Here is a 55,571-nt window from a genome sequence, read left to right as displayed (position 1 = left end):
ATTTCCCATGGCATCTATAACCTGATCATCTTCGTGCTGGCCATCTATGTGGGCTACCACGTGGTCTGGAACGTCACCCCAGCGCTGCATACTCCTCTGATGGCGGTGACCAACGCGATCTCCGCAATCGTCATCGTCGGCGCCATGCTGGCTGCTGCGCTGACCGTGACGCCGGCTGGCAAGCTAATGGGCACCCTGGCCGTGGCGCTGGCCGCAGTCAACGTGTTCGGTGGCTTCCTGGTCACCCGTCGCATGCTTGAGATGTTCAAGAAGAAAACCAAGAACGAGGCGCAGAAGTAAGCATGAGCATGAATATGGTAACGCTCCTTTACCTCGTCGCCTCGGTCTGCTTCATCCAGGCGCTCAAAGGTCTTTCACACCCCACCACCTCGCGGCGCGGTAACCTGTTCGGCATGATCGGCATGGGCATCGCGATCCTGACGACGGTTGGCCTCATTTATAAGCTTGCCGCGCTCTCGGTTGGCAACGGCGGGGCCACCGCCGGCATCGGCTACGTGATCGTCGGTCTGCTGGTCGGCGGTAGCGCAGGCTCGATCATGGCCAAGCGCGTGGAAATGACCAAGATGCCGGAACTGGTCGCCTTCATGCACAGCATGATCGGCCTGGCTGCGGTGTTCATCGCCATTGCCGCGGTGCTCGAGCCACAATCGATGGGTATCGTCGCGTTGATCAGCGACCCGATCCCCACCGGCAATCGGCTCGAGCTGTTCCTTGGCGCGGCCATCGGTGCCATCACCTTCTCAGGCTCGGTGATCGCCTTCGGCAAGCTGTCGGGCAAATACAAGTTCCGCCTGTTCCAAGGCGCACCCGTCCAGTTCGCCGGGCAGCACAAGCTGAATCTGATTCTGGGCCTGACCACCATCGCCCTTGGTCTGCTGTTCACCTTCACCGGCCATTACAGCGCGTTCACCCTGATGCTCATCCTCGCGTTCATCATGGGCGTGCTGATCATCATCCCCATCGGCGGCGCCGACATGCCGGTGGTGGTGTCGATGCTCAACAGCTACTCCGGCTGGGCCGCGGCTGGCATCGGCTTCTCGCTGAACAACTCGATGCTGATCATTGCAGGTTCGCTGGTCGGATCAAGCGGCGCCATCCTTTCGTACATCATGTGCAAAGCGATGAACCGCTCGTTCTTCAACGTCATCCTCGGTGGCTTCGGTGGTGATGCAGATGCCGGTGCGGCGCAGGGCTCGCAGGAGCAGCGCCCGGTCAAATCGGGTTCGGCCGACGACGCCACGTTCCTGCTGAGCAACGCCGACAGCGTGATCATCGTGCCGGGCTACGGCCTGGCGGTGGCTCGCGCTCAGCACGCGCTCAAGGAGCTGACCGAAAAACTGACCCACAACGGTGTCACGGTCAAATATGCGATTCACCCGGTAGCCGGGCGCATGCCAGGACATATGAACGTGCTGCTGGCCGAGGCCGAAGTGCCTTACGACCAGGTATTCGAGATGGAAGACATCAACGCCGAGTTCGGCCAGGCGGACGTGGTGCTGGTGCTGGGCGCCAACGACGTGGTCAATCCGGCCGCCAAGAACGATCCGAAGTCGCCGATTGCCGGCATGCCGATCCTCGAAGCGTTCAAGGCCAAGACCATCATCGTCAACAAGCGCTCCATGGCCAGCGGCTATGCCGGTCTGGATAACGAGCTGTTCTACCTGGACAAGACCATGATGGTGTTCGGTGACGCCAAGAAGGTCATCGAGGACATGGTCAAGGCGGTCGAATAAGCCTGCACGCTGTGCGTGTTCAAGACCCCAGCCCCGGCGCGCACCCGCCCGGGGCTTTTCATTTGCTGATCCAGATCAACGGCTGACCGCGCCGGGTTCCCATTCGACCATGGTCGTGGGACGGCGCCGGGCGAAATCTCTAGACTGCGCTGCAGTAGCTTAGTAGCCCGAGATAACAATCCATGTACCGTGATCGTATCCGCTTGTCCTCCCTGCACAGCAAGGTAATGAGTGCGGCTGATGCCGCTGGCCTGATCGAAGACGGCATGACCGTCGGCATGAGTGGTTTCACCCGCGCCGGCGAGGCCAAAGCGGTGCCGCATGCCTTGGCAGAACGGGCCAAGCTGTCGCCGCTTAAAATCAGCCTGATGACTGGCGCCAGCCTTGGCAACGACCTCGACAAGCAACTTACCGAAGCCGGCGTGCTCGCCCGACGCATGCCATTCCAGGTCGACAGTACCTTGCGCAAGGCGATCAACGACGGCAAGGTGATGTTCATCGACCAGCACCTGTCGGAAACCGTCGAGCAGCTGCGCAACCAGCAGCTCAAGCTGCCGGATATCGCGGTCATCGAAGCCGTGGCCATCACCGAGCAAGGGCACATCGTGCCGACCACATCGGTGGGCAACTCGGCCAGCTTCGCCATCTTCGCCAAGCAGGTGATCGTCGAGATCAACCTGTCGCACAATCCTAATCTCGAAGGGTTGCACGACATCTATATCCCGACCTACCGCCCGACCCGTACACCGATCCCGCTGGTCAAGGTCGATGATCGTATCGGCAGCACCGCGATCGCGATCGACCCGGCCAAGATCGTCGGCATCGTCATCAGCGACCAACCCGACTCGCCGTCGACGGTACTGCCGCCGGATGACGAAACCCAGGGGATCGCCGACCACCTGATCAACTTCTTCAAGAAAGAAGTACAGGCTGGCCGCCTGACCAACAAGCTCGGCCCGCTGCAGGCCGGTATCGGCAGCATCGCCAACGCGGTCATGTGCGGGTTGATCGAGTCGCCCTTCGAAGACCTGACCATGTACTCCGAAGTGTTGCAAGACTCGACCTTCGACTTGATCGACGCCGGCAAGCTCAGCTTCGCCTCGGGCAGCTCCATCACCTTGTCGGCGCGGCGCAATGCCGACGTGTTCGGCAACCTGGAGCGTTACAAGGACAAGCTGGTCCTGCGCCCGCAGGAGATTTCCAACCATCCGGAGGTGGTGCGCCGGCTGGGCATCATCGGCATCAACACCGCGCTGGAGTTCGACATCTACGGCAACGTCAACTCCACGCACGTGTGTGGCACGCGAATGATGAACGGTATCGGCGGCTCGGGTGACTTCGCGCGCAATGCCCACTTGGCGGTGTTCGTCACCAAATCGATCGCTAAAGGCGGGGCGATCTCAAGCGTGGTACCGATGGTCAGTCACGTCGACCACACCGAGCATGATGTCGACATTCTCGTCACCGAACAGGGCTTGGCCGATCTGCGCGGCTTGGCCCCACGCGAGCGTGCGCGGGCCATCATCGACAACTGCGTTCACCCAGATTACCGCGCGGCGCTGAACGATTACTTCGAACGCGCCTGCCAGCGCGGTGGCCATACCCCGCATATTTTGCGCGAGGCCTTGAGCTGGCATGAAAACCTGGAAGATACAGGTCGGATGATCGCCAGCTGACCATCGGTTCTACCTCCCGCCCTGCAATGGGGCGGGCCTGATCTTCGACACGCGCCTTCAGCAGAACAGACCTACGCGGGTCACCCTCCAAAACTGTACTACTGTACCGTTATCTCCATGTCTCTCGCCGGTTAAATCCTTGCGATTGAGACTGAAATGCACCTTTATAGGGCAGACCAGTACAGTTAAGCCTATTTCGAGTGCAACAGTCGGCCTAAACACTTAACTGGCACAGCGCTTCACTGTGCAACTGTATCTACTGTTCTGGACAACAGAGGAGGATCATTGGCATCAGTTAAATCACTACCTAATCCCGCCATAAGCGGAAGGATGAAGCATCATGGAACGTACCCTCAGTTCCGGTCTGGTTTTCGAAAACAACGCCCAGCAGTCCAAGGCTTCCATGCCACTGCGTGCCGTCTCTACTCTGCTGCTGTGGCAGCGCCGCATGTCCAGCCGCCGTCAATTGGCCCGTCTGGATGCCCGCCTGCTGGCCGACGCCGGTATCAGCGAGTCGCAGCGTTACGAAGAGCTGAGCAAGCCTTTCTGGCGCTAAGCGCTGGCTCGCCGGCTCTCGCTGGCGCCTGAATTTCCGAACCCGTTGCAGGGTACTGCAGCGGGTTTTTTGTGCGCGGGCCAAAAAGGCATGCAGCCTGGACACCAATACAGTTTACCCAAACATGAAAAGCACCATTACAGTTAGACTGTAAGCTCGTTGATAACATCCTGAAATAACATCGCGTGATACGCTTCGCTAGACAGTCTGGTAGAACACCTGTCGATACGTGCCGCGACGAGCTGTGCAAGCGTCCGATTACGCAGAACCTGTTTCGACCCTACCCAGGAGTTCACGATCATGTCCCGTAAATACCTGTTTGGCGCCGCACTCATGCTTGGCTTGTCCGGGGCCGCCCACGCCAGCAGCTTCGTGGTCACCACCGACACCGTGGTGCGGGGTGTCGCCGCTTCCACCGATGCCACCTCCGACCTGACCTCGTCGCTGCGTGATGACAAGATCGTCCAGGCCGCACGCGATGACGCTGCCAGTTTCGTCGGCACTCAAGGTGCAATCCGTGGCGCCCGGCTCGAAAGCGCGCTAGTCCACATTCGCTCGACCATGCCGGCCTTGCAGGCCAGCGACGCCCAATTGGCGCAAGCGATCCTGGCAATCTGATCCCCGCCTGTGTGACAGGTGCGATGGCCGCGGCCTGCGCACCTGCAGCTCTTGACCTTCATCTTGCCAAGCCGTCCATAAAGCTTATGCGTTACCTATTGCCTTTGCTGTTGAGTGCCCCATTCATAGTCAGCGCCCATGCCATGGATGCCACCACTCAGGGTCTGGTCATCAGTGGTTATGTCACCAGTCAGGTGACCACCGCACCCTTCGACCGCAAGCTGGTCAGCCAGGCCCGCGACGATGCCGCGTTGTTCGTCGCCAGCGATGGGCAGGTGCGCGGCGCACGCCTCGAGGCAGCATTCGATTCCCTGCGCCATAGCCTGGCTCAACGTTCGGTGGCAGACCTTGAACTGGCGCAGGCAATTCTCGTCCAATAGTCAAATCTGACGTCCTGTATACATTCGGAGATGCTCCATGCGTAAACCGCTGATTGCCGCTTCCCTCGGCATGCTGCTACTGGCCGACCTGGCCCATGCTCAGACCCTGGTGGCCACCAGCAACATCATCGTGCGCGCTTTCGGCCGTTCGATCGACTTCACGTCCGACACCACCACCTCGATCCGTGATTCGAAAGTCGTGCGTGAAGCCCATGACGACGCCGCCAGTTTCGTTGCCAGCAATGGCGACATTCGTGGCGCCCAGCTCGAAGCTGCATTCACTACCCTGCGCGAGCGCGTGCCGCAAGCACGCGATGCCAGTGATCAGGTTCTGGCCGAAGCCATTCTCGCACTGTGAAGCGCGTGCGTGCCTGGCTGCTTGGCTGCACCCTGACGCTGCTGGGCGCGCCCGCACTGGCCGGCCTGCAGCTTGATCTGCAGGCCGCTGGTCTCGATCGGCAACAAATCCAGGCCAGCCAGGCCCTGCTCGATGAAGCGATGGCCAAGTTACCGCCGCGCTTCAAACAGCAGCTGGATCGCCGAGTCCAGGTCAGCTGGAGCGAAGACATGCCAGCCGATGCCTATGGCCAGGCGTCACTGGTTTCTACCCTGCAACTGAACCGCCGCTTGCTGCCCGGCTTGAGCGACGGCAGTGCTGCCACCGAGCGCACTGGTCGGGCCCACGGCACGGTGCGCGAAGAGTTGCTGGCCACCGTGCTGCACGAACTCACCCATATTTATGATCGCGCGCGCCTGTGGCCCAGCGCCGAACGCTCGCTGATCGCCCGCTGCAAGCGCCAGCAAGACACCCTGGGGCGAGTCGGCCAGCTGCAAGCCTGTCGCGGCCAAGGCGAGCGCCGCTTCACCCTCAGCGATGATCCGCGCCTGCTCGACCTGGCCGGCTGGCCGCAATATGTCGGGCGGCGCGGCGAGCGCGAGCAACACAATGCCCAGTTCATGCGCAGCCCCGACAGCTATGAGCTGAGCAGCCCCAAGGAATACCTTGCGGTCAACATGGAGTATTTCCTTCTCGACCCAAGCTACGGTTGCCGGCGCCCGGCACTCAACCAGTACCTGCGTGAGCACTTCGCCTGGGCGCCGCAGCAGGACACCTGCGCCAAAGGCTTGCCGTTCATCAACGCCGGCAACGACTTTGCCCGCCAGCCCCTGGCCGAAGTCGACCCTGAGCGCGTCTATCAAGTCGACTTCCTGCTCGCCGAAGCCAATCAGAATCTGGTCAGCCGCTGGGGCCACAGCATGCTGCGCCTGGTCATCTGCAAGCCAGGGCGCCCGCGTGGGCCAGACTGCCGCCTGGACCTGGACCAGAGCCTGGTGCTTTCGTATCGCGCGTTCGTCAACGATGTTCAGCTGTCGAGCTGGGACGGCTTGGTCGGGGTCTATCCCTCGCGGCTGTTCGTGCTGCCGCTCGGCCAGGTGATCGACGAATACACCAAGACCGAACTGCGCAGCCTGGCCTCGGTGCCGCTCAAGCTCAACCGCGAGGAAATCGAAAACCTGGTGCGCCAGGCCGCCGAAATGCACTGGAGCTACGACGGCAACTACTGGTTCCTGTCCAACAATTGTGCGGTCGAGTCGTTGAAGTTGCTGCGCAGCGGTACGGCCAACGCAGACCTCAACGACCTCGATAGCATCATGCCCAATGGCCTGCTGGCAGTGCTCAAGGGCAGGGGACTGGCCGATACCAGCGTCCTGGACGATCCGCGCGAGGCCTTGCGCCTGGGTTATCGCTTCGACTCTTACCGCGACCGTTATCAGGTCATGTTCGACGTCCTCAGGAAGCAGCTGCCGATCAAGCAGACTGAGGTCGAAGACTGGCTGGCGCTGGATGCCGAACAGCGCCAGCCGTGGTTCGCCAGGGCTGATCTGCGCACCAGCGCAGCGCTGCTGTTGCTTGAGCAAGCCAGCCTGCGCCGGCAGTTGCTGTTGGCCCAGGATGAGGTCAAGCAACGCTACCTGAACGCCGCAGCGCTCAAGGATGCCAGCCTCAACAAGGCCGATGCGGCGCTCAAGCAGATGCTCGCCAACAGTGGCTTCCTCAGTCGCCCCGCCGAATTGCTCGACACCCAGGGCTATGGCCTGCCGCAGCCCGAGGAGCGTCAGCACCTGGAGCAAGTCAGCGGCGAGCGGCAAGCACAGCTGTTGCGCTTGAGCACCAGTCTCGATCAGGAAGTGAGGGCGCTGCTTGAACCTGCCCGAGCCAGGGAAATCAAGGCCGTGGAGGCCAACGTCAAGCAGATTGGCGAGCATCTGCGGGCGCTGCACAAGGCCGCAGGGGGGTTGCAGCTACCTTGATCGCGACCTGCGAAGGCCTGTAGCACTGGCACCTAGCAGTGTTCCTGCGGCTCGCCGGGCAAGGTTTCGTCAAGGTGTAACCAGGGCAAGCGGCTGGTCGTCCAGATATGCCGCTTGGCCGGCACTCGCTCGGGGTGATCCAGTGTCGCCACGGTGACATCGATGCTGCTAGGGCTGTGTTCAGTCACCAGCGCCAGGTGTGCACCGCACTCGCCACAGAAGTACCGTTTGCAGCTGGCAGGGGCTACATAGCACTGCGGCCTTCCGGCCAGCCAACGGAAACGTGCCCGTGGCACGGTCACCCATGTCACCACCAGGCCACCGCTGACGCGTCGACAGATCGAACAGTGGCAATGGGCGACATCCGCCAGTTCGCCCTCAAGCCGGTAACGCAAGGCGCCGCAGTGGCAGCCCCCCTCGCTTACATTCTCCATCATCTACCTCCCGTCGTTGTTTTGCTGGCGAAAGCTGGCTGAAAGCTTGTCCCCGTAGGATAGCCCCCACTACCGGCACAAGACCGGTCAGCCAGGACAGCGGATGCTTTCGCGCCTGGCCCATCAACAACAACAATGGTGATTCCGATGTCTTCCTGCGCCCGCCCTAGCCGCATTCCCTCCTGCATGCTCCCGTTACAGCGCCCACTGCGCTGATCCGCCCGAATAGCCCTTTTCGCCGCGCCACGCCTGGAGTACTGCCATGCTGACCTTCCTCGGCTTTGCCATGGTCATCACCTTCATGTACCTGATCATGACCAAGCGCCTGTCGGCCTTGATCGCTTTGATCCTGGTACCGATCCTGTTCGCCCTGTTCGGCGGTTTTTCGGCCAAGATCGGCCCCATGATGCTCGAAGGCATCAGCAAGCTGGCCCCCACCGGGGTCATGCTGATGTTCGCTATCCTGTATTTCGCCCTGATGATCGACTCCGGTCTGTTCGACCCGGCTGTGCGCAAGATCCTCAAGCTGGTCAAAGGCGATCCGTTGAAAGTCTCGGTCGGTACCGCGGTGCTGGCCCTGGTGGTTTCGCTCGACGGTGACGGTGCCACCACCTACATGATCTGCTGCGCCGCCATGCTGCCGATGTACAGTCGCCTGGGCATGAGCCCGCGGATCATGGCCGGCTTGATCATCCTGGCCGGTGGGGTGATGAACATGACGCCATGGGGAGGCCCTACAGCCCGCGCTGCCAGCGCGTTGCACGTCGACCCCTCGGATATCTTCGTGCCGATGATCCCGGCCATGGCCTTCGGTGTGATCGCGATCCTGGCCATTGCTTATATGTACGGCAAGCGCGAACGCGCTCGCCTGGGTGAGCTGCACCTGCCCACCGACGACATCGACCACAGCGAAATCAGCGTGTCGCAGTTTCCTGAGGCACGCCGCCCGAAACTGATCTATTTCAACGCAGCGCTGACCGCAGGCCTGATGGTCGCGTTGATCGCCGGGGTACTGCCGTTGCCGGTGCTGTTCATGATCGCCTTCAGCATTGCCATGATCGTCAATTACCCGTGCCTGCAACAGCAGAAAGACCGCATCGCCGCCCATGCCGGCAGCGTACTGGCGGTGACCGGGTTGATTTTCGCCGCTGGCATCTTCACCGGCATTCTTTCCGGCACCGGCATGGTCGATGCCATGTCCAAGAGCCTGCTGGCCGTCATCCCCGATGCACTGGGCCCGTACCTTGCGGTCATCACCGCGATCGTGAGCATGCCGTTCACCTTCTTCATGTCCAACGACGCCTTCTACTACGGCGTGCTGCCGGTGCTGTCGGAAGCGGCCAGTCACTACGGCATCACCCCCGTGGAAATGGCGCGCGCATCGATCGTCGGCCAACCGGTTCACCTGCTCAGCCCTCTGGTGCCCTCGACCTATCTGCTGGTAGCCCTGGCAGGCATCGAATTCGGTGACCACCAGCGCTTCACGCTCAAGTGGGCAGTGCTAGTGTGCCTGTGCATAATGCTGGCCGCGCTGCTGATGGGCATTTTCCCATTGTTCAGTAGTCTCTAATTAACACGCATCACCCTTACGTTCGAAGGAATACACATGGAATGGCTGACCAGCCCAGAAATCTGGGTCGCCTTTTTCACGCTCACGGCGCTCGAGATCGTGCTCGGGATCGACAACATCATCATGATCTCGATCCTGGTCAGCCGCATGCCCAAGCACATGCAGCCGCGCACCCGGATCTTCGGCCTGGCGCTGGCCATGGTCACGCGCATCATGCTGCTGCTGTCGATCACCTGGGTCATGCGCCTGACCGCCGACCTGTTCGTGGTGCTGGGCCAGGGTATATCAGGGCGTGACCTGATTCTGTTCTGCGGTGGCTTGTTCCTGCTGTGGAAAAGCTCGCAGGAGATCTACCACGGCCTGGAGGGCGAAGAGGAGAGCAGCGACGAACCGAAAGGCGCTGGCGGCAAGTTCTTCTACACCATCATTCAGATCGCGATCATCGATATCGTGTTTTCCCTGGACTCGGTGATCACTGCGGTGGGCATGGTGTCCCATGTGCCGGTGATGATCGCGGCAATCGTCGTGGCCGTGCTGGTGATGATGCTGTGCGCCGGGGCCATCAGCGACTTCATCGACAAGCACCCATCGCTGAAGATGCTCGCACTGTCGTTCCTGATCGTCGTGGGTACCGTGCTGATCGCCGAATCGTTCGATGTGCACGTGCCCAAGGGCTACGTGTACTTCGCGATGGCGTTCTCGCTGGCAGTCGAGGCCATCAACATCCGCATGCGTACCGCCATGGCTCGCAAGAAGGGCCAGGAGCACGAGCCGGTCAAGCTGCGCAAGGACATCCCCGGGCAGTAACACCGCCCAGCACTCGACTAAAGGCCCTGCGGGGCCTTTTTTCGTGGGTCAATCGATGCGACCCAGCTTCATGACAGAAATATTTCAAATCTTTGCCGAGCATGCCAAGCTGGCGCGAGGTCCGCAAAACAACTAAAGCTTGAGTAAGCACTGGAATAAAATTACCCACCCCCGGGCCAGGCTTACGGCTTCATTCCTGTAGGCGCCGCCTTGGCGCTCGTCAATCAAGGGGGGTTCGACCATGCTGACCCTGCTCAACCTGCTTTCTGCCGTGGCCTTGCTGGTCTGGGGCACGCACATCGTCCGCACCGGCATCCTGAGGGTGTTCGGCTCCAACCTGCGCCGCGTGCTAGGGCAGAACATGGACCGTCGACCGCTGGCCTTCATTGCCGGCATCGTCGTCACCGCTGTGGTGCAAAGCAGCAACGCCACGGCGATGCTGGTGACCTCGTTCGTCGGGCAAGGCTTGATGGCCATGACGCCGGCCTTGGCCATCATGCTCGGCGCCGATGTCGGTACCGCCCTGATGGCGCGGGTGTTGACCCTGGACCTTTCGTGGCTGTCGCCGCTGCTGGTATTCCTTGGGGTGATCTTCTTCCTGTCGCGCAAGCAGACCCGCGCTGGCCAACTCGGGCGCGTGGCGATCGGCCTGGGCCTGATCATCCTGGCCCTGGAGCTGATCGTGCAGGCGGCGACGCCGATCACCCATGCCCAGGGGGTGAAGGTGCTGTTTGCCTCGCTGACCGGGGACATCCTGCTCGACGCCCTGGTCGGGGCATTGTTCGCCATGGTCTCGTATTCGAGCCTGGCGGCGGTGCTGCTGACCGCCACCCTGGCCGGAGCCGAAGTGATCAGTCTGCCGGTCGCCATTGGCCTTGTGGTCGGCGCCAACATCGGCAGTGGCTTGCTGGCCTTCATCAGCACCAGCATGCAGAACGCTGCGGGGCGTCGCGTGGCACTGGGCAGTTTGCTGTACAAGCTGATCGGCCTGTTGTTGATCATTCCAGCGTTACACCCGCTGGTGGACTGGATGGACAGCTTGAGTTTCAGTCCGCAGGAGTTGGTGATCGGTTTTCACCTGCTCTACAACACCTTGCGCTGCCTGATCATGCTGCCAACGGTCAAACCCATGGCACGCCTGTGCAACGCGTTACTGCCCGAGCGCGAGCACAACAATGGCCAGATCAAGGCGCGTCACCTCGACCCGTCGGCACTGGCCACGCCGAGCCTGGCACTGGCCAATGCCGCCCGCGAAACCTTGCGCCTGGGCGATATCGTCGACAGCCTGCTCGAAGCCATGCTCGGCGCGCTGCGCGGCACGCAGACGGCCATGCCGCAGCAGGTCCGCGCCCTCGGCGAGGATGCCGATGCGTTGTACAGCGCCATCAAACTGTACCTGGCGCAGATGCCACGCGAAGACCTCAGTGATCAGGACAACCGACGCTGGGCAGAAATCATCGAACTGGCGATCAACCTGAAGCTGGCCTGCGACCTGATCGAGCGCATGCTGCGCAAGGTCCAGCAGCAGAAAACCAGCCAACGCCGGGAGTTTTCCCAGGTCGGGCTGGAGGAGCTGACCGGGTTGCAGGAGCAGCTGTCGGCGAACCTGCGTCTGGGCCTGTCGGTGTTCCTCAGTGCCGACCCGGAAAGCGCTCGCCTGCTGCTGCGCGAAAAGCGCCGTTTCCGCGCTTTGGAGCGACGCCTGGCGCACGCCCACGTGAGCCGCTTGCAGCGCAAGGTGGTGCAGAGCATCGAGACCAGCTCCCTGCACCTGGAACTGATCGCAGACATGAAGCGGTTGAACTCTTTGTTCTGCAGCAGTGCCTATGTGGTACTGGGTGGCTCGGACACCGGCGGGCTGTTGCTCGACAGCGTGCCGGACGACGCGCGCCTGTCCTGACCTCGCACCTGGAGACTTTCGCTCGCCCATGCGTTGCCTGATGTTCGTTTGCCTGCTGCTGTGCAGCCTTCCCTCCATTGCCCTGGATCGCTCGCGGGTCGAAGGTTACCTGTTGCCCAACGGCCTGCAGGTCATCCTCAAATCCGGCTACGAACGCGATCATGTCTCCATTCGCCTGGTGGTTGGGGTTGGCCTGGATGACTTTGGCTGCGAGCAGAAAGAACTCCCGCACTTGCTCGAACACCTGCTGTTCACCGGAATCGACGATACCGGCGAAGGCGGGCTGGAAGAGCGCCTGCAAAGTTTGGGCGGGGAGTGGAATGCCTACACCAGCAGCGCCGACACCACGTTCGTCATCGAGGCGCCGGCGCGCAACCAGCGCAAGGTCCTCGACCTGCTGCTGGCGATCATCCGCGACACCCGTATCGACGCCAAGGCCCTGACCACCGCCAAGCGCATCATCGAGCGTGAGGATGGCGGTCACTACGGTCACTTGCAGCGTTGGCTGGACCGCCAGGATATCGGTCATCCAGCCAGCGATCAGTTGGCCACCGAACTGGGGCTCAAGTGCGCCGAACGCTCCGACGTCGGCGATATGACCCTGGAACAGGTGCAGGCCCTGCGCGAGCGCTGGTATGCGGCCAACAACATGACATTGATCGTGGTCGGCGGACTCGACCGCCTGCTGCCGGCCTATCTGGAGCGCACCTTCGGCGAGCTGCCGGCTACCGAGCCTGAGGAGCGGCGCAATCTCGACAGCATCAGCCAGCAGGCCGAGCAGCGCCGCGACTTGACCCGGGGAGTACTGGGCGACAGCGTCAAGCTGCACTGGTTGTTCATCGAGCCAGTGTTGGACAACGACCATCAGCAGACCCTCGACCTGCTGTCGCGCTACCTGGAATGGGCATTGTACGACCAGCTGCGTCTGCGCCACGGTCTGTCCTACGGCCCCTCGGTGCAACGAGAAAGCTTCGGCGACAGCGGCATGATCAGCCTCAACGCTGACCTGGAACGCGACGATGTCGATGCGGCGGTCAACGTCATGGAGCAGCTGTTCGACCACCTGCGCAAACACGGCCTGGACCCCGACACCTTCGCCCGGATCAAGGACGCCGCGATTGCCAAGGAAAGCTGGAGCACCCAAGGCAACAGCGCACTGGCCGATTATTACTGGGGGGCGCTCAACGACTACGACAACGGGCGCTTCACCGACCCTGCACGCAAGCTGCGCAAGGTCACGCTGGAGCAGGCCAACGAGGCGCTCAAGGACCTGCTCAAGGACCAAGGCTACCTGCGGATCGAAAAACCGTTTCTTGGCTACGACGAGCTGTACGGGCTGCTGGCCGTGTTGCTGGGGCTGATCCTGGCCCTCGGACTGCTGCGCTGGCGTCGGCACAAGCCCGAACGGCCTAGCGGTGCTACACGGCAACAGTGATTCGACGGTATCCTTTGCCTGTGCCGGCCCGTCGCAGGTGAACCCGCTTCCACGGCAATGCCGGGAGGGGCGGGTGCAATTGCGGCGGACCGGTACAGCCATTCCAACCTGCGCCTGATACCCATGCCCCCATTATCCCAGATCGTCCAGCGCGTCATCGAATTGCTCAAACGCTACCCAGGCGTCATCGCGCTCGGGGGTTTTCTCTCTGGGATCGGCAGTTTCATCCTGGTCGACCGCCAGGCCGGCCTGGCCAGTTGGATCGCCATCTTATTGCTGGTCAGCTGGGTCTGGCTGATGCTGGAAAACACCCTCACTCGCCTGTTCACCCGCACCTTCAAACGCGAGATACCCCAACCGCTGCTGCGCTATGCGACGCAGATGATCCACCAGGAAAGCCTGTTCTTCGTCCTGCCCTTCTTTTTCATTACCACCACCTGGAACAGCGGGCAGCTGGTGTTCACCGGCCTGCTCGGCGCGGCCGGGCTGATCTCCATCGTCGACCCGCTGTACTACCGCTGGCTGGCACCACGGCGCTGGCTGTTTCTCGCCCTGCATACCCTGACGCTGTTCGCGGCGCTGCTCACCGCGCTGCCGATCATCCTGCACCTGACCACCGCACAGAGCTTCAAGCTGGCGTTGATCATCGCCATGGCGCTGTCGTTCCCCAGCTTGATCAGCAGCTTCCCGATCAACGGCTGGCGTCGCGGCGTGGCGCTGGTCGTGCTGACCTTGGCGGTCGGTGCCGGTGGCTGGCTGCTGCGTTCGTGGGTGCCGCCGGCCACGCTATGGATGACCGATGTGGCGGTCAGTACCGAAGTGATCGACCGCCAACCCGGCGATTCGCTCAAGGAGGTGCCCGCCAGCCGCATTCGCAGCGGCGGGTTGTACGCGTACACCGCGATCAATGCACCGCGCGGGCTGGATGAGCGGATCTACCACGTGTGGCAGAAGGACGGCCAGGAAGTCGACCGCATTGCCCTGGATATTCACGGCGGGCGCAAGGAAGGCTACCGCGCCTGGACCCACAAACAGAACTTCCCGCCCAACCCGGTGGGCAAGTGGCAGGTCCGGGTACTGACCGAAGACGGCCAGGTGATCGGCGTGCTGCGCTTCAAGGTGGTCGGCGACAAGCCTGCCCAGTAGCCGCGGCAAGACAGCACATATTCAAACCAAACCGCTGCATGCCCGCTGCGCTATGATCAGCGTCTGAGCAAGAGGATGCATGGAGCCTATGACCACCCCCAGCGCCACCCTGGACACCCGCTGCCAGCCTGCGTGCCTGCGCATTGCCGGGGACTGGACCTTGGCTCACTACAGCAGCCTCAAGCGCGACAGCGAGCAACTGCGCTCGCGCTGCGATGGCGACACGGTCGCCGATCTCAGTCAATTGGGTCGCCTGGACACTGCCGGTGCCTCGCTACTGGCCGAGCTGCTCGGCGCCGAACGTCTGTCGCAGTGCACCGACGAGTTGCCCGAAGCCAACCGCGCCTTGCTCTGCACGGTCTATCAGTCTGTGCAGGACTACTGCATTCCACTCAAGGCGCCGGAGCGTAACGTCCTGCTGGTGCTGCTCGAGCGTATCGGCTGCGCTGTCGGCACACTGTGGCAGGACACCCTCCAGCTGCTCGGCTTCATCGGGCTGATCATCCAGACCTTGCTCACACGCCTGTTGCAGCCGCAGCGCTGGCGCGTCACGCCGGTGGTTTCGCACATCGAGCAGACCGGCCTGGACGCCGCACCGATCGTTGCCTTGCTGACCTTCCTGGTCGGCGCAGTGGTGGCTTTTCTCGGCGCCACGGTGCTGGCGGACTTTGGCGCCACGGTGTTCACCGTCGATCTGGTCGCGTTTTCCTTTTTGCGCGAGTTCGCGGTGCTATTGACCGCCATTCTGATGGCCGGGCGCACCGCCAGCGCCTTCACCGCGCAACTCGGGTCGATGAAGGCCAACGAAGAAATCGACGCCATTCGCACCCTCGGCCTGAACCCGATCGAGTTGCTGGTCGTGCCACGGGTACTGGCGCTGCTGATCTCGCTGCCATTGCTGACTTTTCTGGCGATGATCTGCGGCATCGTCGGCGGCGCTGTGGTCTGTGCGTTATCACTGGACATTTCGCCGGCCATGTTCCTGTCGCTGCTGCACAGCGATATCGGTGTGCAGCATTTTCTGGTGGGTCTGGCCAAGGCACCGATCTTTGCCTTTCTGATTGCCGCCATCGGCTGCCTGGAAGGGTTCAAGGTCAGCGGCAGCGCCGAATCGGTCGGCGCCCACACTACCTCCAGCGTGGTGCAGTCGATTTTCGTGGTGATCGTGCTGGATGCCGTGGCGGCGCTGTTCTGCATGGAGATGGGCTGGTGAGCGGCCAGGAAGCTGTAATCCAGGCGCGGGGTCTGTGTAACCGCTTTGGCAGCCAGGTGGTGCATCAGGACCTTGATCTGGATGTATATCGCGGCGAAATCCTGGCCGTGGTCGGCGGTTCAGGCAGTGGCAAGTCGGTGTTGCTGCGCAGCATCATTGGCTTACGACGCCCCAATGCTGGCCAGATCAACGTCTTTGGCCAAGACCTGGCCGGTTTGCGCGAACAACAGCGTTCGCTGGTCGAACGCCGCTTCGGCGTGTTGTTTCAGAAAGGCGCGCTGTTCTCGTCGCTGACCGTGACCGAAAATGTCGCGCTGCCGCTGATCGAGCATGCCGGCCTGTCGCGGGCCGATGCCGAGCACCTGGCGGGCGTCAAGCTGGCCCTGGCGGGGCTGCCGATCTCGGCGGCAGACAAATACCCCGCGTCGCTTTCCGGCGGCATGATCAAGCGTGCCGCGCTGGCCCGCGCCTTGGCCCTGGACCCGGACATCCTGTTTCTCGACGAGCCCACTGCCGGCCTGGATCCCATCGGCGCTGCGGCCTTCGATCAGCTCATCCTGACCCTGCGCGATGCGCTGGGGCTGAGCGTGTTCCTGATCACCCATGACCTGGATACCCTCTACACCATTACCGACCGCATCGCCGTGCTGTCCCAGAAGCGGGTGCTGGTCGCGGGCCCCCTGGCCGAGGTCGAGCAAACCGACGACCCATGGATTCACCAATACTTTCACGGCCCACGCGGGCGCGCCGCCGAACAGGCCGCCGCCAGCGCACGCCAGGAGCGCTGAACGATGGAAACTCGAGCTCATCATGTCCTGATCGGCCTGGTCACCGTACTGGTGGTGGCGGGCGCCATGCTGTTCGGTCTGTGGCTAGCCAAGTCCAGCGTCGACGATGCCTTCAAGGACTACGAAGTGATCTTCAACGAAGCCGTTTCGGGCCTGTCGCGCGGCAGCCCGGTGCAGTACAACGGCATCAAGGTCGGCGATGTATCCACCTTGCGCCTGGACCCCAAGGATCCGCGCCGGGTCCTGGCCCGCGTGCGCCTGAGCGGTGACACACCGGTCAAGGAAGACACCCAGGCCAAGCTGACCCTGGCCGGCGTCACCGGTAACTCGTTCATCCAGCTCAGCGGCGGTACGCCGCACAGCCCCGAGCTCACGGGCAAGGACGGCAAGCTGCCAGTGATCATCGCCTCGCCGTCACCTATTTCGCGCCTGCTCAATGACAGCAGCGACCTGGTCACCAACGTAAACCTGCTGCTGCACAACGCCAATCAGATGTTCTCGGACACCAACATCGAGCGCTTGAGCAACACCCTGGCCAATCTGGAGCAGACCACGGGCGTGTTCGCCAACCAGAAGGGCGGCATAGGCGAGGCGATCAACCAGCTGGCCGAGGCCGGCAAGCAAGCCAATGCCACGCTGGCCGATACCCAGGCGTTGATGCGCAACGCCAATGGCCTGATCGGCACGCAAGGCAAGCAGGTCATCGACAGTGCAGAACAGGCCATGCTGTCGTTGGCCCAGAGCGCCGCCACCCTCGATGAATTACTGCAGGACAATCGCCAGTCCATCGATGATGGCGCCCAGGGCCTCAACCAGCTGTCCCCGGCCATTCGCGAATTGCGCGAGACCCTCAACTCGCTGCGCGGCATTTCCCGACGCCTGGAGGCTGACCCGAGCGGCTATCTGCTTGGCCGCGACAACAACAAGGAGTTTCAGCCATGACCCCATCGCTGCGCTGGCTGGCCCTGGCGGGCAGCCTGGGCGTCGTCAGTGCCTGTTCGATCCTGCCGCAGAGCGAACCTGTGGATATCTACCGCCTGCCGGTCGAGCAGGCGACCCGGTCCGCTACCCCGGTGCAGTGGTCGCTGCGTCTGAACAAGCCGCTGGCCAGCGAAACCCTGGCCGGGCCGCGCATCGCCGTGGTACCGCAGGGCAACGTGCTCAGCAGCTACAAGGGCGCACGCTGGAGCGACCCGGTGCCGCTGCTGGTGCGCAACCGACTGCTCGATGGCTTTCAACGTGATGGGCGGGTGCAACGCCTGAGCGCCGATGACAGCAACCTGCAGGCCGACTATGAGTTGACCGGCGAGCTGCAGGCCTTTCAGAGCGAATACCAGCCTGACGGCAAGGTCGCCGTCGTCATCCGCTATGACGCACGCCTGGTGCAAGGCCGCAGCCAGCGCATCCTCGACAGCCAACGCTTCGAGGTGCGTCAGCCCTTGGCCGATACCCAGGTATCAGCGGTGGTGACAGGCTTTGGCGCGGCCGCCGATCGGCTCAGCGCACAGGTCGTCGATTGGACCGTGGCGCATGGCAATCAGGCTCAGGCTCAGGCGAAGAACCAATAACTCACGCAGATCGCTGCAATCACCCCGCACAGCTCAGCCAACAGCGCGCAACCGACAGCATGACGCACACGTTGGATGCCCACGGCACCGAAATACACGGCCAGCACGTAGAAGGTCGTTTCCGTGCTGCCTTGGATGGTGGCCGCGACCAGGGCAGGGAAGCTGTCGACCCCGTGGGTCTGCATGGTTTCGATCAACATGGCACGCGCCGCGCTGCCGGAGAACGGCTTGACCAGGGCGGTGGGCAGGCCTTCTACGAAGCGGGTATCCATGCCCAACCAGCTGACTGCGTGGCGAATGCCATCCAAGGCCAGTTCCAACGCACCGGATGCGCGCAGCACGCCGACCGCGACCAGCATCGCCACCAAATAAGGCAACAGGCTCTTGGCCACGTCGAAGCCTTCCTTGGCGCCTTCGACGAAGGCTTCGTAAACCTGTACCCGCCGCAAGGCGCCGATCACCAGGAACAGGATGATCACGCCAAACAGGGTGAGGTTGCCGAGAATCGACGACAGGCTGGCCAGCGCCGCGGCCGACAGGGTGCCGAGAAAGGCCATGAAGCCACCCAGCAGCAGCGCCCCTGGAATCAGATAGGCCAGCACCACCGGGTCCCATAGGCGCAAGCGTTGCATCACCGCTACCGACAACAGCCCGACCAGGGTCGACACACTGGTCGCCAGCAGGATCGGCAGGAATACCAATGTCGGATCAGGCGCGCCTTGCTGGGCGCGGTACATGAAGATGGTCACCGGCAACAGGGTCAACGACGAGGCATTGAGCACCAGGAACAGGATCTGCGCGTTGCTGGCGGTGGTGCTGCTGGGGTTGAGTTCCTGCAAGGCGCGCATGGCTTTCAGGCCGATCGGTGTGGCGGCGTTGTCCAGGCCCAGGCCATTGGCTGCGAAGTTCATGGTGATCAGGCCCAGCGCCGGATGCCCCGGCGGCACCTCGGGCATCAGCCGTGCGAACAGCGGTCCTAGCACTTTGGCCAGCCATTCGACGATCCCGGCCTTTTCGGCGATCTTGAGAAACCCCAGCCACAGCGTCAGCGTACCGAACAGCAGCACCATGACGTCGACCGACAACTTGGCCATGGCAAAGATGCTCTCGACCATCGCGGCAAAGATACCTGCATTGCCGGCGAGTAACCATTGGGCCAGCGCAGACACGGCTGCCACCAGAAAAAAGCCGAGCCAAAGGCCGTTGAGCATCCGCGTGTTCCCCCTGAAAAATGCCCGAATGATAGCGTATCGATGCCCGGCGCAGCGCGGCTGCCTGCGGCGCGAACCTCTCAGACAACAAAAAGCCCCGACGAGTCGGGGCTTTTTTATGCAGCTAGGGGCTTAGCGTTTGGCCGCTTCACCGATCGCCGAAGCCTGGGGCTTTTCGGCGATCAGCGAAGCGTAGTACTGCTCGCCTTTGGCGGCGTCGTACATGCCTTCCCAGCGCGAAATCACCAGGGCGGCCAAGGCATTGCCGATCACGTTGAGGGCAGTGCGAGCCATATCCATGATGCGGTCGACGCCTGCGATGAAGGCCAGGCCTTCCAACGGAATGCCTACGCTGCCCAGGGTCGCCAGCAGCACCACGAAGGAAACGCCAGGTACACCGGCGATGCCCTTGGAGGTGACCATCAAGGTCAGCACCAGCAGCAGCTGCTGGCTCCAGGACAAATCGATGCCGTACAGCTGAGCGATGAAGATCGCGGCAATGCTCTGGTACAGGGTCGAGCCGTCGAGGTTGAACGAATAGCCGGTCGGCACCACGAACGAGCAGATCGACTTCGGCGCGCCGTACTTCTCCATCTTCTCGATCACACGTGGCAGCACGGTTTCGGAGCTGGAGGTCGAATACGCCAGGATCAGCTCATCCTTCATGATGCGCATGATCTTGATCACCGAGAAGCCGAACAGTCGAGCCACCAGGCCCAAGACCATGAAAGCGAAGAAGGCGATGGCGAAGTACACCAGCAGCACCAACTTGGCCAGCGGCAGCAGCGAACTGAAACCGAAGTTGGCGACAGTCACCGCAATCAGGGCGAACACACCGATCGGGGCGTAGTTCATGATCATGTGAGTGACCTTGAACATGGTTTCCGACACGGCCTGGAAGGTGCGCACCAACGGCTCGCGCAGGTCAGCCTGCAAGCTCGACAGACCGAGGCCGAACAGCACCGAGAAGAAGATGATCGGCAGCATCTCGCCGCGCATCAGCGCCGCGAAAATGTTCGATGGGATCAGGTTGAGCAAGGTTTCGATGAACGCATGCTCATGCTGCACCTCGGCCGCCGTGGCCTGGTATTTGGAAATGTCGACGGTGCCCAGGGTGCTCATGTCGATGCCGGCACCTGGATGGAAGAGGTTCGCGAGCACCAGGCCAACGACGATGGCGATGGTGGTCACCACCTCGAAGTAAAGAATGGTCTTCAGGCCAATGCTGCCGAGCTTCTTCGCATCGCCAACTCCGGCAATACCCACGATCAGCGACGAAATCACGATCGGGACCACGATCATCTTGATCAGGCGAATGAAGATGTCACCGGCAGGCTGGAGCACATTGCTGATCCACCAGGCCTTTTCCGCACTGAAGTGGTTCAGTAGCGCGCCGACTGCGACACCCAGCACCAGACCGATGACGATCTGCCAGGCGAGGCTCAGTTTTGCCTTCTTCATGTCTTTACCCTTTGTTCTAGTGGTCACGGGTGCCGACCGGAAAAGCGCGTAACACAGCCGTTGGCAACGTCACGGGGAGCTTATGGCTTCCGTCCGGGTTCCTCGTGCAAGGACACCGCGAGCGAGCGGCAGAGCGCTCGGGCCAGCGAAAAGGCCGCAACTATTGCCACCGTAAAGGCTGAAATCTAATGCCGGAAACGCATAGCTCATGCCGGAACTGCATACCAATAACCGGCGTTTTTAGCCCTCCGTAAGTTATTGATTTATAACGTTCGGAATCCCGAACAGGGACCTACCGCCAGATTTAGGCAATTTTAGAGGCGAACAGGGGAGCGTGATAGCGGCCTGTTCGACAATCCGAATGGCCGAAATGGCGTCTGATTCAAGAAGGGAGCGGCCACAAAAAAAAGATGTGCGGTCATCACAAAATGTGTCTTGAAGGGGAATTCTGGAAAGCGCGAGGGTAAAGCGAGTGTGGCGCCTCGGAAGTCAGGTCGGGTTCCGACGGTTGTCAGAAACCCCTGACCTGATGCTTCCGATTCTGCCTTTCCTGACCCGGCCCAAAGCTGGAGGTACTCCCTGTACCCCTAGGCCACTCCGATCCTGTAGCAATCAGAACAGCCCGACCCCCTGGTCATGCGTCGCCTCTCCTCGAGGCAGCGCACGGATAGAAACGAAAACGATAAAGAGGTTCCGCTTCTATTTCGTGACAGTGCGCGACCACCGGTCAGTACCAGTTAGGGTCACGCTTGAGTTGCTCCTGCAACAGTGCCTTCATGCCTTCGTCAGGCTTGCCCAACCAACGGTACTGGGCGTGACGCGTGGGCGACTTGTCCTTGGGCAAGCCTTCAGGCACCTCGACCAACATGCCGTAGGCATCGTCCTTGTCCCAGCTGAATGCAACGATCAGGCGCTTGTAGGTGCACTTGTCCGCGGATTCGCACAGCGGGCCTACCAAGTACTTGTCACCGTCCTCGGTCACAGCCGACATCTGCTGTTGGCCCGTGCCACTGAGGTTGATGACCCAATCAGGAAGACGCTCCTCGCCCTTGATCGTGTCTTGCCAGGTTTCGCGATATTCGGGGTCAGAGCCGAGCAACTGCTCGACCCGGACCTGGCCATCGTTGGCCGCCAGTGCCGCTGCGGAGCCGCCCAACATCAGCGCGGCCGCAGCGACAGCAGTCGCAAGCTTCCTGCCCATTGTCGTCAACCTCGACCACGACCGAAGAAGAAGGAGGCTACGAACAGGACCAGGAAGACAATGAACAGGATCTTCGCGATACCCGTAGCAGCGCCAGCGATACCACCGAAGCCCAGAACGGCAGCGACAATGGCGATGATGAGGAATGTGATAGCCCAACTCAGCATGATGCGTCTCCTTTCACTTTTTAAATGATCCAACAGGCGTTTTTCAGAACACCCAACGCTGCTGGGGTACTACGTTATCCACCGTGGCTGGCGAAACGTTCGCAGTAGGACGTTGCTCGACAGGTTCGGCGGCCTTGACCAGTGTGGTGGCACGCGACGCCTGCATTTGCGCAAGGAGCGCGGTCTGCGCTGCCACTTGATCGGCCAGCCGCGAGGTCTGCCAGCTGTAATAGAAAAGACCAGCGGCCAGGCTCAGCATTACCGCGATTCCGACGAACAACAGTTGACGCACTGGCAGTGCGGCATTCAGCGAGTGTTTGACGGTTGGGCGGTTCATGCCGGCTTCTCCTGCTGTAATTTTTCTATCGAACTTGAACAGGTAATTGCAGCCTGCATGCCAGACTTTTAAATCCTAAAAAATCCTTATAAATCAGTTACTTATAAAAATTGCCTGGGGTCATCAAGGGCGTATCCTGCACGATGACCCCTCCTGCGTCGTGCGAATTGCACGAATCAGCCTTCGACCTTGGTTGCTACCTTCAAAAGATCGGCATCGACACCACGCACCCCGGTAATCTGTTGGGCGACGGCCACCGCAATGGTTTTTTGCTCGTTACTGACCACCTCGCCGCTTAGCCGAACCATACCTTCCTGGCTCGCTACCTTGATGTTCAGCCCATCCAGGTTGCGGCTGAAGCGCAGGCTGGTCTGGATCTTGTCGATGATCCAACTGTCCTTGGGTTGCGGACCGACCGGCGCACCCACCGGGGTCTGGCGGGCCTTGGCCATCGCTGCGGTGTCCAGGCTCACCAGATTGTTGACCAGGTACACGCCTTCGGTGGTGCGTGCCAGCACGCCGGCCTGCTCCTTGGCCTCGGCGCTGTCGACTTTGCCGCGCAGCGTCACCACACCCTCGCTGCTCTGCACCTCGATAGGCGCGTTTGCGGTGGTGCGGCTCCACAGCAGTCGGGCGCGAACGATCGCCGCCAGCGTCGCATCCTCAACGCGCTGGGCATACGCGCGCAGTTCAAGTGGGCGCTCGCTCAGCTCGGCGTTTACCTCTAGCTGGTTGTCGACCTGCTCGATACCGCGCGTAGCCAGCGCCACGTGCTCGGCCAGGTCACGCTCGATCTGGTTTTCCACCGCACCGCTCAACTGCGCACGGTGATCCTGGACCTGCACGGTGATGCGGAACGGGTTGAGCATTCGGTTGAGTGACAGTGCCGTCTGCACGGAGCCTTGCAGGCGGGCGTCCTGTACCGAATCGGCAAATGCAGGCGCGCAAATGGACAGCAGAGTGGTTGCCAATACGACCGATCGAGTGATGGCGGACACGGAGTACCTCCTTTCAATAGGCAAAAGCTGAAAATCCTCGCAACCAATGTGCCAGGCCGGTGCTCTAACCGAATCATCGAGATATCCGGCGTCGCGGGCCTTTTTAGCCACTGTTTAGCCATTGGCTAGCATGCAAAGGACAGAATCCTTCACAATTGACCGTGCAACTTGCCCGATTTTTCCCACACTAAATAAAGATCTATCTCGGAGGAGCAGAGGAAATGGAATCAGCCCAGGAAAACAAAGGCCGCATTCTGCTGGTGGATGACGAGTCCGCGATCCTGCGCACCTTCCGTTACTGCCTGGAAGACGAGGGCTACAGCGTGGCCACGGCGAACAGCGCTGCCCAGGCTGAAGCTCTGCTGCAACGCCAAGTCTTCGATCTGTGCTTCCTCGACTTGCGCCTGGGCGAGGACAACGGCCTCGACGTGCTGGCGCAAATGCGTATCCAGGCGCCGTGGATGCGGGTCGTCATCGTCACCGCGCACTCGGCGATCGACACCGCTGTCGATGCCATCCAAGCGGGCGCCGCCGATTACCTGGTCAAACCCTGCAGCCCGGACCAATTGCGCCTGGCCACCGCCAAGCAACTGGAAGTTCGCCAACTCTCGGCACGCCTGGAAGCGCTCGAAGGCGAAGTGCGCAAGCCCAAGGACGGTCTGGACTCCCACAGCCCGGCGATGATGGCGGTACTGGAAACCGCCCGGCAGGTGGCCACCACCGACGCCAACATACTCATTCTGGGTGAGTCGGGCACCGGCAAGGGCGAGCTGGCCCGCGCCATTCATGGCTGGAGCAAGCGGGCGCGCAAATCATGCGTGACCATCAACTGCCCTTCGCTCAATGCCGAATTGATGGAGAGCGAGCTGTTCGGCCATACCCGAGGCGCCTTCACCGGCGCCAGCGAAAGCACCCTCGGGCGCGTCAATCAGGCCGACGGCGGCACCCTGTTCCTCGATGAGATCGGCGACTTCCCGCTGACCCTGCAGCCCAAGCTGCTGCGTTTCATTCAGGACAAGGAATACGAGCGGGTCGGCGACCCGGTGACCCGCCGCGCCGACGTACGGATTCTGGCCGCCACCAACCTGAACCTGGACGACATGGTGCGCGAAAACCGTTTCCGTGAAGACCTGCTGTATCGACTCAACGTCATTACCTTGCACCTGCCTCCGTTGCGTGAACGCAGCGAAGACATCCTCACCCTGGCGGACCGCTTCCTGGCCCGTTTCGTCAAGGAATACTCGCGTCCGGCCCGCGGCTTCAGCGAAGAGGCGCGCAGCGCGCTGCTCAACTATCGCTGGCCAGGCAACATTCGCGAACTGCGCAACGTCATCGAACGGGCCAGCATCATCTGCCCGCAAGAGCGCGTGGAGATCACCCACCTGGGCATGGGCGAGCAGCCGACCGGCAACGCCCCGCGGGTTGGGGCGGCTCTCAGCCTGGATGAACTGGAGCGCGCGCACATCGGGGCGGTGCTGGCTGCCAGCGACACACTCGATCAGGCCGCGAAAACCCTGGGCATCGATGCGTCGACCCTTTATCGCAAGCGTAAGCAGTACAACCTATGAAGTTGCAGATGAAGCTGCGCACACGGCTCTTCCTGAGCATCTCTGCACTGGTTACCGTGGCGCTGATGGGCTTGCTGCTGGGGCTTGTGAGCGTCCTGCAAATGAGCGCAGTGCAGCAGCGCTCGGTGCAAGAGGCCACTCATTCGCTGGAAATCGGCCTGAAATTACGGCAGAACCTCGGCGATCAGCTGGTTTTGTTGCTGGATACCGACACTACGCCAGACAGCCTGCGCGTGCTGCAAGACAACTTCCAGGCGTTGCTCGACCAGGGGCTGGAACAGAACGGCGACCGCACCGGCTTCAAGAAAGCCAGCCGCAACTACCAGGCCTTCTTGCAGGCTTATCGCGAAACGCCTGATGCTGCCAGGAGCATGGGCGTGGAACAGCCCTTGGGCGCCGCCTTCAACCAGGTGCGCACCGACCTGCTCGATTCACACAAACAAGCGCTCGAGCACATCACCGATACCGAACAACACACCCGCGACCGTGCTCTGCTGGTCAGCGGGCTGTTGGGAGTGATGGGGCTGGTGGTGCTGGTGTTGGGCTTCGTCACCGCGCACAACATCGCCCGCCGCTTCGGCCAACCGATCGAAGCGCTGGCCAAGGCGGCGGACCAGCTTGGCCGGGGGGATTTCGAAATCACCCTGCCGGTCACCCACGCCGCCGAGCTGGGCCAGTTGACCCGCCGCTTCGGCATGATGGCTGAAGCCCTGCGCAAGCATCAGGCGACCAACGTCGATGAACTGCTGGCCGGCCAGCAGCGCCTGCAAGCTGTGCTCGACAGTATCGACGATGGTTTGTTGATCATCGATCGCCAAGGTCACCTGGAACACCTCAACCCGGTGGCCCAGCGGCAGTTGGGCTGGACCAGCAGCCGCGTAGGCAGCGCCCTGGCAGAGGCGCTTCAACGCCCTGAACTTGAGCAGCAACTGCGCCAGGTGCTGCGTGGCGGCAGCCTGGACCGTCCCCCGGACGACCTGAGCATCGAAGTGGATGAAGAAGCGCGCCTGCTGACCTACAGCCTGACCCCGGTGAGCCACCCTCAGGGCCCAATCCTGGGCGCGGTGATGGTGCTGCATGACGTTACCGAGCAACGCGCCTTCGAGCGTGTGCGCAGCGAGTTCGTGCTGCGCGCCTCTCATGAACTGCGCACGCCGGTCACAGGCATGCACATGGCCTTCGGCCTGCTGCGCGAGCGCCTGAAGTTCCCGCCGCAAGCGCGCGAAAACGACCTGCTGGAAACCATCGGCGAGGAAATGCAGCGCCTGACCCAGCTGATCAACGACTTGCTCAACTTCTCGCGCTACCAGAGCGGCCTGCAAAAGCTCGAGCTGGCGCCTTGCAGCCTTGACGAACTGCTTGACCGGGCACAAGCGCGTTTCAGCGAACAGGCCATGAACAAGCACATCGAGCTGGTCAAGGCGGTGGAGCCGCCATTGCCGCGCATTCAGGCGGATGTCGCGCAACTGGACCGGGTGCTGGACAACCTGCTGCACAATGCCATTCGCCATACCCCCGACGGCGGTCACATCCGTTTGCACGCCCGTCGTCATGCCGAACGAGTGATCATCAGCGTCGAAGATGATGGCGAGGGCATCGCCTATGGCCAACAGGGGCGGATTTTCGAGCCGTTCGTCCAGGTTGGCCGCAAGAAGGGTGGTGCCGGGCTAGGGTTGGCGCTGTGCAAGGAGATCGTGCAGTTACATGGCGGGCGCATGGGGGTGTTCTCGCGGCCGGGGCAGGGCACGCAGTTCTACATGGCGCTGCCGGTCTGAGGATGTCGCGCGGGCGGCTCACGGTTCATCATCGATGCGTGCCCGCCGCGGCCAACGCCCGCGGGTGACGAGCTCGGCGAACTGCCGGGCATTGAGTGGCCGAGCGAACAGCCAGCCCTGGCCATAGTTGACGCCCTCACTGCTGAGCAGTTCGGCCTGCTCTTCGCATTCGATGCCTTCAGCGATAACGCGCAAGTGCAGGTCATGGGCCATGCGGATGATGTGTGGCGCGACGCCACTGCTGGCAGCGTCGTGACCCAGGGCGTCGATGAACGCCTTGTCGATCTTCAGACAGTCCACAGGCAGGGTCTGCAAGTAAGCCAGGCTGCAATAGCCGGTACCGAAGTCATCGATCAGCACCTGATGCCCCACAGCCCTGAGCGCCTCGAGGTTGTCCCGTGCCACCACGACGTCGATCAGCCCCCGCTCGGTGACCTCGAAGGCAATCTGGTTGGCCGAGACCCGGTGCAGTGCCAGCAGGCGTGCCGCCACGCTGCCAATGCGCGGCACCATGACGTCGCACGCTGCCAGGTTCACCGAGATGTACAGGTTGCGGTGCGAGCGCAGCAACTGGCCGAGCTGCTCCAGCACCCGTTGCAGAACGAAATCGGTGATCTGGCGGATCTGCCCGGTGTTCTCTGCCAGCGGGATGAACAGCTCGGGGCTGGTCAGGGTGCCGTCGGGGCGACGCCAGCGGACCAGGGCCTCGGCGCCGACACAACGGCGGCTGTCCAGTTCGATGATGGGTTGGTACAACACCTGCAACTCGCCGCGACGCAGCGCACTTTGCAGCTCGGAACTCATCGAGCGGCGTTGCTGAATCAGTTGAAACACCAACCAGCCAATCAAGCAGGATGCCAGCACGCTGCCGGGAAACAACAGCCACAAGGTGCCATTCATGCGCAGCGGCAGGCTAGCCCGTGGCGCGATCAACACCAGCTGGTAGTCCGGCGATTTGGTCGGCATGCGATAGACCAGACGATCGCGCAGCTCGAACAGCGACTTCTGGCTGGTTGCGGACCAATCGCTGGTCGGTGGCCAGGCCTGCGGAGGGCCGAGCACCGGGATCGCCCGTGCGCCGTTATCCAGCACCACCAACAAGCTACCGCCCGGCGGCAGGTCGACCACATCCGTGAGGTGACCACGGGAGGTGGATACCAGAAAGTTGCCGCGCGCCAGCATCAACGCCGCCAGGTTTTCGTTGGGTTCGGTCGTTGTGTTGAGCCAGTAGCTGTAGGTCGGGCCTTGCAGGTCAGGCGCGCGGGTGGGCACGAACGCTCGCGCCCCGCCTCGGTTGGAGCAGGCGACCGTCGCGTCGACATAAGCGGCCTCATAAATGAACCGCGAACTAAGCCCCACTTGCTGCAGCACCGCGAACATCGCCGGGTTGCAGCCGCGTACCGGTTGCGCCTGAAGCTCGTCGACGCCCTCGCGCAGTTGGCCGAACACCTGCTCCAGGCGCTCGAGGAAGCGCTCGCCCTGGGCGTTCATCTGCGCGCTTTCGCTTTCTTTCATCTGCTGCAGGGCAATACCGATGCTGGCGGTGAGCAATACGGTAGCGCTGGTCAAGGCTGCCAAGGTGGCCAGCATCCAGGGACGGTAAAAAAATTGGCGCAACGCAGAAATCAGGGCAGACATGGGCAGCATCCAGTTGATAACTAAGGTATAGCAACTGAAATGAGAAACGCTCTGCCGTTTGGCGCTCCGCTGGTGTTGCGATCAGCGCATGCGGTTCAGCACCTGCAACATGGCTGCCGTCTGTGCATCCGGCGTGCCGTCGAAGCGCTGCGGACGAAAACGCATCTGGAACGCGGCGATGACATGACGGGTGGCCACATCCAGCTCGCCGGTCTGTTCCAGGGCGTAGCCGAACCGCGCCAGTTCCTGCTGATACCAGCCGATCGTGGGCGGGTTGGCGCTGAAGTAGGCTTGCTCACGGGCCACCGCGCTGGCGTCCGGCCAGATCCCCAAGCCCGCATCGGCCAGACGTTTCCACGGGAACAGTGGGCCTGGGTCGAGCTTGCGCAATGGCGCGATGTCGCTATGGCCGACGATGTGCCGCGGCTCGATGCCGTTGCGCTTGACGATGTCCTTGAGCAAGGCGATCAACGACTGGATCTGCGCTTCGCTGTACGGATACCACACTCGGCCGTTGGCGGTGTCATCGAACCCGGGGTTGACGATTTCAATGCCGATCGAGCTGGAATTTAGCCAGGTGCGACCTTGCCACTGGCTGTCGCCGGCATGCCAGGCCCGACGGTTTTCGTCGACCAACTGGTACACCGTGGCTGGCCCGTCGCCAATCAGGTAGTGGGCGCTGACCTCGCCATGGGTCAGCAGCGCCAAAGAGCGCTCCAACGAGGCGTTGGTATAGTGCAGGACGACGAACTGAATGCGGTTGTCGTGGTTTGCCGAGGGGTGGTTGCGGTCGATGCGCAGGCCGGTCGAGCAACCGGCCAGGGCAAGCATCAGCAGTACGGAAACGAGCGCTTTCATGGGGAGAGCCAGTCGGGTCGGACAATGATCCGACAGCATAACGTATGCATCACCGAGCGACTCGCTCAGCTTTGTTCCACTCGATTGCGGCCCTGCTCCTTGGCGCGGTAAAGCGCTTCATCGGCGCGCTTGAGCACCTGGTCGCCGCGCTCGCCCGAGCGGAACACGCTGACACCGATCGAGGTGGTGATGACTACCCGCTCGCCTTTGAAATGAAAGGGACACGCCTCAATGGCGCTGCGCAATACCTCACCGACCTGGGCGGCGGCGGCGGGCGGCGTCTGCGGCAGCAACAGGACGAATTCCTCGCCACCAAAGCGGGCGATAAAATCCCGTGGGCGCAGCCGTTTGCGCAACTGGTCGGCAACGATCTTCAGCACTTTGTCTCCGGCCAGGTGCCCGTAGCTGTCGTTGATGCGCTTGAAATGATCGAGATCGAGGATGGCCATGGCCAGGTGCCCGCCGTTCTCCTGCCAGTCGTGTATCTCGCGCTCGACCTGCTCCGCCCAGGCCGCGCGGTTGGGCAACCCAGTCAGCGGATCGATCAAGGCCTTTTGCCGCTGCTCTTCCAAGTGTTCGCGGTAGCCCAGGGCCTCCTGTTCCATGCTCGCCACTCGCTCGGCCAGCCCCTGCAGACGCCCGGCCAGTTCCTGCTCGCGACGATCACGCTCGTGCTGGTGATCATCCATGGTGCCCAGCAAACCTTCCAGGCGGCTTTCCAGGATGGACTTGAGGCTGTCGACATCGGCAGCGCCCTGAACGCTGCTGTGCAAGCCATCGACCTGTTCGCGCAACTGGCTGTCCAGCTCGCGTGCGGCAGAGCTGTTGTCGGCATGACCGGCGCTGGCTTCGTGCAAGTGGCTCTGAAAGCCCTCAAGACGCTCGTTGAGTTGCTGCAAGTAGGTTTCGAATTCGTGCTGCCCGCTGTCGGTTATGGCCAGCATCAACACCGCCAGGTCATCGAGCACCGGGATCAGCTCATACCAGTTCAGCCCGCGCGCTACCCGCTCGCGCATCTGCAACGCTTGAGCCTTGTGCCGCTCGGGCAGGCTGAGATCGTCCAGCAGGCCGATCAGGGTGTGTTCGATATGCGCGGCGACTTGGCTGTAGGGCGGCTCGACGGCGTCGGGGAGGGCGTAGGGGCCATCTTCTTCGATGGCCTGCTCGGGGGCCAGCGGCGCCGGCATGGCCGCAGGCGCTTGCGTAGAGAGCAGCTCCCCAGCGTGCGTGACAGGCATTTCAGCATCGCCAGGCACCTCGAACTGCACAGCATCGGCATCGCTAGCGGACTCAGGCTCGTTCCTCGCCGACACAGGGCCGACGTCCGTCGCCTGCGGCGGCTCGCCGGCCGTACCCGGCAACGGCTGCAGCTCGTCGGCATCTGCTGGCGGCAGATCGACCAGCACTGGCCCGGCAGGTTGCGTCTGATTTTCCTCAGCTGACTCCGGGGCAACGGGCGCGGGCTCACCTGCCTCGCCCGGCTGCTCGCTGTCACGCGCACCGAACAGACGCTGCAGGAAACCTGGGCGGGTCTCGTCGTCAGGTCTGCTCAGGGCTGAGAGCGCCCGGCCTTGCAGACCGCTCAGTTCTCCCAGCAAGGGCGGCAATTCCCGCGACTGCGCCACACCGCCGTCGAGCTTTTTGGCCAGTTTTTTCAGCGGACGGGCCACTTCACCGGGCAACGGCAACCCCTGCAGCTGCGTCACCAGGGCATTGAGCGCATCGCTGACCTGGTTCATGCGGGTTTCGCGACGCTGTTCGGAGTCCAGCACGGCTTTTTCCAGGCGCGGGATCAGCCCGGCCAGGCCCGCGTCCATATTGTCGCTGCGAATGACCTCGCGCATTTCCTTCATGCACTGGTCGACGATCTTGTCGCTACCTTCGGCCGCCAGGGTGCTGCGCACCAAGCCACGGCGCAGCAGGTCGAGACGTGCATTCCAGCGACGCTCGAGCTTTTCTTGTTGTTCGATGCTTTTGAGGTATTTTTCTTTCCAGCGCTCGGCTTCTTCGGTCATGCCTGCATCCGCAACGGGTAATGCAACTGGGGTGTGATTACACGCTGTCGGCGTGCCCGGCAAACACTTGAGCAGGGGCTGCGATTTCGCTGATCTAGCTCAAGACCGGCAGCGTATCCACAGTCAGTGCGTCAGGCAATCGGATCTCCACAGCCACCGGAAGATGGTCGGAGATCGGCTGCGCCAGTACCTCGACCCGCTCCAGGGTCAAGCTCGGGCTGAGCAGAATATGATCCAGACAGCGCTGCGGACGCCAGCTGGGAAAGGTGGCCTCGACCTGGGGGGCGATCAGGCCCAGATCGCGCAGGGGCGAATGGTCGAGCAGGTCGGTGGCGTGGGTGTTCATGTCGCCCATCAGCACCTGATGGCGATAGCCACTAATCAGGTCGCGGATGTAGGCAAGTTGCAAGGCGCGGGTCTTGGCCCCCAGGGCCAGGTGCATGACGACCACGATCAGCGCATCTTCACCTTCGCCGAAGCGCACCAGAATCGCCCCGCGGCCGGCAGGCCCCGGCAGCGGATGGTCTTCGATGTGTTGCGGCTTCAGACGGCTGAGCACGCCATTGCTGTGTTGGGCAAAACGCCCGAGGTTGCGGTTGAGCTGCTGGTACCAATAGGGAAACGCGCCTAGCTGGGCCAAGTGCTCGACCTGATTCACGTAGCCGGAGCGCAGGCTGCCGCCATCTGCTTCCTGCAGTGCCACCAGGTCGAAGTCGTGCAGCAACTGACCAATCTTCTGCAGGTTACCCGCCCGGCCGTGGTGCGGCAGCAGGTGCTGCCAGCTGCGCGTCAGGTAGTGCCGATAGCGCTCGGTGCTGATACCGACCTGGATGTTGAAGCTGAGCAGCCGCAGCCGACCATCCTCCGGCAGGCTGGCAGCCTGCACGTGATGCTCGTTGACCTGCGGCTGATGCAGGCCAATGCCACGCGCGGTGCGGAAGCGGCGCATGGGTTCGCCGCTTACTTAGCGGCGCGCTCCTTGGCGATCAGTTGGTCGGCGACGTTCAGCACGCCTTCCGGCCCACCGGCAGTACCCAGGTCGAAGCGGTACTTGCCATTGACCACCATGCTTGGAACGCCGGTGATTTCGTACTTCTTCGCCAGCTCTTTGGCCTGGTTGACCTGGCCCTTGATGGCGAACGAGTTGAAGGTGGCGAGGAACTTGTCCTTGTCGACGCCCTGGGTGGCGAGGAAGTCGGCCATGTCCTGCGGGTCAGTCAGGCGCTTGCGCTGGTTCTGGATGGCATCGAAGACCGCAGCATGCACCTTGTGCTCCACGCCCATGGCTTCGAGGGTCAGGAACATCTGGCCGTGGGCGTCCCATGGGCCGCCAAACATGGCCGGTACGCGCTTGAAATTGACATCCTGTGGCAGTTTTTCGGCCCAAGGGTTGATGGTCGGCTCGAAGTGATAGCAATGGGGGCAGCCATACCAGAACAGCTCGACGACCTCGATCTTGCCTGGCTGGGATACCGGAACAGGGTTGCTCAGCTCGATGTATTCCTTGCCGGCGGTGGCCGGCTCGGCAGCCTGGACGGCCGTCATCCCGAAGACGCTGGCAGCGACCAGCGCAGCGCTGAGAATCAGTTTACGCATGCTTTACTCCTGAGCATTGATTGGTCGCCTCGACGCGACCGTGCTGAGACGGCGGCGAAGGGCCCGAGTTCTGTAGTGTAACGGCTGCGGACAGAAAAAAGGGCGGTCCGCACCGCCCTTTCATCATTAGCGCTGCTGCATTAACTCAATGTTAATGCAGGCCCTGGATGTAGCTGGAGAGCGCTTCGATGTCGTGGTTGCTGAGCTTGCTGGCGATGGTCCGCATGATCATCGCATCGCCATCGTTGCTGCGGTTGCCCTCGCGGAAGTCGGTCAGCTGCTTGCTGGTGTACTGCGCATGCTGGCCGCTGAGGTGAGGAAAACCTGCCAGGGCGATGCCGGCGCCGTTCGGTGAGTGGCAGCCGATGCAGGCTGGCATGCCCTTGTCCAGGTCGCCGCCGTTGAACAGGGCGCGACCACGCTCGACCAGCTTGGGGTCGGCGGCGCCGACGCTGGGTTTCTGGCTGGCGAAGTAGGCGGCGATATCGGCCAGGTCCTGCTCGCTGTAGGCATCGAGCATGCCGGTCATTTCCAGCACGGTTCGTTTGCCCGACTTGATGTCGAGCAGTTGTTTTTCCAGGTAGCGCGGGCCTTGGCCTGCGAGTTTCGGGAAGTTGGGTGCCAGGCTGTTGCCGTCGGGGTTGTGGCAGGCGCCACAAACGGCAGTCTTGGCCTGGCCGGCAGCGGCATCGCCTACAATGGGTTGCGCAGCAGTGGCCGCACCCGCGACACCCAGGGTCAACAGCAGACTCACGACAAGTTTGTTCATCAGCTAATCCAACACGGCTAAGGGTGAAATGTTATGTATCGGGACTGCCGCTCATCCAAAGGATGACCAAACGGTAGTCCTCGGCACTGCAGTCCATGCACAATCCACGCGGCGGCATAGCCTTGAAACCCTGGGTGACGTGCGTAACGAGTCGCTCCATGCCTTCCGCCAGTCTCGGCTCCCAGGCTGCCGCATCACCCTTCATGGGTGCCTGGGGCAGCTGTCCGGCGTGACAGGCCGCACACGTGCGGTTGTACAACACCTCGGGATCCTGTGTAGCCTGTGCGCTGAAAACCGGCAGGAACACACCGACAGCTAGCAGGCGTTTCGCGATGCGCAACGACCTGACAGGGTTGGGGAACGCGCTGCGTTCTGATGCGCGAGCTCTGGTTCGACTCCCCATGCTCATTCGTCCATGCAAGATGAATGAGCACACAAAAACTCGGGCATTATATACTTCCGCCAGCCAAACGGAAACGACACCGCTTGCCAGCCTAGGCTTTGGCAACACCCACATCGGATATCCCATGCAAGTCAAGAACCCCATCCTCGGCCTCTGCCAGAAAGCCAAATTCGCCTTGAGCGCTGCCAAGGTCGAACAATGCCCGGAGGACCAGGGCTATGAGGTGGCATTCGCCGGCCGCTCCAATGCCGGTAAATCCAGCGCCCTCAACACCCTGACGCATGCCAGCCTGGCGCGCACCTCAAAAACCCCAGGGCGTACCCAGCTGTTGAATTTCTTCAGTCTGGACGATGAACGGCGTTTGGTCGACCTGCCGGGCTATGGCTATGCGAAAGTCCCGATCCCGCTCAAGCAGCACTGGCAAAAGCACCTGGAGGCCTACCTGGGCAGCCGCGAGTGCCTGCGCGGCGTGATCCTGATGATGGACACCCGGCACCCGATGACCGATTTCGACATGATGATGCTCGATTGGGCCAAGGCCAGTGGCATGCCCATGCACATCCTGCTGACCAAGGCAGACAAGCTGACCCACGGTGCCGGCAAGAACACCTTGCTCAAGGTCCAGGCCGAAATCCGCAAAGGTTGGGGCGATGGTGTGACCATCCAGCTGTTCTCGGCGCCCAAGCGCCTGGGTCTGGAAGAAGCCTACCGCGTGCTGGCAGATTGGATGGAGCTCGAGGACAAGCCGGCAGCCTGACATCGGGGCGGGCGCCTGCGCGAATCGCAGGCAAAAAAAACCCCGGACTTCGTATGGGGAGGGGGAAGTTCGGGGTTCAAGTCTGGACCGCTAGGGCGGGGTCCAGGTATCTGCCAACACTTAACACAACATAGGAGCATCGAAAGGCTTCACCAGCCATTCAGTACTTCTGAGTCCCGCTTCACCGGTTTAGTTCCTGAGCCCTGAAAACTATTTGCGATAGTTTCATGAACCGCCCGAACTAATGGCATCAAGCCATGCAGGATCCACGTTAGCGCGCCGCAGATCCTACACACCTTCCCCGCTTCAATCAGTGAGCTTCGTCCCAATTCGCGCCGATACCTGCCTCAACCACCAGCGGCACGTCCAACTGCGCGGCGTTGCTCATGTGCGCACGGATCTCGGCATTGACCTGCTCGAGCAGGTCCTCGCGGACCTCCAGCACCAGTTCGTCGTGCACCTGCAGGATCACCCGGGCATCCAGGCCACTCTCGCTCAGCCAGTTATCGACGTTGACCATGGCGCGCTTGATGATGTCGGCCGCAGTGCCCTGCATCGGCGCGTTGATCGCGGTGCGCTCGGCGCCCCGGCGCAGGGCTGGGTTCTTGGCGGTGATATCCGGCAGGTACAGACGGCGCCCGAACAAGGTTTCGACAAAGCCTTGCTCGGCGGCCTGGGCACGGGTGCGCTCCATGTAGGCGAGCACGCCTGGATAACGGGCGAAGTAGCGGTCGATGTAGTCCTGGGACTGCTTGCGGTCGACCCCGATCTGCTTGGCCAGGCCAAAGGCGCTCATGCCGTAGATCAGGCCGAAGTTGATGGCCTTGGCACTGCGCCGTTGGTCATTGCTGACCTCCTCCAGGGCCACGTTGAAGACCTCGGCAGCGGTCGCCCGGTGCACGTCCAGGTCGTTGCGGAAGGCATGCAGCAAGCCTTCGTCCTTGGCCAGATGCGCCATGATGCGCAGCTCGATCTGCGAATAGTCAGCCGCCAGCAGCTTGTAGCCGGGACTGGCGATGAACGCCTGACGGATGCGTCGACCTTCGGCCGTACGGATCGGGATGTTCTGCAGGTTCGGATCGCTCGAAGACAGACGGCCAGTGGCGGCCACCGCCTGCTGATAGGAAGTGTGAATACGCCCGGTGCGCGGGTTTATCTGCAGCGGCAGTTTGTCGGTGTAGGTGCTTTTCAGCTTGCTCAGGCTGCGGTACTGCATCAGCACTTCAGGCAGCGGATAACCCTGCTCGGCCAGCTCGTCGAGCACGGCCTCGGCGGTAGACGGCTGACCCTTGGCGGTCTTGCTCAGTACCGGCATGCCCAGCTTGTCGTACAGGATCGCGCCCAGCTGCTTGGGCGATCCGAGGTTGAATTGCTCGCCTGCCAGGGAGTAGGCGCGCTGCTCGAGCTCGGCCATCTTCACGCCCAGCTCGCCACTTTGCACCTGCAACAAGGCGGCATCGACCAGCGCGCCCTGGCGCTCGATCTTGGCCAGCACCGGCACCAGTGGCATTTCAATATCCATCAACACGGTCTGCACGCTGGGGGTTTGCGCCAGACGCGCCTGCAAGGCCTGGTGCAGGCGCAGTGTAATGTCCGCGTCTTCGGCGGCATAAGGGCCAGCCTTGTCCAGGTGGATCTGGTTGAAGGTCAGCTGCTTGGCGCCACGCCCGGCGATGTCTTCGAAGGCGATGGTGCTGTGGCTCAGGTATTTCTGCGCCAGGCTGTCCATGTCGTGACGCGTGGCGGTGGAATTGAACACGTACGATTCGAGCATGGTGTCGTAGGCCACGCCGCGCATATGGATGGCAGGCGAGCCGTTGGCCAGGATGTTGATATCGTACTTGGCGTTTTGCCCGACCTTGGCCTTTGCCGGATCCTCGAGCAAGGGCTTGAGCGCCAGGAGCACCGCTTCGCGGTCGAGCTGGGCCGGAGCGCCGTCATAGTCGTGGGCCAGGGGAACGTAGGCGGCTTCATGGGGCTCGACGGCGAACGACACGCCAACCAGCTGCGCCTGTTGCGCATCCAGGCTGGTGGTTTCGGTGTCGAAGGCGAACAGCGGCGCCTCGCGCAGTTTCTGCATCCAGGCGTCGAAACGCGCCTGGTCGAGAACGGTTTCGTACTTCGGTTCGACGTTGGCGACCGGCTCGGCCACAGGCCCTATGTCATCACCGACCTGCGCTGCGTCGCGCTGCACATCGGCGATCCAGGTCTTGAATTCCATCTCGGTGTACAACGCCAACAGCGCTTCGCGGTCGGGCTCGGTGCAGACCAGCGCTTCGACTTCGACGTCCAGGGGTACATCACACTTGATGGTGGCCAGCTCGTAGGACAGGAACGCCGCTTGGCGATGCTCCTCGAGTTTGGCCGGCAGCGACTTGGCGCCACGGATCGCCAGCGTCGGGACCTTGTCCAGGTTCGCGTACAAGTCGCTCAAGCCGCCGCCGATGCCAGTCAGCAAACCCACCGCGGTCTTTTCGCCGACGCCAGGAACGCCGGGAATGTTGTCGACCTTGTCGCCCATCAGGGCGAGGAAGTCGATGATGTGCTCAGGGCCCACGCCAAACTTTTCATGCACCCCGGCCACGTCCAGCACGCTGCCGGTCATGGTGTTGACCAAGGTGATGTGTCCGTCCACCAACTGGGCCATGTCCTTGTCGCCGGTCGAAATGATCACTGGCCGCTGCTGCGCTGCGCTGCTGCGGGCGAGGGTGCCGATCACGTCGTCCGCCTCGACGCCTTCGACGCACAAAAGCGGATAACCCAGCGCCTTGACACTGGCGTGCAGCGGCTCGACCTGTACGCGCAAGTCATCGGGCATGCTGGGGCGGTTGGCCTTGTAATCGGCGAACATGGCATCGCGGAAGGTCCCGCCCTTGGCGTCGAAGACCACGGCGAACAGGCTGTCGGGGTATTGCTTGCGCAGGCTCTTGAGCATGTTCAACACACCTTTGACCGCACCGGTGGGCATGCCCCTGGACGTGGTCAGCGGCGGCAGCGCATGAAAGGCGCGGTAGAGGTAGGAGGAACCGTCCACCAGGACGAGGGGCGCTTGGCTCATGAGCAGAATCAACCTTTTCGGCGGGTCCGGAGCTAGAATAGCCGGATCAATGACGACAAAGGGACTAGGTTATCATGCGTTCACTCAATCGCCTGTTACTGCTCGGCCTGTTGGCAACGCTGCCGGTCGTCACCCTGGCGGCGGACGACGCCCCCTCGGCCGATCCCGAGGTAACCATTCGCACGGAAGGCGATAAAACCATCCAGGAATACCGACAAAACGGCTTCCTGTATGCGATCAAGATCACGCCGAAAAACGGCAAGCCGTATTTCCTGGTCCGCGCCGATGGCTCCGACGGCAATTTCATTCGTTCCGACCAACCGGACATGCTGATTCCGTCCTGGAAGATCTTCGAGTGGTAATCTGACGCGCGCACCGTTCACATCAACCCGGCACTTCCCGGCGGAGTGCCCGTATGGGCTTTTTTTCATCATGTCAGTCTTCACCCCCGTGACCCGGCCTGAGCTGGAAACCTTTCTGGCGCCGTACGAGCTGGGCCGTTTGCTCGACTTCCAGGGCATTGCCGCCGGCACCGAGAACAGCAATTTCTTCGTCAGCCTCGAACAGGGGGAGTTCGTCCTGACGCTGGTCGAGCGCGGTCCGGTCGAAGACATGCCGTTCTTCATCGAACTGCTGGACGTGCTGCATGAGGCCGAGATGCCCGTTCCCTATGCACTGCGTGATCGCGACGGCAACGCCCTGCGCGAGTTGTGCGGCAAGCCGGCCCTGCTGCAGCCGCGGTTGCTCGGCAAGCACATCAAGGCGCCAAACGCCCAGCACTGCGCGCAGGTGGGTGAATTGCTGGCGCACATCCACCTGGCAACCCGCCAGCGCATCATCGAGCGCCGCACCGACCGTGGACTGGACTGGATGCTGGCAGCCGGTGCCGAGCTGCTGCCGCGCCTGAGCGCCGAACAAGCCACCTTGCTGCAGCCGGCGCTCGACGAGATCGTCGCGCACAAGGCGCAGATCCTGGCGCTGCCGCGGGCCAACCTGCATGCCGACCTGTTCCGCGACAATGTGATGTTCGAAGGTACCCACCTGACGGGTGTGATCGATTTCTACAACGCCTGTTCCGGCCCGATGCTGTATGACATCGCCATCACCGTCAACGACTGGTGCCTGGATGAGCACGGCGCCATCGACCTGCCGCGCGCCCAGGCGCTGCTGGCGGCCTACGCCGCCTTGCGCCCATTCACCGCCGCAGAAGCCGAGCTGTGGCCGCAAATGCTGCGGGTAGGTTGCGTGCGCTTCTGGCTGTCGCGCCTGATTGCGGCGCAATCGTTCGCCGGAATGGACGTGATGATTCACGACCCGAGCGAGTTCGAAGTCCGCCTGGCGCAGCGCCAGCAGGTGGCGCTGCACCTGCCCTTCGCGCTCTAGCGGCAGTTTGCCGCTGCTTCACAGCTGTTCGAGGCAGCCTGCGAGGTCACTACTGAGTTTCTCGAGCAGGCGCTCGTAGCCTTTGGCATCGACCGGATCGGTGCCGCCCAGGGCATCCAGCTCGGCCAGGCGCACTGGCAGCCCGGCCGTCAGCGTCTCGGCCAGACGCGGCCGCAACGGTGGCTCGCTGAACACGCAGGTCTTGCCCACTTCCTGCAGACGCTTGCGCATCGCGGCCACGTGCTGGGCGCCGGGCTGGACCTCCGACGCCACGCTGAAGACACCCGTGTGCTGCAGGCCATAAGCCGACTCGAAATAATCGAAGGCTTCATGGAAGACGAAATACGGCTTGCCGGCAATGCCAGCCACGCGCGTCTTGATCCGCGCGTCCAAAGCGTCCAGTCGGTCATTGAACGCCTTCAGGTTGCCTTGATAACGCGCAGCGTTGGCCGGATCGATTGCCGCCAGGTCGGCAGCCATCTTGCCTGCGATCACGCGGGCGTTGAGCGACGACAGCCAAAGGTGGGCATCGAGGCTGCCCGGGCGATGGTCATGGTCGTGGTCATCGCCGCCGGCTTCGTCATGAGAATGGCTGTCTTCGCCGAAATGGCGCAAATGCATGCCCTCAAGCGACTGCACCGCGACCGTCGGCTTACTGCGGCTGCCCAGCACACGTGGCAGGAAGCCCTCCATATCCGGCCCGATCCAGTACAGCAGATCGGCGCTGCCAACGCGCCGCACGTCCGAGGGACGCAGCGCGTAATGGTGCGGCGAGGCGCCGGGTGGCAATAGCACGTCCGGGCTGCCAAGGCCGTCCTGCACAGCGGCGGCGATCTGCTGCAGCGGTTTGATGCTGGTCAGAACCTTGACCTCTGCATGGGCAGAGCAGGCGATAAAAGCGACAAAAAGTACAAGGAATCGGGACACGTGGAATACTCGACTCGTCAGAAACAGGTAACATAATAACGTCTCTATCCAGAACCGTCGCTGCCCATGTCCATCACGCCGCTGGCCCACCGTCCCCATGACCATTCCCACTGCGTCCACAGCGCGCTGGCTGAAGCCGATGCGCTGTGCACCCGCCAAGGCTTGCGCCTGACCGCGTTGCGCCGGCGGGTGCTGGAGCTGGTGTGGCAGAGCCACAAGCCGCTGGGCGCCTACGACATCCTTGCCGTGCTCAGCGAGCAGGACGGCCGCCGGGCAGCCCCGCCCACGGTGTACCGCGCGCTGGACTTCCTGCTGGAAAACGGCCTGGTTCACCGCATCGCCTCGCTCAACGCCTTCATCGGCTGCAGCCACCCGGAGCATGTGCACCAAGGCCAATTCCTGATCTGCCGGGAATGCCACGTGGCCATCGAGCTGGAACAGGACAGCATCAGCGGCGCGATCATCGCCAGTGCCAAGGATGTCGGCTTCAGCGTCGAGACGCAGACGGTTGAAATCGTCGGCCTGTGTGCCAACTGCCGGAGCGCAGCATGAGTGATGCCCTGATCCGCCTTGAGCAGGTCGGCGTCAGCTTTGCAGGCGAGGCCGTGCTTGACAGCATCGACCTGGCGGTGTCGCCCGGCCAGATCGTCACCCTGATCGGCCCCAACGGTGCCGGCAAAACCACCTTGGTGCGTGCCGTGCTCGGCCTGCTCAAACCCCATCGCGGCAAGGTCTGGCGCAAGCCCAAGCTGCGTGTGGGCTACATGCCGCAGAAGATCCAGGTCGATGCCACCTTGCCGTTATCGGTGTTGCGCTTCCTGCGCCTGGTGCCCGGGGTTGACCGCGCAGCGGCGGTGGCGGCACTGCAAGAGGTGGGCGCCGAGCAGGTCATCGACAGCCCGATCCAGACTGTCTCCGGCGGCGAGATGCAGCGGGTGCTGCTGGCCCGAGCGCTGCTGCGCGCGCCGCAGCTCCTGGTGCTGGACGAGCCGGTGCAAGGCGTCGACGTGGTTGGCCAGACCGAGCTGTACAACCTCATCACCCGCCTGCGTGATCGCCACGGCTGCGGCGTGCTGATGGTCTCCCACGACCTGCACCTGGTGATGAGCGCGACCGACCAGGTGGTATGCCTGAACCGTCATATCTGCTGCTCCGGTCACCCCGAGCAGGTCAGCAACGACCCAGCCTTCGTCGAACTGTTTGGCCAGAATGCGCCAAGCCTGGCCGTTTATCACCACCATCATGACCACAGCCATGACCTGCACGGCTCGGTGGTCACCCCCGCCCCCCATGTCCACGGAGCGCATTGCAAGCATGGCTGATTTTCTTCTTTACGCCCTGCTCGCTGGTTTGTCCTTGGCCGTTGTAGCAGGTCCGCTCGGCTCGTTCGTGGTCTGGCGGCGCATGGCGTATTTTGGCGACACCCTGTCCCACGCGGCGCTGCTTGGGGTGGCCATGGGCTTCGTGCTGGACGTCAGCCCGGCCCTCGCGGTGACCGTGGGCTGCCTGCTCCTGGCGATCCTGCTGGTGACCTTGCAGCAACGCCAGCCCCTGGCCTCCGACACGCTGCTGGGCATTCTCGCCCCCAGTACCCTGTCGCTGGGGCTGGTTGTGCTGAGCTTCATGCACGACGTACGCATCGACCTGATGGCGTACCTGTTCGGCGACCTGCTGGCGATCAGCCCCACCGACCTGGCCTGGATCCTCGGGGGTAGTGCCTTGGTGCTGCTGCTGTTGGCGGCACTGTGGCGGCCATTGCTTGCGGTCACCGTGCATGAGGAACTGGCCACGGTCGAGGGGCTGCCGGTCGCCGGTTTGCGCATGGCCCTGATGCTGTTGATTGCCGTGGTGATCGCCGTGGCCATGAAAATCGTCGGCGTGCTGTTGATCACCTCGCTGTTGATCATTCCCGCCGCTGCGGCGCAGCGTCACGCCCGCTCACCGGAACAGATGGCCCTGGGCGCCAGCCTGCTCGGGGTGACGGCGGTCTGCGGCGGCCTGGCGCTGTCCTGGTTCAAGGACACCCCGGCCGGGCCGTCGATCGTGGTCTGTGCAGCAGTGCTATTCTTGCTGAGCCTGGCCCTGCCCAAACGCTGACAAGGCGGGTGCCCTGTGCTGCACCCTGCAACCTTTTACCGGGTAAAGGGTCTGTAAGACTTGTTTTCGAGCGTGCGCACCTGGGTGTAGACTTGCTCGCTTTTTGCGCAAATAGAGAGCCGCAGGAATGAAGCTGTTCGCATCCCGTTATCTGCTTGTTGCCGCGTTTTCACTGTTCCTGGCCGCGTGTTCGCACGCCCCGGTCGAGCAGGCCGCTGCGCCCGCGCAAGCGGACCCCTGGCAGCAGTTGCAGCAAAGCATCGCCAGCAATGAATTGGCCACCGCTGAAGACCAGCTCGCCGGCCTGCAAGCGCAAGCGCCCGCCGATGCGCGACTTGAGCAGTATCAACGACAGCTGGCCGAGGCCTATCTGAAGCGCAGCCAGATCGTGCTGCAGAAAGGCGACGTCAATGCCGCAGCCACCGCCCTGGCCCGGGCCCGCGCACTGATGCCCCAGGCGCCAGCGGTTACCGGCGGCAACGCCATGCACGAGGCGCGCAAGGCAGAGCTCGAGAAAGCCGAGGCAGCGCTCAAGGCGGCCGAATCCAAGCCCCAGGCCCGTGTCATCGACCCCACCGCGCCGAGCACCGTCATCGCCTTGAAAACCACCGACCTGCCAGCCATGCGCCGACAGCTCGACGAAATCGCCAAGGATGTCGTCAATTATCAATGTGAGGTGGTGTTCCAGGTCCCGCGTACGCAAGACGCGCCGTGGCTCAAGACCCTGTTGGAAAAACGCGTGCACAAGCTCGACAGTGAGTTCGCGCTGAAACAGAAGCACCAGATCCAGCGTTCGCTGCCGGCGCAGGTGGTGCTGGTGCCGCACCAGCAATAAGGCCGAGGCGGGGCAAGCTGGCTTGCCCCGCGCTTGGCTGGCATCAGGCAGGAATGGCTTCAGCCGCTGCCTCACGCTCCCACACCCGGTGACCCTCGACGGCCTTGACGAAGGCGTCGACGGTCTTCTGGTCGTCGCCGAGCAACAGCCCCTTGTCTTCCTTCAGGCCCAGTGCATCGACCAGGGACTTGGCCTCCTTGGCAAAGCCGATCGCCTTGAGGTGCTTGTAGGCTTCGAGCAGGAAGTGCTTGGCCAGGCCACTGGCGGCCATGGCATCTAGCGACGCCTTGCCTCCCGGCACCACGACACCGTCGAACATGATCGAAGGCATGCCTTCCATCGAGGCGTCGACCGGCAGTTGCTTGCCATCGGCTGTTTTCACCGGTGCCGAGGTCGGGCCGAGCAGCAGGATACGCGCGCTGTGCGCCTCCAGCGCCTTGACCAGGCGATCGACCGCCGTGCCATCCACGCCGTTGGCGACCAATACCGCGATCTTGCGCCCCTTGATGCCGACCACACCGAGATGATTCATCTGGCTCAAGGCTGGTGATTTCGCCAGTTGGCTGCCCTTGACCTGCACAGTACCGGCCGTGGGTGCTGGCAGGCCGAGGTTCTCCGCCACCGCAGCGGCCAGCTTGAGGTCGATGTTGGCCAGAATCTCATTAACCTGACGCGCGCGGATGTGCTCGCGCTCGACCTTGCCCAGCTCGAAGCTGTAGGCCTTGATGATGTGCTGCTGCTCGGTCGGGCTCATGCTCTGGAAGAACAGGCGCGCCTGGGAGAAGTGATCGCTGAACGAATCGCTGCGCTGGCGGATCTTGTGCGCGTCGATGCGTTCCTGGTAGCTCTCGAAACCGCCATCCTGCGCCGCTGGCGGCGTCTCCTTGGGCCAGCCGCCATCGATCGAGTTGGGCTCGTAGGAAGCACGCCCCTTGTGCACGATGTGCTGATGCATCGCATCGCGCTGGTTGTTGTGGTTCGGCGCCACCGGCTGGTTGATCGGGATCTGGTGGAAGTTAGGCCCGCCCAGACGGCTGATCTGCGTGTCGGTGTAGGAGAACAGGCGACCCTGCAGCAACGGGTCGTTGGTGAAGTCGATGCCTGGCACGATGTGGCCAGGGCAGAAGGCGACCTGCTCGACTTCAGCGAAGAAGTTGTCCGGGTTGCGATTGAGCACCATCTTGCCCAGTGGCGTCACCGGCACCAGCTCTTCCGGGATGATCTTGGTCGGGTCCAGCAGGTCGAAGTCGAACTTGTGCTCGTCGGCTTCGGCAACGATCTGCACGCCCAGCTCCCATTCGGGATAGTCGCCGGTTTCGATGGCTTCCCAGAGGTCACGGCGCTGGAAGTCGGTGTCCTTGCCCGCCAGTTTCTGCGCCTCGTCCCACAGCAGTGAATGCACGCCCTGACGGGGTTTCCAATGGAATTTGACGAAGCTGGCCACGCCTTCGGCGTTGATCAGGCGGAAGGTGTGCACGCCAAAGCCTTCCATCATCCGCAGGCTGCGCGGAATCGCCCGGTCGGACATGGCCCAGACCACCATGTGCGCCGACTCGGGCACCAGCGAGACGAAGTCCCAGAAGGTGTCATGGGCCGAACCGCCAGTGGGGATCTCATTGTGCGGCTCAGGTTTTACCGCGTGCACGAAATCGGGGAATTTGATCGCGTCCTGAATGAAGAACACCGGCATGTTGTTGCCGACCAGGTCGAAGTTACCTTCGTCGGTAAAGAACTTCACCGCGAAGCCGCGGACGTCACGCACCGTATCGCCCGAGCCGCGCGGGCCTTGCACGGTGGAGAAGCGCACGAACACCGGGGTCTGTTTTTCCGGGTCCTGGAGGAAGCCAGCCTTGGTCAGCTCGGCATGCTTGCCATAGCTCTGGAAGTAACCGTGAGCACCCGTACCACGGGCATGCACGATACGCTCAGGGATGCGCTCGTGGTCGAAGTGCGTGATCTTCTCGCGCATGATGAAGTCTTCAAGCAGCGAGGGGCCGCGGGGGCCGACCTTGAGCGTGTTCTGGTTGTCGGCGATGCGCACGCCCTGGTTGGTGCGCAGCGCTTGGCCGGTGGCATCGCTACGGGCTTTCTCCAGCGCCTGCAGCTTGGCGTTGGTATTGGCGCGGTCTGGGGTGTCGGTGCCGGCGAGCTGGCTCTGTTTCGGCGAATCCGGGTTCTTGCTGGGCATCTCGGCTCTCCTTATCAGTCATCAGGCGTGCCCTCGTCGGGCTCGTTCTACTAATGACTGGGGCGCCCCGCTGAGCGTTCAATCGGGATTACCGGTTGTCGTGATATGCCCGAAGGATTGGTGGATGACGAAATAAATGCTAAGAACAGCCAGTGGAAAAGGCTAAAATGCGCGACCCAGCCAACCGCTGACCCCAATTCCATGCGCCCCACAAGGTTCGCTACGTGATCGAGTTCCAACGAGTACACAAGACCTACCGCGTCGCCGGTAGGGAAATCCCCGCACTGCACCCGACCAGCCTGACCATCGATAACGGCCAGGTGTTCGGCCTGATCGGCCATTCCGGTGCCGGCAAGAGCACCTTGCTGCGCCTGATCAACCGCCTTGAAGAACCTTCCGGCGGCACGATCATCGTCGACGGCGAAGACGTCACCGCGTTCAACGCCAGCCAACTGCGCGGCTTGCGCCAGCAAGTCGGGATGATCTTCCAGCACTTCAACCTGCTGGCGTCGAAAACCGTGGCCGACAACGTCGCCCTGCCATTGACCCTGGCCGGTGAATTGTCGCGCAGCGAGATCGACCAGCGCGTCAGCGAACTGCTGGCCCGGGTCGGCCTGCAGGACCACGCGCGCAAGTACCCGGCGCAGCTGTCCGGCGGGCAGAAGCAGCGGGTCGGCATTGCCCGCGCGCTGTCGACCAACCCAAAGATCCTGCTGTGCGACGAGGCCACCAGCGCCCTCGACCCGCAGACCACGGCTTCGGTGCTGCAGCTGCTGGCCGAGATCAACCGCGAACTGAAACTGACCATCGTGCTGATCACCCATGAAATGGACGTGATCCGCCGTGTCTGTGACCGCGTGGCGGTGATGGACGCCGGCCAGATCGTCGAGCAAGGCTCGGTGGCCGATGTGTTCCTGCATCCGCAGCACCCGACCACCAAACGCTTCGTCCAGGAAGACGAACAGGTCGATGAAGGCGAGCAGCGCGACGACTTCGCCCACGTGCCAGGGCGCATCGTGCGCCTGACGTTCCAGGGCGATGCTACCTATGCACCGCTGCTGGGCACCGTGGCGCGCGAGACCGGCGTCGACTACAGCATCCTGGCCGGGCGTATCGACCGCATCAAGGATGTTCCCTATGGCCAGCTCACCCTTGCCTTGATCGGCGGGGACATGGAAGCGGCCTTCGCCCGCTTCACGGCAGCTGATGTACATATGGAGGTACTGCGTTGATGGACGCCCTGAATTTCTTCGCCAACGTCGACTGGTCCGAAATCTGGCTGGCCAGCGTCGATACCATGATCATGTTGTTCGGCTCGCTGTTCTTCACCGTGCTGCTGGGCTTGCCGCTGGGCGTGCTGCTGTTTCTCTGCGGGCCGAAGCAGATGTTCGAGCAGAAGGGCGTGTACGCCTTGCTGTCGCTGGTGGTCAATATCCTGCGGTCGCTGCCGTTCATCATCCTGCTGATCGTGATGATCCCGATCACCGTACTGATCACCGGCACTTCGCTGGGCGTCGCCGGGGCCATCCCGCCGCTGGTCGTCGGCGCCACGCCGTTCTTCGCACGCCTGGTGGAAACCGCATTGCGGGAAGTGGACCGCGGCATCATCGAGGCTACCCAGTCGATGGGCGCCACCACCCGGCAGATCATCACCAGCGCGCTGCTGCCCGAGGCCCGTCCGGGTATCTTCGCGGCCATCACCGTCACCGCCATTACCTTGGTGTCCTACACCGCAATGGCCGGTGTGGTCGGTGCAGGCGGTCTTGGCGATCTGGCGATCCGCTTCGGCTACCAGCGCTTCCAGACCGACGTGATGGTAGTGACCGTGGTGCTGTTGCTGGTGCTGGTGCAGATTCTGCAGAGCGTGGGCGACAAACTGGTCGTGCATTTTTCCCGTAAGTAACCCCAATGGGGTCGGCCTGGCCGACCCGTTCGGGGGCCGTCGCGGCCCTCACAAGGAGTGATTCATGAAGAAGCTGCTTGCTGTTGTCGCCGCTGTCGCGGCCTTCTCGGCCAATGCCGAGTCCCTGACGGTCGCCGCCACGCCGGTGCCACACGCCGAGATTCTCAATTTCGTCAAACCGCAGCTGGCGAAACAGGGCGTGGAGCTCAAGGTCAAGGAATTCACCGACTACGTGCAGCCGAACGTGCAGGTGGCGGAGAAGCGCCTGGATGCCAACTTCTTCCAGCACCAGCCTTACCTGGATGAGTTCAACAAGGCCAAGGGCACCGACCTGGTCAGCGTCACCGGTGTGCACATCGAACCGCTGGGCGTGTATTCGACCAAGCTCAAGAAGCTCGATGAGCTGCCATCGGGTGCCACCGTGGTCATCCCCAACGATGCCACCAACGGCGGCCGTGCCCTGCTGCTGCTGGACAAGGCCGGGGTAATCAAGCTCAAGGACAGCAGCAACATCCTGTCCACCGTCAAGGACATTGCCGAGAACCCCAAGAACGTCAAGTTTCGTGAGCTGGAAGCGGCGACCATCCCGCGCGTGCTGACCCAGGTCGATGCCGCCTTGATCAACACCAACTACGCCTTGGAAGCCAAGCTGAACCCTGAGAAGGACGCCTTGGCCATCGAGGGCAGCGATTCACCGTACGTGAATATCCTGGTGGCCCGTCCGGACAACAAGGACGCGGACGCGATGAAAAAACTCGCGGCGGCGCTGCATTCGCCTGAAGTGAAGCAGTTCATCACCGAGAAATACAAAGGCGCCGTGGTACCGGCCTTCTAAGCCGCACCACGCTCGCTCAAAAAGCAGCGCGGGCAGACCGGATCGGCGGTTTGACCGCGCTGCTTTTTTTGCGCGTCGGCTCAGTCCCGCTTCACCAGGCCGGGCAATTGCGCCACCAGCTTCTGATTGTTGAACGGCGCGCGGATGAACCCACGCTGACGTCCGTCTGGCCCGACGATGGCCAGGTTGCCGCTGTGATCGACGGTGTACCCCGGCTTGCTGGTATCGGCCGGAATGAACGGAATGCTCAAGGCGTTGGCCAGTTTCTGGGTGTCCTCGATCGAGCCTGAGACCCCCACGAAATCCTTGTCGAAGTAACCCAGGTACTGCTTGAGCTGGTTCGGCGTATCGCGGTTGGGGTCGACACTCACCAGCACCACCTGCAGCCGTTCCAGCGCAGCCTTGGGCAGCTCGCTCTTGACCTGGCGCAGCTGGGCCAGGGTGGTAGGGCAGATGTCCGGGCAATAGGTGTAGCCGAAGAACAGCAGCGACCATTTGCCCTTGAGGTCGGCCAGGTGCAGCGGCTGGCCGTTCTGGTCGGTCATGGTGACATCCGCTACCGCACGGCTTTGCGGCAACAGAATGATGCCTGCATCGATCAGCTCGGTGGGGTTGGGCTGGTCCTTGCCATTGAGCACCTTGTTCACGGTCAGGCCCAGGATCAGCGCGACCAGGGCAACGAGGATGAAGACGGTTTTCTGGGTTCGGGTCATAGATTCAGCAACAGGTAATGGTCAACGAGCAACGCGATGAACAGTGCGAACAGGTAGACGATGGAGTACTTGAACGTACCGATTGCCGCGTGCAGCCGGCTGCCACGGTACAACACCCAGGCCCACTGCAGGAAGCGCAGGCCGAGGGCGAGGGCACAGGCCAGGTAAAGCGGGCCGCTCATGTGAATGACGAACGGCAACAGGCTCACTGCCAGCAGGATCAGGCTGTAGAGCAGGATATGCAGCTTGGTGTAGTGCTCGCCATGGGTGACCGGCAGCATGGGGATGTCGGCCTTGGCGTACTCCTGCTTGCGATGGATGGCCAAGGCCCAGAAGTGCGGCGGGGTCCAGGCGAAGATGATCAGCATCAACAGCAGCGGCTCGGCACTGACCTGCCCGCTGACCGCGACCCAGCCTAGCAACGGCGGCGCGGCGCCAGCCACACCGCCTATGACGATGTTCTGCGGCGTGGCACGCTTGAGCAAGCCGGTGTAAAGCAGCGCATAACCCAATAGCGAGGCGAGGGTCAGCCAGGCAGTCAAGGCGTTGGTGAAGCGCAGCAACAGGGTCATGCCCAGCACGCCCAAGGCCAGGGCGAACAGCAACGCGGGTAACGGCTCGACCCGCCCTTGGGCCAGCGGCCGCTTGTAGGTGCGCGCCATCAGCGCATCGATGCGCCGGTCGAGCACATGATTGACCACCGCCGCGCTGCCCGCGCACAGCCCGATACCTAGATTGCCGAAGAGCAGCACGCCCCAGCCGACCCCCGCGCGCGTCGCCAGGAACATCCCCACCAGCGAGGTGATCAGCATCAGCACGACCACCTTTGGCTTGGTCAGCTCCAGGTAGTCGCGCCAGCTTGCCTGCTGTGCCTTCAGAATCGTCGCCACGAATCCTTCCTCATGTTATGGGTGATGCCCACAGCGGCGACTGGGCGCAGACGCCAGCCTCGGCCAACGCCGACCCGCACTTTGTCGATCACCCGAATCCGGTAGTTCACCAGCACCATGCACAGCAGCAGCAGCGCGCCACCGGCGTTGTGTGCGACCGCCACCGGCAGCGGCAAGTGGAACAGGATATTGCTGATGCCCAGGCCGACCTGTACCAGCAATGCCAGCAGCACCAGGCGCGAGAGCCCGGCCAGGCCGCAGCGGTACAGTTTCCACGAAAGCAGCAGCAGCACCGCTGTCACCAGCAGCGCACCCAAGCGGTGACTCATGTGGATCGCCGTGCGGGCGTCGCTGTCGAGCTGTCCGCCCAGGTAGTTGGGGCCGACGTGCTGAGTCAGGTGAAAGCCGTTACTGAAGTCGGCTGCCGGCCACCACTGGCCATGGCAGGTAGGCAGGTCGATGCAAGCCACCGCTGCGTAGTTGGCACTGACCCAGCCGCCCAGGGCGATCTGACCGATCACCAGCAAAAACCCCAGCGCCGCCAGGCGGCGCAGGCTCAACGGTAGCTTCGGCAGCGGCGCGAAGGCCCGGGACAGGCGCAGCGCCAGCAGCAGAAGCAGGCTGAGGGTGGTGAAACCGCCAAGCAGGTGCGCAGTGACCACCTGCGGCCATAGTTTGAGCGTCACTGTCCACATGCCGAATGCTGCCTGCGCCAGTACTACGCCCAACAACAGAAGCGGCAAGCGATAGGGTTGCCCGTCGCGGCCGTGGCGGCGTACCGCCTGCACTGCCAGCGCGGCGATGACCAGCGCCAGGGTGCCGGCAAAATAGCGATGCACCATCTCGGCCCAGCCCTTGGCCGCTTCCACCGGGTGCTCTGGAAAATGCTGCTCGGCATGGGCCAGTTGCGCTTCGCCCTTGGGCACGCCGATGAAGCCATAGCAACCAGGCCAGTCCGGGCAGCCCAGCCCGGCATGGGTCAGACGGGTGTAGGCGCCGAGCATGACCACCAGCAGCGCGAGCAGGGTGGCGAACACGGCAAGGCGAAAACCGGGTCTGGCCATGGCAGGCTCCTAGCCGATGTTGGAGAGCTTGAGCAGGTGGCGCAGGTCGTCGAGCACGTGCTTGCCGTTGACCTTGGCGTCGTAGCGCAGCACCAGGTTGCCGTGCGGATCGACGATCCACAGTTGCGGACCGGCTTCACCGACCTGCTCCTGGTAGCGCTGGACATCCAGCGCATAGCGCTGCAATTGCGGGTATTCACGCCCCAGCAGCGCTTGAAAGGCCTGCGGCAGCGGTTGCGCCGCCGCCAGCGCATGGCTGGCGCGGCTGGCATCCCGGCCCAGGCCGACCTGGATCTGCCGCACCAGGTACACCAGTCGTTGGCAATCGGCAGCGCAGGCTCGCGGGGCGCTGACCAGCAACTGCCAGCGCCGGTCGTCGCCGGCCACGCCCAGGTCGGCGCGGCTTTGACCATTGCCGATCATCGTGCCGTGGTAGCTGCGACCCTCCGGCACCCAGAACTTGAGCTTGTACATGCAGGTGGCCAGGATCATCGGGCCGAGCACCACCAGGAGGATCAGAATCAGCTGCAAACGCCCGCGGGCCCTGGGGTTGCTACGTTCAGGCAGGTCCAGTCGAGTGGCGGTGGCCATGCGCTTTCTCCTTCTTGTGATGCCAGCCGAAATAGAGGTAGAGCAACAGCAAGGTGATGGCCAGGGCGAACCACTGCACGGCGTAGCCAAGGTGCTTTTCCGGACCCATGGCAACCAAGGGCCAGTCCACTCGGTAGGCGGCAGGGCCTGGTTCCAGACGCAGTTCATGGGCAAAACCGTGACGCTCGAGCTGTTGCCATAGCGCCCCGGGCTCAAGGGCATTGAGCACATGCGGCCATTGCGCCCCCGCCGCGTCTGGGCGCAGCACGAATGCGCGACCAGGCGTTACGTACACCGAGGCGTCCAGCTCCAGGGCCTCGACGGGCGTTTTGAATTGCACCGGTATGCGCCGATCGGGCCACGCCAACCAGCCTCGATTGATCAGCAACCACACGTCACTGGCCTGGTCATGGAAGGCCTGCAGCAGCTCGACCCCGGCCTGGCCATCGCGCATGCGGTTGTCCAGCAGCACGCTGTGCTCGGCATCGAAATGCCCGTAGAGGCGTACCCGCAGGTAGGCCTGGTCTTGCTCGCTCGACAATTGCGTGGCGTCCAGGGGCGTCGCGATCCGCCGCTCGGCATAGGTCGCCAGCAACAGGCGCTTTTGTTCGGCGCGGCCAAGTTGCCAGCAGCCCAGGGCGATCAACCCTGGCAGCATCGCCAGGACCAGCAGGGTCGGTAGCCAGCCTGGGCGGAACGTCCTCATCGAGGCCCCGCCACGTCGATCGCTATACTGGTTTGCATCACTACCTCCTTGGAGTATCGCCATGCTCAAGGCCGCGATTGTCCTGATGCTGTTGGCCACGATTGCCAGCCTGTTCAGTGGGCTGGTGTTTCTGATCAAGGACGATGAACACTCCACCCGCCTGCTCAAGGCCCTGACCGTGCGCGTGACCCTGGCCGCGCTGACCGTCGGCCTGGTTGCCTGGGGCTTCATCAGCGGTCAGCTGGTGTCGCACGCGCCTTTCTGAAGTCCGCACGGGGTTGTCCGGCGGCCTTCACAGCACATAGACAAAGATGAACAACCCCACCCACACCACGTCGACGAAGTGCCAATACCAGCTCGCCGCCTCGAAACCGAAATGCTTGTCCGGGCTGAAGTGCCCGCGCAGGATGCGCGCGAACATCACCATCAGAATGATCGTGCCCAAAGTGACATGGGCGCCGTGAAAACCGGTGAGCATGAAGAACGTCGCGCCATAGATGCCTGAGCCCAAGGTCAGCCCCAGCTTGGTGTAGGCCTCGAAGTACTCATACGCCTGCAATGCGATGAAACTGATGCCCAGGGCGATCGTCAGCGCCATCCACAGCTTCAAGGATTGGCGGTGATCACGGCGCAAGGCGTGGTGGGCGAGGGTGATGGTCACGCTCGAGCTCACCAGCAGAACCGTGTTGATCAACGGCAGGTGCCAAGGGTCGATGACTTCCCTGGGCGGCGGGAACAGCTTGGGATCAGGCGTGTGCAGCAGCGGCCAGGCGAATTCGAAGCTGGGCCACAGCATGTGCGCCACCCCCTTGGCGCCGTCACCGGCCAGCCAGGGTCCGGCGAGCACGCGTACATAGAACAGGGCACCGAAGAAGGCCAAAAAGAACATCATCTCGGAAAAGATGAACCAGCCCATGCCCCAACGGAACGAGCGGTCCATCTGTGAGCTGTACAAACCGGCATGGCTCTCCTTGATCACCGCGCCGAACCAGCCAAACAGCATGTAGGCCAGCAGCAGGGCGCCGATGAAGAAGATCAACGGCCCATGAGACCCCGGATGGCCGGCCTTCATGTCATTGAACCAGGTGCCCAGGCCGTAGACCGTGATGAACATGCCGAGGGTGGCGATGATCGGCCATTTGCTCTGTGCCGGTACGTAGTAATGCTCATGACGTGCCATTGCTGTTCTCCTTCCCTCAACGGGCGCCTTGAACGTCCTGTAGCGCGGCGTGGGCGATCGGCGGGTGACGCGCAGTGATGTCGAACAAGGTGTAGGCCAGCGTCAGGTGCTTCACACTGGCTGGCAGGTCGCGGTCGACGATGAAGCGCACCGGCATTTCGATGCGTTCGCCCGGCTGCAGCACCTGCTGGGTGAAACAGAAGCACTCGGTCTTGTGGAAGTACGCCGCCGCCTCGGCCGGGGTGATACTGGGAACCGCCTGGGCGCTCATCGCCCGGTCGGTGGGGTTGTGGGCAATGAACAGCATCTGGTTCACGGCCCCTGGATTGACCTCAAGCTGGTCGGCGACGGAATGGAACTCCCAGACCATGTCGCTGGCATTGGTCGACATGAACTGCACCCGCACCGAACGGGCAGGGTCACTGACCTGACTGTCCAGGTACGGCCCGCCGGTCTTGCCGTTGATGCCGAAGGCTTTGCACATCACGTCATACAGCGGCACCAGGGCGAAGCCGAAGGCGAACATCACCACCGTCAACAGCAGCAGGCGGGTGACCAGGCGATGCAGCGACGAGCCGTTCATGGGCCAGCCTCCTATTTCACATCCGGTGGCGTCTGGAAGGTGTGATAGGGCGCGGGCGATGGCACCGACCACTCCAGCCCCTCGGCACCGTCCCAGGGTTTGGCGGGCGCAGGATCGCCACCGCGGATGCACTTGATGACGATGAACAGGAAGAAGATCTGCGTTGCGCCGAACAGAAACGCGCCGATCGAGGACACCATGTTGAAGTCGGCAAACTGCAGGTTGTAGTCAGGGATGCGCCGTGGCATCCCGGCCAGGCCGACGAAATGCATCGGGAAGAAGGCCAGGTTCATGCCCACGAACGACAGCCAGAAGTGCAGCTTGCCAAGGGTTTCGTCGTACATGTGCCCGGTCCATTTCGGCAGCCAGTAATAGGCCGATGCGAAGATGCCGAAGATTGCCCCAGGCACCAGCACGTAGTGAAAGTGCGCCACCACGAAGTAGGTGTCGTGGTACTGGAAGTCTGCCGGCGCGATCGCCAGCATCAGCCCGGAGAAACCACCGATGGTGAACAGAATGACGAAGGCGATGGCGAACAACATCGGTGTCTCGAAGGTCAGCGAGCCTTCCCACATGGTGCTGACCCAGTTGAACACCTTCACCCCGGTAGGCACGGCGATCAGCATGGTGGCGTACATGAAGAACAGCTCACCGACCACGGGTATGCCGACCACGAACATGTGGTGGGCCCAGACGATGAATGAAAGAAAGGCGATTGCGCCGGTGGCGTAGACCATGGAGGTGTAGCCGAACAACGGCTTGCGCGAGAACGCGGGGATGATCGAGCTGACCGCGCCGAAGGCCGGCAGGATCATGATGTAGACCTCGGGATGGCCGAAGAACCAGAACACATGCTGGAACAGCACCGGGTCGCCGCCACCGGCGGCGCTGAAGAAACTGGTGCCGAAGTGGATATCCATCAGCATCATGGTCACCACCCCGGCCAGTACCGGCATCACCGCGATCAGCAGAAACGCGGTGATCAGCCAGGTCCAGACGAACAGCGGCATTTTCATCAAGGTCATGCCAGGCGCGCGTAGGTTGAGAATGGTGGCGATCACGTTGATCGCGCCCATGATCGAGCTGACGCCCATCAAGTGAATGGCAAAGATGAAGAACGTGACACTGGCCGGCGCATAGGTCGTCGACAGCGGCGCATAGAACGTCCAGCCGAAGTTAGGCCCGCCACCTGCGCTGAACAAGGTCGATACCAGCAGCAGGAATGCCGCTGGCAGCAGCCAGAAACTGAAGTTGTTCATCCGTGGCAAGGCCATGTCTGGCGCGCCGATCATCAGCGGAATCATCCAGTTGGCCAGGCCGACGAAGGCCGGCATCACCGCACCGAACACCATGATCAAGCCATGCATGGTGGTCATCTGGTTGAAGAACGCAGGTTCCACGATCTGCAACCCGGGCTGGAACAGCTCGGCGCGGATGACCATGGCGAACGAGCCACCGAGCAGGAACATGCTGAAGGCGAACCACAGGTACATCGTGCCGATGTCCTTGTGATTGGTGGTCAACACCCAGCGCATCAGGCCCTTGGCCGGCCCGTGAGCGTGCTCGTGGCCATGCTCGTCGATCACTGCACTCATGTCCTGTCTCCTGCAATCCATCGATTGCCGCCCGTTAGCCGGTTCACTTGGCTTCTGCCTGCTTGAGCGCCAGCACGTCCTGCGGCGTGACCATGTCGCCCTTGTCGTTGC

General features: G+C 62.5%; 56 protein-coding genes (2 of these 56 running past the window's edge). 30 read left to right on the top strand and 26 right to left on the bottom strand.

Features of this window, described 5'->3' with window-relative positions; genetic code table 11:
• The 8 genes from ACLEJW_RS08300 to ACLEJW_RS08265 all read left to right on the top strand — a co-directional run.
• A protein-coding gene (locus ACLEJW_RS08300) for an NAD(P) transhydrogenase subunit alpha (RefSeq protein WP_003256966.1) crosses the window boundary here: on the top strand, positions 1–300 show its 3' portion. The gene continues 15 nt to the left of window position 1, outside the view; the window shows 300 of its 315 coding nt (coding positions 16–315); its start codon lies off the left edge, out of view; the stop codon is at positions 298–300.
• 2 nt (positions 301–302) lie between these two features.
• Positions 303–1,754, top strand: coding sequence for an NAD(P)(+) transhydrogenase (Re/Si-specific) subunit beta (locus tag ACLEJW_RS08295; RefSeq protein WP_145184950.1), 1,452 nt, complete (start codon positions 303–305; stop codon positions 1,752–1,754).
• Positions 1,755–1,936: 182 nt separating this feature from the next.
• A complete protein-coding gene (locus ACLEJW_RS08290; protein ID WP_145184947.1) occupies positions 1,937–3,430 on the top strand; it encodes an acetyl-CoA hydrolase/transferase family protein in 1,494 nt (497 codons plus the stop codon).
• Positions 3,431–3,833: 403 nt separating this feature from the next.
• The gene (locus tag ACLEJW_RS08285) at positions 3,834–3,986 is read left to right on the top strand and encodes a DUF1127 domain-containing protein (RefSeq protein WP_371921231.1); all 153 of its coding nucleotides are present in this window, start codon (positions 3,834–3,836) and stop codon (positions 3,984–3,986) included.
• A gap of 300 nt (positions 3,987–4,286) precedes the next feature.
• A complete protein-coding gene (locus tag ACLEJW_RS08280) occupies positions 4,287–4,604 on the top strand; it encodes a DUF2388 domain-containing protein (RefSeq protein WP_440777329.1) in 318 nt (105 codons plus the stop codon).
• 86 nt (positions 4,605–4,690) lie between these two features.
• Entirely contained in the window at positions 4,691–4,984 is a 294-nt protein-coding gene (locus tag ACLEJW_RS08275; protein WP_440777328.1) for a DUF2388 domain-containing protein, read from the top strand.
• 37 nt (positions 4,985–5,021) lie between these two features.
• A complete protein-coding gene (locus ACLEJW_RS08270; protein WP_145184934.1) occupies positions 5,022–5,342 on the top strand; it encodes a DUF2388 domain-containing protein in 321 nt (106 codons plus the stop codon).
• Complete coding sequence (locus tag ACLEJW_RS08265) at positions 5,339–7,297, top strand: DUF7844 domain-containing protein (RefSeq protein ID WP_313296215.1); 1,959 nt, start codon at positions 5,339–5,341, stop codon at positions 7,295–7,297. The genes ACLEJW_RS08270 and ACLEJW_RS08265 overlap by 4 nt, the downstream gene beginning before the upstream one ends.
• A 32-nt stretch (positions 7,298–7,329) precedes the next feature.
• Here ACLEJW_RS08265 and ACLEJW_RS08260 read toward each other — a convergent pair whose 3' ends face one another.
• Positions 7,330–7,731 (bottom strand): GFA family protein, encoded by a 402-nt coding sequence (locus tag ACLEJW_RS08260; RefSeq protein WP_313296233.1) that lies wholly within the window; start codon positions 7,729–7,731, stop codon positions 7,330–7,332.
• A 262-nt stretch (positions 7,732–7,993) separates the two neighbouring features.
• Here ACLEJW_RS08260 and ACLEJW_RS08255 point away from each other — a divergent pair, with 262 nt between their 5' ends.
• The 9 genes from ACLEJW_RS08255 (at position 7,994) to ACLEJW_RS08215 (ending at position 18,158) form a co-directional block, all read left to right on the top strand.
• The gene (locus tag ACLEJW_RS08255) at positions 7,994–9,301 is read left to right on the top strand and encodes a CitMHS family transporter (RefSeq protein ID WP_145184929.1); all 1,308 of its coding nucleotides are present in this window, start codon (positions 7,994–7,996) and stop codon (positions 9,299–9,301) included.
• A gap of 36 nt (positions 9,302–9,337) precedes the next feature.
• Positions 9,338–10,108 carry a TerC family protein gene (locus ACLEJW_RS08250; protein ID WP_145184926.1) on the top strand — a complete coding sequence of 257 codons (771 nt, stop codon included), beginning with the start codon at positions 9,338–9,340 and terminating at the stop codon, positions 10,106–10,108.
• A gap of 241 nt (positions 10,109–10,349) precedes the next feature.
• Positions 10,350–12,008, top strand: a complete 1,659-nt coding sequence (locus ACLEJW_RS08245) for a Na/Pi cotransporter family protein (RefSeq protein ID WP_145184923.1) — start codon at positions 10,350–10,352, stop codon at positions 12,006–12,008.
• A gap of 28 nt (positions 12,009–12,036) precedes the next feature.
• Positions 12,037–13,443: a M16 family metallopeptidase gene (locus tag ACLEJW_RS08240; RefSeq protein WP_313454725.1), complete on the top strand. Its 1,407-nt coding sequence runs from the start codon at positions 12,037–12,039 to the stop codon at positions 13,441–13,443.
• 123 nt (positions 13,444–13,566) lie between these two features.
• Positions 13,567–14,589: a DUF5924 family protein gene (locus tag ACLEJW_RS08235; protein ID WP_313296209.1), complete on the top strand. Its 1,023-nt coding sequence runs from the start codon at positions 13,567–13,569 to the stop codon at positions 14,587–14,589.
• 79 nt (positions 14,590–14,668) lie between these two features.
• Positions 14,669–15,802, top strand: a complete 1,134-nt coding sequence (locus ACLEJW_RS08230; protein ID WP_145184914.1) for an ABC transporter permease — start codon at positions 14,669–14,671, stop codon at positions 15,800–15,802.
• On the top strand, positions 15,799–16,590 hold the full coding sequence (locus tag ACLEJW_RS08225) for an ABC transporter ATP-binding protein (protein ID WP_313454728.1): 792 nt from the start codon (positions 15,799–15,801) through the stop codon (positions 16,588–16,590). The genes ACLEJW_RS08230 and ACLEJW_RS08225 overlap by 4 nt, the downstream gene beginning before the upstream one ends.
• A gap of 3 nt (positions 16,591–16,593) precedes the next feature.
• Positions 16,594–17,532: an MlaD family protein gene (locus tag ACLEJW_RS08220; protein WP_440777327.1), complete on the top strand. Its 939-nt coding sequence runs from the start codon at positions 16,594–16,596 to the stop codon at positions 17,530–17,532.
• Positions 17,529–18,158, top strand: coding sequence for an ABC-type transport auxiliary lipoprotein family protein (locus ACLEJW_RS08215; RefSeq protein ID WP_440777326.1), 630 nt, complete (start codon positions 17,529–17,531; stop codon positions 18,156–18,158). The genes ACLEJW_RS08220 and ACLEJW_RS08215 overlap by 4 nt, the downstream gene beginning before the upstream one ends.
• On the opposite strand, the gene ACLEJW_RS08210 is transcribed toward ACLEJW_RS08215, so the two are convergent.
• The 6 genes from ACLEJW_RS08210 to ACLEJW_RS08185 all read right to left on the bottom strand — a co-directional run bounded on the left by ACLEJW_RS08210 (position 18,140) and on the right by ACLEJW_RS08185 (position 23,533).
• Positions 18,140–19,369 carry a nucleoside recognition domain-containing protein gene (locus ACLEJW_RS08210; RefSeq protein WP_145184902.1) on the bottom strand — a complete coding sequence of 410 codons (1,230 nt, stop codon included), beginning with the start codon at positions 19,367–19,369 and terminating at the stop codon, positions 18,140–18,142. The genes ACLEJW_RS08215 and ACLEJW_RS08210 overlap by 19 nt on opposite strands.
• A 132-nt stretch (positions 19,370–19,501) precedes the next feature.
• A complete protein-coding gene (gltP, locus tag ACLEJW_RS08205) occupies positions 19,502–20,830 on the bottom strand; it encodes a glutamate/aspartate:proton symporter GltP (RefSeq protein ID WP_145184899.1) in 1,329 nt (442 codons plus the stop codon).
• Between the two features lie 727 nt (positions 20,831–21,557).
• Positions 21,558–22,031 carry an inhibitor of vertebrate lysozyme family protein gene (locus ACLEJW_RS08200; RefSeq protein WP_440777325.1) on the bottom strand — a complete coding sequence of 158 codons (474 nt, stop codon included), beginning with the start codon at positions 22,029–22,031 and terminating at the stop codon, positions 21,558–21,560.
• Between the two features lie 5 nt (positions 22,032–22,036).
• A complete protein-coding gene (locus ACLEJW_RS08195) occupies positions 22,037–22,198 on the bottom strand; it encodes a DUF1328 domain-containing protein (RefSeq protein WP_003252966.1) in 162 nt (53 codons plus the stop codon).
• Between the two features lie 43 nt (positions 22,199–22,241).
• Positions 22,242–22,535, bottom strand: coding sequence for a hypothetical protein (locus ACLEJW_RS08190; protein ID WP_145184893.1), 294 nt, complete (start codon positions 22,533–22,535; stop codon positions 22,242–22,244).
• A 176-nt stretch (positions 22,536–22,711) separates the two neighbouring features.
• Positions 22,712–23,533 carry a BON domain-containing protein gene (locus ACLEJW_RS08185; RefSeq protein WP_313296195.1) on the bottom strand — a complete coding sequence of 274 codons (822 nt, stop codon included), beginning with the start codon at positions 23,531–23,533 and terminating at the stop codon, positions 22,712–22,714.
• A gap of 221 nt (positions 23,534–23,754) precedes the next feature.
• On the opposite strand from ACLEJW_RS08185, the gene algB reads away from it, so the two are divergent.
• Complete coding sequence (gene algB / locus ACLEJW_RS08180; protein ID WP_313296193.1) at positions 23,755–25,101, top strand: sigma-54-dependent response regulator transcription factor AlgB; 1,347 nt, start codon at positions 23,755–23,757, stop codon at positions 25,099–25,101.
• A complete protein-coding gene (locus tag ACLEJW_RS08175; RefSeq protein WP_440777324.1) occupies positions 25,098–26,876 on the top strand; it encodes a KinB sensor domain-containing domain in 1,779 nt (592 codons plus the stop codon). The genes algB and ACLEJW_RS08175 overlap by 4 nt, the downstream gene beginning before the upstream one ends.
• A gap of 18 nt (positions 26,877–26,894) precedes the next feature.
• On the opposite strand, the gene ACLEJW_RS08170 is transcribed toward ACLEJW_RS08175, so the two are convergent.
• The 7 genes from ACLEJW_RS08170 to ACLEJW_RS08140 all read right to left on the bottom strand — a co-directional run bounded on the left by ACLEJW_RS08170 (position 26,895) and on the right by ACLEJW_RS08140 (position 34,086).
• Positions 26,895–28,514 (bottom strand): EAL domain-containing protein, encoded by a 1,620-nt coding sequence (locus tag ACLEJW_RS08170; protein ID WP_440777323.1) that lies wholly within the window; start codon positions 28,512–28,514, stop codon positions 26,895–26,897.
• A gap of 81 nt (positions 28,515–28,595) precedes the next feature.
• The gene (locus ACLEJW_RS08165; RefSeq protein WP_145184879.1) at positions 28,596–29,372 is read right to left on the bottom strand and encodes an N-acetylmuramoyl-L-alanine amidase; all 777 of its coding nucleotides are present in this window, start codon (positions 29,370–29,372) and stop codon (positions 28,596–28,598) included.
• A 65-nt stretch (positions 29,373–29,437) separates the two neighbouring features.
• Positions 29,438–31,387: a GGDEF domain-containing protein gene (locus ACLEJW_RS08160; protein ID WP_440777322.1), complete on the bottom strand. Its 1,950-nt coding sequence runs from the start codon at positions 31,385–31,387 to the stop codon at positions 29,438–29,440.
• A gap of 94 nt (positions 31,388–31,481) precedes the next feature.
• Positions 31,482–32,336, bottom strand: a complete 855-nt coding sequence (locus tag ACLEJW_RS08155; protein ID WP_145184873.1) for an endonuclease/exonuclease/phosphatase family protein — start codon at positions 32,334–32,336, stop codon at positions 31,482–31,484.
• An 11-nt stretch (positions 32,337–32,347) separates the two neighbouring features.
• Complete coding sequence (gene dsbA / locus ACLEJW_RS08150; protein ID WP_145184870.1) at positions 32,348–32,983, bottom strand: thiol:disulfide interchange protein DsbA; 636 nt, start codon at positions 32,981–32,983, stop codon at positions 32,348–32,350.
• 151 nt (positions 32,984–33,134) lie between these two features.
• Positions 33,135–33,752 carry a c-type cytochrome gene (locus ACLEJW_RS08145; protein WP_145184867.1) on the bottom strand — a complete coding sequence of 206 codons (618 nt, stop codon included), beginning with the start codon at positions 33,750–33,752 and terminating at the stop codon, positions 33,135–33,137.
• A 31-nt stretch (positions 33,753–33,783) separates the two neighbouring features.
• The gene (locus ACLEJW_RS08140; protein ID WP_440777333.1) at positions 33,784–34,086 is read right to left on the bottom strand and encodes a c-type cytochrome; all 303 of its coding nucleotides are present in this window, start codon (positions 34,084–34,086) and stop codon (positions 33,784–33,786) included.
• Between the two features lie 193 nt (positions 34,087–34,279).
• Here ACLEJW_RS08140 and yihA point away from each other — a divergent pair, with 193 nt between their 5' ends.
• A complete protein-coding gene (gene yihA / locus ACLEJW_RS08135) occupies positions 34,280–34,912 on the top strand; it encodes a ribosome biogenesis GTP-binding protein YihA/YsxC (protein ID WP_440777321.1) in 633 nt (210 codons plus the stop codon).
• 310 nt (positions 34,913–35,222) lie between these two features.
• Here the strand turns inward: yihA and polA are convergent, their stop codons facing one another.
• A complete protein-coding gene (gene polA / locus ACLEJW_RS08130; RefSeq protein WP_440777320.1) occupies positions 35,223–37,970 on the bottom strand; it encodes a DNA polymerase I in 2,748 nt (915 codons plus the stop codon).
• Between the two features lie 74 nt (positions 37,971–38,044).
• On the opposite strand from polA, the gene ACLEJW_RS08125 reads away from it, so the two are divergent.
• Both ACLEJW_RS08125 and ACLEJW_RS08120 read left to right on the top strand, forming a co-directional pair.
• A complete protein-coding gene (locus tag ACLEJW_RS08125; protein WP_145184858.1) occupies positions 38,045–38,332 on the top strand; it encodes a DUF2782 domain-containing protein in 288 nt (95 codons plus the stop codon).
• A gap of 70 nt (positions 38,333–38,402) precedes the next feature.
• Complete coding sequence (locus ACLEJW_RS08120; protein WP_313296179.1) at positions 38,403–39,353, top strand: homoserine kinase; 951 nt, start codon at positions 38,403–38,405, stop codon at positions 39,351–39,353.
• Positions 39,354–39,371: 18 nt separating this feature from the next.
• Here the strand turns inward: ACLEJW_RS08120 and ACLEJW_RS08115 are convergent, their stop codons facing one another.
• A complete protein-coding gene (locus tag ACLEJW_RS08115; RefSeq protein ID WP_256675013.1) occupies positions 39,372–40,280 on the bottom strand; it encodes a zinc ABC transporter substrate-binding protein in 909 nt (302 codons plus the stop codon).
• A gap of 66 nt (positions 40,281–40,346) precedes the next feature.
• Here ACLEJW_RS08115 and zur point away from each other — a divergent pair, with 66 nt between their 5' ends.
• The 4 genes from zur to ACLEJW_RS08095 all read left to right on the top strand — a co-directional run bounded on the left by zur (position 40,347) and on the right by ACLEJW_RS08095 (position 43,212).
• On the top strand, positions 40,347–40,832 hold the full coding sequence (gene zur / locus ACLEJW_RS08110) for a zinc uptake transcriptional repressor Zur (RefSeq protein ID WP_145184849.1): 486 nt from the start codon (positions 40,347–40,349) through the stop codon (positions 40,830–40,832).
• Positions 40,829–41,602, top strand: coding sequence for a zinc ABC transporter ATP-binding protein ZnuC (gene znuC / locus ACLEJW_RS08105; protein WP_313296174.1), 774 nt, complete (start codon positions 40,829–40,831; stop codon positions 41,600–41,602). Before zur ends, znuC begins: the two co-directional genes overlap by 4 nt.
• Positions 41,595–42,377, top strand: coding sequence for a zinc ABC transporter permease subunit ZnuB (gene znuB / locus ACLEJW_RS08100; protein ID WP_145184843.1), 783 nt, complete (start codon positions 41,595–41,597; stop codon positions 42,375–42,377). The genes znuC and znuB overlap by 8 nt, the downstream gene beginning before the upstream one ends.
• A gap of 127 nt (positions 42,378–42,504) precedes the next feature.
• Positions 42,505–43,212 carry a PA5502 family lipoprotein gene (locus ACLEJW_RS08095; protein ID WP_145184840.1) on the top strand — a complete coding sequence of 236 codons (708 nt, stop codon included), beginning with the start codon at positions 42,505–42,507 and terminating at the stop codon, positions 43,210–43,212.
• 43 nt (positions 43,213–43,255) lie between these two features.
• Here ACLEJW_RS08095 and katE read toward each other — a convergent pair whose 3' ends face one another.
• Entirely contained in the window at positions 43,256–45,400 is a 2,145-nt protein-coding gene (gene katE, locus ACLEJW_RS08090; RefSeq protein ID WP_145184837.1) for a catalase HPII, read from the bottom strand.
• A 224-nt stretch (positions 45,401–45,624) separates the two neighbouring features.
• Here katE and ACLEJW_RS08085 point away from each other — a divergent pair, with 224 nt between their 5' ends.
• The 3 genes from ACLEJW_RS08085 to ACLEJW_RS08075 all read left to right on the top strand — a co-directional run bounded on the left by ACLEJW_RS08085 (position 45,625) and on the right by ACLEJW_RS08075 (position 48,138).
• On the top strand, positions 45,625–46,632 hold the full coding sequence (locus ACLEJW_RS08085; RefSeq protein ID WP_440777319.1) for a methionine ABC transporter ATP-binding protein: 1,008 nt from the start codon (positions 45,625–45,627) through the stop codon (positions 46,630–46,632).
• Entirely contained in the window at positions 46,632–47,303 is a 672-nt protein-coding gene (locus ACLEJW_RS08080) for a methionine ABC transporter permease (RefSeq protein ID WP_145184831.1), read from the top strand. Before ACLEJW_RS08085 ends, ACLEJW_RS08080 begins: the two co-directional genes overlap by 1 nt.
• Positions 47,304–47,367: 64 nt before the next feature.
• Positions 47,368–48,138: a MetQ/NlpA family ABC transporter substrate-binding protein gene (locus ACLEJW_RS08075; protein WP_145184828.1), complete on the top strand. Its 771-nt coding sequence runs from the start codon at positions 47,368–47,370 to the stop codon at positions 48,136–48,138.
• A gap of 80 nt (positions 48,139–48,218) precedes the next feature.
• On the opposite strand, the gene ACLEJW_RS08070 is transcribed toward ACLEJW_RS08075, so the two are convergent.
• The 5 genes from ACLEJW_RS08070 to ACLEJW_RS08050 are packed head-to-tail and all read right to left on the bottom strand — an operon-like array spanning position 48,219 to position 52,102.
• Positions 48,219–48,851 (bottom strand): SCO family protein, encoded by a 633-nt coding sequence (locus tag ACLEJW_RS08070; protein ID WP_440777318.1) that lies wholly within the window; start codon positions 48,849–48,851, stop codon positions 48,219–48,221.
• Complete coding sequence (gene cyoE / locus ACLEJW_RS08065; protein WP_440777317.1) at positions 48,848–49,741, bottom strand: heme o synthase; 894 nt, start codon at positions 49,739–49,741, stop codon at positions 48,848–48,850. Before cyoE ends, ACLEJW_RS08070 begins: the two co-directional genes overlap by 4 nt.
• A complete protein-coding gene (locus tag ACLEJW_RS08060) occupies positions 49,726–50,805 on the bottom strand; it encodes a COX15/CtaA family protein (RefSeq protein ID WP_440777316.1) in 1,080 nt (359 codons plus the stop codon). Before ACLEJW_RS08060 ends, cyoE begins: the two co-directional genes overlap by 16 nt.
• A gap of 9 nt (positions 50,806–50,814) precedes the next feature.
• Positions 50,815–51,396 (bottom strand): hypothetical protein, encoded by a 582-nt coding sequence (locus tag ACLEJW_RS08055; RefSeq protein ID WP_145184816.1) that lies wholly within the window; start codon positions 51,394–51,396, stop codon positions 50,815–50,817.
• Positions 51,365–52,102 carry an SURF1 family protein gene (locus ACLEJW_RS08050; protein WP_440777315.1) on the bottom strand — a complete coding sequence of 246 codons (738 nt, stop codon included), beginning with the start codon at positions 52,100–52,102 and terminating at the stop codon, positions 51,365–51,367. Before ACLEJW_RS08050 ends, ACLEJW_RS08055 begins: the two co-directional genes overlap by 32 nt.
• Positions 52,103–52,163: 61 nt before the next feature.
• Here ACLEJW_RS08050 and ACLEJW_RS08045 point away from each other — a divergent pair, with 61 nt between their 5' ends.
• Positions 52,164–52,367: a twin transmembrane helix small protein gene (locus ACLEJW_RS08045; RefSeq protein ID WP_313296159.1), complete on the top strand. Its 204-nt coding sequence runs from the start codon at positions 52,164–52,166 to the stop codon at positions 52,365–52,367.
• A 27-nt stretch (positions 52,368–52,394) separates the two neighbouring features.
• Here ACLEJW_RS08045 and ACLEJW_RS08040 read toward each other — a convergent pair whose 3' ends face one another.
• The 4 genes in view from ACLEJW_RS08040 to coxB are tightly spaced (at most 43 nt apart) and all read right to left on the bottom strand, a layout consistent with a single transcriptional unit that may run on beyond the window.
• Positions 52,395–53,282: a cytochrome c oxidase subunit 3 gene (locus ACLEJW_RS08040; RefSeq protein WP_440777314.1), complete on the bottom strand. Its 888-nt coding sequence runs from the start codon at positions 53,280–53,282 to the stop codon at positions 52,395–52,397.
• 16 nt (positions 53,283–53,298) lie between these two features.
• Positions 53,299–53,865: a cytochrome c oxidase assembly protein gene (locus ACLEJW_RS08035; protein ID WP_440777313.1), complete on the bottom strand. Its 567-nt coding sequence runs from the start codon at positions 53,863–53,865 to the stop codon at positions 53,299–53,301.
• 11 nt (positions 53,866–53,876) lie between these two features.
• On the bottom strand, positions 53,877–55,460 hold the full coding sequence (gene ctaD / locus ACLEJW_RS08030) for a cytochrome c oxidase subunit I (protein ID WP_145184801.1): 1,584 nt from the start codon (positions 55,458–55,460) through the stop codon (positions 53,877–53,879).
• A gap of 43 nt (positions 55,461–55,503) precedes the next feature.
• On the bottom strand, positions 55,504–55,571 hold the 3' portion of the coding sequence (gene coxB, locus ACLEJW_RS08025) for a cytochrome c oxidase subunit II (RefSeq protein WP_145184798.1). It continues 1,060 nt past the right edge of the window; only the last 68 of its 1,128 coding nucleotides appear in the window; its start codon lies beyond the right edge, outside the window; its stop codon occupies positions 55,504–55,506.

Source organism: Pseudomonas sp. SMSB3, from assembly GCF_052041965.1.
Classification (GTDB): Bacteria; Pseudomonadota; Gammaproteobacteria; order Pseudomonadales; family Pseudomonadaceae; genus Aquipseudomonas.
This window is presented reverse-complemented; position numbering and strand designations above follow the sequence as displayed.

Excerpts from the sequence above, each read along its gene's own strand:
- ACLEJW_RS08200 (WP_440777325.1), bottom strand. The coding sequence starts at position 22,031 with ATGGGCAGGAAGCTTGCGACTGCTGTCGCTGCGGCCGCGCTGATGTTG.
- ctaD (WP_145184801.1), bottom strand. The coding sequence starts at position 55,460 with ATGAGTGCAGTGATCGACGAGCATGGCCACGAGCACGCTCACGGGCCG.
- ACLEJW_RS08160 (WP_440777322.1), bottom strand. The coding sequence starts at position 31,387 with ATGACCGAAGAAGCCGAGCGCTGGAAAGAAAAATACCTCAAAAGCATC.
- ACLEJW_RS08050 (WP_440777315.1), bottom strand. The coding sequence starts at position 52,102 with ATGAGGACGTTCCGCCCAGGCTGGCTACCGACCCTGCTGGTCCTGGCG.
- ACLEJW_RS08235 (WP_313296209.1), top strand. The coding sequence starts at position 13,567 with ATGCCCCCATTATCCCAGATCGTCCAGCGCGTCATCGAATTGCTCAAA.
- ACLEJW_RS08220 (WP_440777327.1), top strand. The coding sequence starts at position 16,594 with ATGGAAACTCGAGCTCATCATGTCCTGATCGGCCTGGTCACCGTACTG.
- ACLEJW_RS08045 (WP_313296159.1), top strand. The coding sequence starts at position 52,164 with ATGCTCAAGGCCGCGATTGTCCTGATGCTGTTGGCCACGATTGCCAGC.
- ACLEJW_RS08070 (WP_440777318.1), bottom strand. The coding sequence starts at position 48,851 with ATGACCCGAACCCAGAAAACCGTCTTCATCCTCGTTGCCCTGGTCGCG.
- ACLEJW_RS08255 (WP_145184929.1), top strand. The coding sequence starts at position 7,994 with ATGCTGACCTTCCTCGGCTTTGCCATGGTCATCACCTTCATGTACCTG.
- ACLEJW_RS08040 (WP_440777314.1), bottom strand. The coding sequence starts at position 53,282 with ATGGCACGTCATGAGCATTACTACGTACCGGCACAGAGCAAATGGCCG.
- ACLEJW_RS08145 (WP_145184867.1), bottom strand. The coding sequence starts at position 33,752 with ATGAACAAACTTGTCGTGAGTCTGCTGTTGACCCTGGGTGTCGCGGGT.
- ACLEJW_RS08155 (WP_145184873.1), bottom strand. The coding sequence starts at position 32,336 with ATGCGCCGCTTCCGCACCGCGCGTGGCATTGGCCTGCATCAGCCGCAG.
- ACLEJW_RS08055 (WP_145184816.1), bottom strand. The coding sequence starts at position 51,396 with ATGGCCACCGCCACTCGACTGGACCTGCCTGAACGTAGCAACCCCAGG.
- ACLEJW_RS08125 (WP_145184858.1), top strand. The coding sequence starts at position 38,045 with ATGCGTTCACTCAATCGCCTGTTACTGCTCGGCCTGTTGGCAACGCTG.
- ACLEJW_RS08080 (WP_145184831.1), top strand. The coding sequence starts at position 46,632 with ATGGACGCCCTGAATTTCTTCGCCAACGTCGACTGGTCCGAAATCTGG.
- znuB (WP_145184843.1), top strand. The coding sequence starts at position 41,595 with ATGGCTGATTTTCTTCTTTACGCCCTGCTCGCTGGTTTGTCCTTGGCC.
- ACLEJW_RS08230 (WP_145184914.1), top strand. The coding sequence starts at position 14,669 with ATGGAGCCTATGACCACCCCCAGCGCCACCCTGGACACCCGCTGCCAG.
- ACLEJW_RS08170 (WP_440777323.1), bottom strand. The coding sequence starts at position 28,514 with ATGTCTGCCCTGATTTCTGCGTTGCGCCAATTTTTTTACCGTCCCTGG.
- ACLEJW_RS08165 (WP_145184879.1), bottom strand. The coding sequence starts at position 29,372 with ATGAAAGCGCTCGTTTCCGTACTGCTGATGCTTGCCCTGGCCGGTTGC.
- ACLEJW_RS08260 (WP_313296233.1), bottom strand. The coding sequence starts at position 7,731 with ATGGAGAATGTAAGCGAGGGGGGCTGCCACTGCGGCGCCTTGCGTTAC.
- ACLEJW_RS08280 (WP_440777329.1), top strand. The coding sequence starts at position 4,287 with ATGTCCCGTAAATACCTGTTTGGCGCCGCACTCATGCTTGGCTTGTCC.
- dsbA (WP_145184870.1), bottom strand. The coding sequence starts at position 32,983 with ATGCGTAAACTGATTCTCAGCGCTGCGCTGGTCGCTGCCAGCGTCTTC.
- ACLEJW_RS08240 (WP_313454725.1), top strand. The coding sequence starts at position 12,037 with ATGCGTTGCCTGATGTTCGTTTGCCTGCTGCTGTGCAGCCTTCCCTCC.
- ACLEJW_RS08215 (WP_440777326.1), top strand. The coding sequence starts at position 17,529 with ATGACCCCATCGCTGCGCTGGCTGGCCCTGGCGGGCAGCCTGGGCGTC.
- ACLEJW_RS08295 (WP_145184950.1), top strand. The coding sequence starts at position 303 with ATGAGCATGAATATGGTAACGCTCCTTTACCTCGTCGCCTCGGTCTGC.
- katE (WP_145184837.1), bottom strand. The coding sequence starts at position 45,400 with ATGCCCAGCAAGAACCCGGATTCGCCGAAACAGAGCCAGCTCGCCGGC.
- znuC (WP_313296174.1), top strand. The coding sequence starts at position 40,829 with ATGAGTGATGCCCTGATCCGCCTTGAGCAGGTCGGCGTCAGCTTTGCA.
- ACLEJW_RS08075 (WP_145184828.1), top strand. The coding sequence starts at position 47,368 with ATGAAGAAGCTGCTTGCTGTTGTCGCCGCTGTCGCGGCCTTCTCGGCC.
- ACLEJW_RS08270 (WP_145184934.1), top strand. The coding sequence starts at position 5,022 with ATGCGTAAACCGCTGATTGCCGCTTCCCTCGGCATGCTGCTACTGGCC.
- zur (WP_145184849.1), top strand. The coding sequence starts at position 40,347 with ATGTCCATCACGCCGCTGGCCCACCGTCCCCATGACCATTCCCACTGC.
- yihA (WP_440777321.1), top strand. The coding sequence starts at position 34,280 with ATGCAAGTCAAGAACCCCATCCTCGGCCTCTGCCAGAAAGCCAAATTC.
- ACLEJW_RS08175 (WP_440777324.1), top strand. The coding sequence starts at position 25,098 with ATGAAGTTGCAGATGAAGCTGCGCACACGGCTCTTCCTGAGCATCTCT.
- ACLEJW_RS08095 (WP_145184840.1), top strand. The coding sequence starts at position 42,505 with ATGAAGCTGTTCGCATCCCGTTATCTGCTTGTTGCCGCGTTTTCACTG.
- ACLEJW_RS08245 (WP_145184923.1), top strand. The coding sequence starts at position 10,350 with ATGCTGACCCTGCTCAACCTGCTTTCTGCCGTGGCCTTGCTGGTCTGG.
- ACLEJW_RS08275 (WP_440777328.1), top strand. The coding sequence starts at position 4,691 with ATGCGTTACCTATTGCCTTTGCTGTTGAGTGCCCCATTCATAGTCAGC.
- ACLEJW_RS08290 (WP_145184947.1), top strand. The coding sequence starts at position 1,937 with ATGTACCGTGATCGTATCCGCTTGTCCTCCCTGCACAGCAAGGTAATG.
- ACLEJW_RS08120 (WP_313296179.1), top strand. The coding sequence starts at position 38,403 with ATGTCAGTCTTCACCCCCGTGACCCGGCCTGAGCTGGAAACCTTTCTG.
- ACLEJW_RS08035 (WP_440777313.1), bottom strand. The coding sequence starts at position 53,865 with ATGAACGGCTCGTCGCTGCATCGCCTGGTCACCCGCCTGCTGCTGTTG.
- ACLEJW_RS08195 (WP_003252966.1), bottom strand. The coding sequence starts at position 22,198 with ATGCTGAGTTGGGCTATCACATTCCTCATCATCGCCATTGTCGCTGCC.
- ACLEJW_RS08250 (WP_145184926.1), top strand. The coding sequence starts at position 9,338 with ATGGAATGGCTGACCAGCCCAGAAATCTGGGTCGCCTTTTTCACGCTC.
- polA (WP_440777320.1), bottom strand. The coding sequence starts at position 37,970 with ATGAGCCAAGCGCCCCTCGTCCTGGTGGACGGTTCCTCCTACCTCTAC.
- ACLEJW_RS08060 (WP_440777316.1), bottom strand. The coding sequence starts at position 50,805 with ATGGCCAGACCCGGTTTTCGCCTTGCCGTGTTCGCCACCCTGCTCGCG.
- algB (WP_313296193.1), top strand. The coding sequence starts at position 23,755 with ATGGAATCAGCCCAGGAAAACAAAGGCCGCATTCTGCTGGTGGATGAC.
- ACLEJW_RS08285 (WP_371921231.1), top strand. The coding sequence starts at position 3,834 with ATGCCACTGCGTGCCGTCTCTACTCTGCTGCTGTGGCAGCGCCGCATG.
- ACLEJW_RS08210 (WP_145184902.1), bottom strand. The coding sequence starts at position 19,369 with ATGCTCAACGGCCTTTGGCTCGGCTTTTTTCTGGTGGCAGCCGTGTCT.
- ACLEJW_RS08190 (WP_145184893.1), bottom strand. The coding sequence starts at position 22,535 with ATGAACCGCCCAACCGTCAAACACTCGCTGAATGCCGCACTGCCAGTG.
- gltP (WP_145184899.1), bottom strand. The coding sequence starts at position 20,830 with ATGAAGAAGGCAAAACTGAGCCTCGCCTGGCAGATCGTCATCGGTCTG.